The 57,671-nt window shown below is 59.5% G+C and carries 43 protein-coding genes and 3 pseudogenes (1 of these 46 running past the window's edge); 28 read left to right on the forward strand and 18 right to left on the reverse strand.

The annotated features are described in order from the left end of the window. Positions 1–175 precede the first annotated feature (175 nt). The 3 genes from actP to acs form a co-directional block, all read right to left on the reverse strand. Positions 176–1,837 (reverse strand): cation/acetate symporter ActP, encoded by a 1,662-nt coding sequence (gene actP / locus EIEH_RS00225; protein WP_015869645.1) that lies wholly within the window; start codon positions 1,835–1,837, stop codon positions 176–178. Next, positions 1,834–2,145, reverse strand: coding sequence for a DUF485 domain-containing protein (locus EIEH_RS00230; protein WP_015869646.1), 312 nt, complete (start codon positions 2,143–2,145; stop codon positions 1,834–1,836). Before EIEH_RS00230 ends, actP begins: the two co-directional genes overlap by 4 nt. 91 nt (positions 2,146–2,236) lie before the next feature. Then, on the reverse strand, positions 2,237–4,195 hold the full coding sequence (acs, locus tag EIEH_RS00235; protein WP_015869647.1) for an acetate--CoA ligase: 1,959 nt from the start codon (positions 4,193–4,195) through the stop codon (positions 2,237–2,239). Between the two features lie 750 nt (positions 4,196–4,945). Between acs and EIEH_RS19535 the strand changes: the two are divergent. Next, positions 4,946–5,337 (forward strand): annotated as a pseudogene (locus EIEH_RS19535) (cation:dicarboxylate symporter family transporter); the annotation flags it as partial. A gap of 58 nt (positions 5,338–5,395) precedes the next feature. Here the strand turns inward: EIEH_RS19535 and tolC are convergent. Further along, positions 5,396–6,823: an outer membrane channel protein TolC gene (tolC, locus tag EIEH_RS00245; RefSeq protein ID WP_035608255.1), complete on the reverse strand. Its 1,428-nt coding sequence runs from the start codon at positions 6,821–6,823 to the stop codon at positions 5,396–5,398. Between the two features lie 216 nt (positions 6,824–7,039). Between tolC and nudF the strand changes: the two genes are divergently transcribed. The 9 genes and pseudogenes from nudF to metH all read left to right on the forward strand — a co-directional run bounded on the left by nudF (position 7,040) and on the right by metH (position 20,197). Further along, positions 7,040–7,669 carry an ADP-ribose diphosphatase gene (nudF, locus tag EIEH_RS00250; protein WP_015869652.1) on the forward strand — a complete coding sequence of 210 codons (630 nt, stop codon included), beginning with the start codon at positions 7,040–7,042 and terminating at the stop codon, positions 7,667–7,669. A 163-nt stretch (positions 7,670–7,832) separates the two neighbouring features. Beyond that, positions 7,833–8,018: pseudogene (locus tag EIEH_RS20040) on the forward strand (DUF1249 domain-containing protein); the annotation flags it as partial. Positions 8,019–8,065: 47 nt separating this feature from the next. Then, positions 8,066–8,893, forward strand: a complete 828-nt coding sequence (gene cpdA / locus EIEH_RS00255) for a 3',5'-cyclic-AMP phosphodiesterase (protein ID WP_015869654.1) — start codon at positions 8,066–8,068, stop codon at positions 8,891–8,893. Positions 8,894–8,895: 2 nt separating this feature from the next. Further along, on the forward strand, positions 8,896–9,477 hold the full coding sequence (gene yqiA, locus EIEH_RS00260; protein WP_015869655.1) for an esterase YqiA: 582 nt from the start codon (positions 8,896–8,898) through the stop codon (positions 9,475–9,477). Positions 9,478–9,583: 106 nt separating this feature from the next. Further along, positions 9,584–11,479: a DNA topoisomerase IV subunit B gene (gene parE / locus EIEH_RS00265; RefSeq protein ID WP_015869656.1), complete on the forward strand. Its 1,896-nt coding sequence runs from the start codon at positions 9,584–9,586 to the stop codon at positions 11,477–11,479. Between the two features lie 185 nt (positions 11,480–11,664). Beyond that, positions 11,665–13,947 (forward strand): DNA topoisomerase IV subunit A, encoded by a 2,283-nt coding sequence (parC, locus tag EIEH_RS00270; protein WP_015869657.1) that lies wholly within the window; start codon positions 11,665–11,667, stop codon positions 13,945–13,947. 90 nt (positions 13,948–14,037) lie between these two features. Continuing rightward, on the forward strand, positions 14,038–14,781 hold the full coding sequence (locus EIEH_RS00275) for a 1-acylglycerol-3-phosphate O-acyltransferase (RefSeq protein WP_015869658.1): 744 nt from the start codon (positions 14,038–14,040) through the stop codon (positions 14,779–14,781). 48 nt (positions 14,782–14,829) lie between these two features. Then, positions 14,830–16,248, forward strand: a complete 1,419-nt coding sequence (gene ftsP, locus EIEH_RS00280) for a cell division protein FtsP (protein WP_015869659.1) — start codon at positions 14,830–14,832, stop codon at positions 16,246–16,248. A 244-nt stretch (positions 16,249–16,492) separates the two neighbouring features. After that, positions 16,493–20,197: a methionine synthase gene (gene metH / locus EIEH_RS00285; RefSeq protein WP_050977368.1), complete on the forward strand. Its 3,705-nt coding sequence runs from the start codon at positions 16,493–16,495 to the stop codon at positions 20,195–20,197. Positions 20,198–20,245: 48 nt separating this feature from the next. Here the strand turns inward: metH and lysC are convergent, their stop codons facing one another. After that, positions 20,246–21,595, reverse strand: coding sequence for a lysine-sensitive aspartokinase 3 (gene lysC / locus EIEH_RS00290; protein ID WP_015869661.1), 1,350 nt, complete (start codon positions 21,593–21,595; stop codon positions 20,246–20,248). Between the two features lie 822 nt (positions 21,596–22,417). On the opposite strand from lysC, the gene pgi reads away from it, so the two are divergent. Further along, the gene (gene pgi, locus EIEH_RS00295; protein ID WP_015869663.1) at positions 22,418–24,067 is read left to right on the forward strand and encodes a glucose-6-phosphate isomerase; all 1,650 of its coding nucleotides are present in this window, start codon (positions 22,418–22,420) and stop codon (positions 24,065–24,067) included. A gap of 69 nt (positions 24,068–24,136) precedes the next feature. On the opposite strand, the gene EIEH_RS00300 is transcribed toward pgi, so the two are convergent. Beyond that, a complete protein-coding gene (locus EIEH_RS00300) occupies positions 24,137–25,384 on the reverse strand; it encodes a dicarboxylate/amino acid:cation symporter (RefSeq protein ID WP_015869664.1) in 1,248 nt (415 codons plus the stop codon). A gap of 233 nt (positions 25,385–25,617) precedes the next feature. Between EIEH_RS00300 and psiE the strand changes: the two genes are divergently transcribed. Continuing rightward, the gene (gene psiE / locus EIEH_RS00305) at positions 25,618–26,025 is read left to right on the forward strand and encodes a phosphate-starvation-inducible protein PsiE (RefSeq protein ID WP_012847085.1); all 408 of its coding nucleotides are present in this window, start codon (positions 25,618–25,620) and stop codon (positions 26,023–26,025) included. 88 nt (positions 26,026–26,113) lie between these two features. Here the strand turns inward: psiE and malG are convergent, their stop codons facing one another. The 3 genes from malG to malE form a co-directional block, all read right to left on the reverse strand. Continuing rightward, positions 26,114–27,004, reverse strand: coding sequence for a maltose ABC transporter permease MalG (gene malG, locus EIEH_RS00310; RefSeq protein WP_015869666.1), 891 nt, complete (start codon positions 27,002–27,004; stop codon positions 26,114–26,116). 14 nt (positions 27,005–27,018) lie between these two features. Further along, positions 27,019–28,590 (reverse strand): maltose ABC transporter permease MalF, encoded by a 1,572-nt coding sequence (malF, locus tag EIEH_RS00315; RefSeq protein WP_015869667.1) that lies wholly within the window; start codon positions 28,588–28,590, stop codon positions 27,019–27,021. Positions 28,591–28,727: 137 nt separating this feature from the next. After that, positions 28,728–29,921 carry a maltose/maltodextrin ABC transporter substrate-binding protein MalE gene (gene malE, locus EIEH_RS00320; protein ID WP_015869668.1) on the reverse strand — a complete coding sequence of 398 codons (1,194 nt, stop codon included), beginning with the start codon at positions 29,919–29,921 and terminating at the stop codon, positions 28,728–28,730. Positions 29,922–30,406: 485 nt separating this feature from the next. Here malE and malK point away from each other — a divergent pair, with 485 nt between their 5' ends. The 6 genes from malK (at position 30,407) to EIEH_RS00350 (ending at position 37,482) form a co-directional block, all read left to right on the forward strand. Then, on the forward strand, positions 30,407–31,516 hold the full coding sequence (gene malK, locus EIEH_RS00325; RefSeq protein ID WP_015869671.1) for a maltose/maltodextrin ABC transporter ATP-binding protein MalK: 1,110 nt from the start codon (positions 30,407–30,409) through the stop codon (positions 31,514–31,516). A gap of 65 nt (positions 31,517–31,581) precedes the next feature. After that, positions 31,582–32,862 (forward strand): maltoporin, encoded by a 1,281-nt coding sequence (locus EIEH_RS00330; RefSeq protein ID WP_015869672.1) that lies wholly within the window; start codon positions 31,582–31,584, stop codon positions 32,860–32,862. A gap of 99 nt (positions 32,863–32,961) precedes the next feature. Continuing rightward, complete coding sequence (gene malM / locus EIEH_RS00335) at positions 32,962–33,858, forward strand: maltose operon protein MalM (RefSeq protein WP_015869673.1); 897 nt, start codon at positions 32,962–32,964, stop codon at positions 33,856–33,858. Between the two features lie 263 nt (positions 33,859–34,121). Continuing rightward, entirely contained in the window at positions 34,122–34,628 is a 507-nt protein-coding gene (gene ubiC, locus EIEH_RS00340; RefSeq protein ID WP_015869674.1) for a chorismate lyase, read from the forward strand. Then, on the forward strand, positions 34,618–35,517 hold the full coding sequence (gene ubiA / locus EIEH_RS00345) for a 4-hydroxybenzoate octaprenyltransferase (RefSeq protein WP_172468359.1): 900 nt from the start codon (positions 34,618–34,620) through the stop codon (positions 35,515–35,517). The genes ubiC and ubiA overlap by 11 nt, the downstream gene beginning before the upstream one ends. A 288-nt stretch (positions 35,518–35,805) precedes the next feature. Further along, on the forward strand, positions 35,806–37,482 hold the full coding sequence (locus EIEH_RS00350; protein ID WP_015869676.1) for an OFA family MFS transporter: 1,677 nt from the start codon (positions 35,806–35,808) through the stop codon (positions 37,480–37,482). A gap of 56 nt (positions 37,483–37,538) precedes the next feature. On the opposite strand, the gene plsB is transcribed toward EIEH_RS00350, so the two are convergent. Next, positions 37,539–39,995, reverse strand: coding sequence for a glycerol-3-phosphate 1-O-acyltransferase PlsB (gene plsB / locus EIEH_RS00355; RefSeq protein WP_015869677.1), 2,457 nt, complete (start codon positions 39,993–39,995; stop codon positions 37,539–37,541). Positions 39,996–40,119: 124 nt separating this feature from the next. Between plsB and EIEH_RS00360 the strand changes: the two genes are divergently transcribed. After that, on the forward strand, positions 40,120–40,482 hold the full coding sequence (locus EIEH_RS00360; RefSeq protein WP_015869678.1) for a diacylglycerol kinase: 363 nt from the start codon (positions 40,120–40,122) through the stop codon (positions 40,480–40,482). 90 nt (positions 40,483–40,572) lie between these two features. On the opposite strand, the gene EIEH_RS00365 is transcribed toward EIEH_RS00360, so the two are convergent. The 7 genes and pseudogenes from EIEH_RS00365 to citC form a co-directional block, all read right to left on the reverse strand. Next, entirely contained in the window at positions 40,573–42,030 is a 1,458-nt protein-coding gene (locus EIEH_RS00365) for an anion permease (protein WP_015869679.1), read from the reverse strand. Positions 42,031–42,059: 29 nt separating this feature from the next. Beyond that, positions 42,060–42,971, reverse strand: coding sequence for a triphosphoribosyl-dephospho-CoA synthase CitG (gene citG / locus EIEH_RS00370; protein WP_015869680.1), 912 nt, complete (start codon positions 42,969–42,971; stop codon positions 42,060–42,062). Continuing rightward, positions 42,949–43,497 carry a citrate lyase holo-[acyl-carrier protein] synthase gene (citX, locus tag EIEH_RS00375; RefSeq protein WP_015869681.1) on the reverse strand — a complete coding sequence of 183 codons (549 nt, stop codon included), beginning with the start codon at positions 43,495–43,497 and terminating at the stop codon, positions 42,949–42,951. Before citX ends, citG begins: the two co-directional genes overlap by 23 nt. Positions 43,498–43,503: 6 nt before the next feature. After that, positions 43,504–45,024 (reverse strand): annotated as a pseudogene (citF, locus tag EIEH_RS00380) (citrate lyase subunit alpha). Positions 45,025–45,034: 10 nt separating this feature from the next. Next, complete coding sequence (citE, locus tag EIEH_RS00385) at positions 45,035–45,931, reverse strand: citrate (pro-3S)-lyase subunit beta (RefSeq protein WP_015869684.1); 897 nt, start codon at positions 45,929–45,931, stop codon at positions 45,035–45,037. Continuing rightward, on the reverse strand, positions 45,928–46,227 hold the full coding sequence (gene citD / locus EIEH_RS00390) for a citrate lyase acyl carrier protein (RefSeq protein ID WP_015869685.1): 300 nt from the start codon (positions 46,225–46,227) through the stop codon (positions 45,928–45,930). Before citD ends, citE begins: the two co-directional genes overlap by 4 nt. After that, positions 46,224–47,300 carry a [citrate (pro-3S)-lyase] ligase gene (gene citC, locus EIEH_RS00395; protein WP_015869686.1) on the reverse strand — a complete coding sequence of 359 codons (1,077 nt, stop codon included), beginning with the start codon at positions 47,298–47,300 and terminating at the stop codon, positions 46,224–46,226. The genes citD and citC overlap by 4 nt, the downstream gene beginning before the upstream one ends. Positions 47,301–47,687: 387 nt before the next feature. Between citC and dpiB the strand changes: the two genes are divergently transcribed. The 4 genes from dpiB to dinF all read left to right on the forward strand — a co-directional run bounded on the left by dpiB (position 47,688) and on the right by dinF (position 52,224). Next, positions 47,688–49,331 carry a sensor histidine kinase DpiB gene (dpiB, locus tag EIEH_RS00400; RefSeq protein WP_015869687.1) on the forward strand — a complete coding sequence of 548 codons (1,644 nt, stop codon included), beginning with the start codon at positions 47,688–47,690 and terminating at the stop codon, positions 49,329–49,331. Further along, a complete protein-coding gene (gene dpiA / locus EIEH_RS00405; protein WP_015869688.1) occupies positions 49,324–50,010 on the forward strand; it encodes a two-component response regulator DpiA in 687 nt (228 codons plus the stop codon). Before dpiB ends, dpiA begins: the two co-directional genes overlap by 8 nt. 120 nt (positions 50,011–50,130) lie before the next feature. Then, positions 50,131–50,739 (forward strand): transcriptional repressor LexA, encoded by a 609-nt coding sequence (lexA, locus tag EIEH_RS00410; protein ID WP_015869689.1) that lies wholly within the window; start codon positions 50,131–50,133, stop codon positions 50,737–50,739. A gap of 153 nt (positions 50,740–50,892) precedes the next feature. Beyond that, entirely contained in the window at positions 50,893–52,224 is a 1,332-nt protein-coding gene (gene dinF, locus EIEH_RS00415) for an MATE family efflux transporter DinF (protein ID WP_015869690.1), read from the forward strand. Between the two features lie 18 nt (positions 52,225–52,242). Here dinF and zur read toward each other — a convergent pair whose 3' ends face one another. Continuing rightward, the gene (gene zur / locus EIEH_RS00420) at positions 52,243–52,716 is read right to left on the reverse strand and encodes a zinc uptake transcriptional repressor Zur (RefSeq protein ID WP_015869691.1); all 474 of its coding nucleotides are present in this window, start codon (positions 52,714–52,716) and stop codon (positions 52,243–52,245) included. Positions 52,717–53,154: 438 nt separating this feature from the next. Here zur and EIEH_RS00425 point away from each other — a divergent pair, with 438 nt between their 5' ends. The 5 genes from EIEH_RS00425 to alr all read left to right on the forward strand — a co-directional run. Next, on the forward strand, positions 53,155–53,805 hold the full coding sequence (locus EIEH_RS00425) for a hypothetical protein (RefSeq protein WP_015869692.1): 651 nt from the start codon (positions 53,155–53,157) through the stop codon (positions 53,803–53,805). Positions 53,806–53,987: 182 nt separating this feature from the next. Next, positions 53,988–55,037 (forward strand): tRNA dihydrouridine(20/20a) synthase DusA, encoded by a 1,050-nt coding sequence (dusA, locus tag EIEH_RS00430; protein ID WP_015869693.1) that lies wholly within the window; start codon positions 53,988–53,990, stop codon positions 55,035–55,037. Positions 55,038–55,200: 163 nt separating this feature from the next. Next, the gene (gene pspG / locus EIEH_RS00435; RefSeq protein WP_015869694.1) at positions 55,201–55,419 is read left to right on the forward strand and encodes an envelope stress response protein PspG; all 219 of its coding nucleotides are present in this window, start codon (positions 55,201–55,203) and stop codon (positions 55,417–55,419) included. Positions 55,420–55,559: 140 nt separating this feature from the next. Further along, positions 55,560–56,972, forward strand: a complete 1,413-nt coding sequence (dnaB, locus tag EIEH_RS00440; RefSeq protein ID WP_015869695.1) for a replicative DNA helicase — start codon at positions 55,560–55,562, stop codon at positions 56,970–56,972. Between the two features lie 140 nt (positions 56,973–57,112). Continuing rightward, on the forward strand, positions 57,113–57,671 hold the 5' portion of the coding sequence (alr, locus tag EIEH_RS00445) for an alanine racemase (RefSeq protein ID WP_015869697.1). The gene runs 533 nt beyond the window's last position; 559 of the gene's 1,092 nt are visible here — the first part of the coding sequence; its start codon is at positions 57,113–57,115; its stop codon lies beyond the right edge, outside the window.

Genomic DNA, 57,671 nt, shown 5'->3' on the forward strand with positions numbered 1-57,671 from the left:
CCTCATGCGCAAGCATGGGGTCTTTTTGCTATACGTAAAATATAAAAAGCCCAGCTAGCTGGGGAGGGGGAGCGTTAGAAATTCTGTGTCATTCCAGTAAGATACAAACAAAAAGGAATGACGCATGTCTCAGTTTAACGTGACACAGAATTCTGAACGCTCTCTTATTATTCGGTTAATGCGAGCTGCCCTGAGAGATGCTCAGCCCGGTTTGCGAACGGATAAACTGAGCTCGGAAGCGTTCCCGCTCCTGCTGCCCGGCCAGCGAACTGTCGGTGATCGAGAATAGCCATGTGCCGACAAAGGCGACGATCATCGAGAACAGCGCCGGATATTCATACGGGTAAATCGGCTTTTCATGGCCGAGGATCTGCACCCAGATCGTCGGGCCGAGGATCATCAGAACCACCGCCGTCAGCAGGCCCAGCCAGCCGCCAATCATCGCGCCGCGGGTGGTCAAACGCGACCAGTACATCGACAGGATGATGATAGGGAAGTTACAGCTGGCGGCGATAGAGAACGCCAACCCGACCATAAATGCGATGTTCTGCTTCTCGAATAAAATCCCCAGCGCGATAGCGACCAGGCCGAGTACCACGACGGTGATCTTGGAGACCTTCAGCTCGTCGCGCTCGGTCGCCTTGCCGTTTTTCATCACACTGGCGTACAGATCGTGGGAAACGGCCGAGGCACCGGCCAGCGTCAGGCCTGCAACGACCGCCAGAATGGTGGCGAAGGCCACCGCCGAGATAAAGCCGAGGAAGAAGTTGCCGCCAACGGCATTGGCCAGGTGCACCGCCGCCATGTTGGTGCCGCCCAGCAGCGCGCCGGTGGCGTCTTTGAACGCCGGATTGGCGCTGACCAGCAAGATGGCGCCGAAGCCGATGATAAAGGTCAGAATATAGAAGTAACCGATAAAACCGGTGGCGTAGAACACGCTCTTGCGCGCTTCTGTGGCGTCACTCACGGTGAAGAAGCGCATCAGGATGTGCGGCAGACCGGCGGTGCCGAACATCAGCGCCAGGCCGAGCGACAACGCGGAAATCGGATCGGAAACCAGACCGCCGGGGCTCATGATGGCGATGCCTTTCGGATGCACCTTCACCGCTTCGGCGAATAGGGTATTGAAGTCGAAGTTGACTGACTTCATCACCATCAGCGCCATAAAGCTGGCGCCGGCCAACAGCAGCACCGCCTTGATGATTTGTACCCAGGTGGTGGCCAACATGCCGCCGAACAGCACGTACAGCACCATCAGGATACCGACCAGGATCACCGCTACGTGGTAGTTGAGCCCGAACAGCAGCTGGATCAGCTTGCCGGCGCCGACCATCTGCGCGATCAGATACAGCGCCACCACCACCAAAGAGCCACAGGCCGACAGAGTGCGGATCGGTTTCTGCTGCAGACGGTAAGAGGCGACATCGGCAAAGGTATAGCGGCCAAGGTTGCGCAGGCGCTCCGCGATCAGGAACAGAATGATCGGCCAGCCGATGAGGAAGCCGATGGAATAGATCAGTCCGTCATAGCCCGAGGTGTAAACCAGGGCGGAGATGCCGAGGAACGAGGCGGCGGACATGAAGTCGCCGGCGATCGCCAAGCCGTTTTGTAGGCCGGTGATGCGCCCGCCCGCGGTGTAGTAGTCCCGGCGGGAACGGGTGCGTTTGGACGCCCAGTAGGTGATGTACAGGGTGGCGCCGACAAACAGGATAAACATCACGATCGCCTGGATGTTCAGCGGCTGACGATGCACTTCGCCGGCGATGGCGTCGGCATGGGCCAGACCGGGCAGCGACAGCAACGCGGCGGCGGAAAGGGCGGAGCATAAACGCTTCATTGTTTCACCTCACTCAGGATTTCTGCGGTGAGACGATCGAACTCGCCGTTGGCGCGGAATACATAGATCCCGGTCAAGATGAAAGAGATCACGATCAGCCCGACACCAACCGGGATCCCGCGGGTGATGGTCGATCCGGCGGCGATCGGCGTGCCGAGCCATTGCGGATCGAAGGCGATCAACAGAATAAAGCCGACGTACAGCGCCAGCGTAATCAGCGAAAGCAGCCAGACGAACCGGCCGCGTTTTCTCACCAGCTCTTTAAAGCGCGGGTTTTCTTCAATCTCTTGATAAATGGTGTCATTCATCAGAGTGTCTCCAGTAGGTATTGATAGAGTACGCCGCGCCAGGGCCGCTCAACGGCGTGTTATCCGAATAAGCGGCCTGAAGCGGCGTAAATTATGACGGCACTTTCATTGATTGTTTTTCTTCCAGCAGCTTGTCGACTACGGCCGGATCGGCCAGCGTTGAGGTATCTCCCAGATTGCTGATATCGCCGCTGGCAATTTTGCGTAGGATACGGCGCATGATCTTGCCGGAGCGTGTTTTGGGCAGAGCATCGGTCCAGTGCAATATATCCGGTGTGGCGATGGGACCAATCTCCTTACGTACCCAGTCACGGACCTCGGCATATAGCGCTGGCGATGGCTCTTCCCCTACGTTTAGAGTGATATAGGCGTAGATTGCCTGTCCTTTAATACTGTGGGGGATCCCGACGACGGCCGCTTCGGCAATCTTAGGGTGCGCAACCAATGCTGATTCGATCTCCGCAGTGCCCAAACGGTGCCCTGAGACGTTGAGTACATCGTCGACGCGACCGGTTATCCAGTAATAGCCGTCTTCATCACGCCGGGCGCCATCGCCGCTGAAATACATACCCTTGAAGGTGGAGAAATAGGTCTGTTCAAAACGTTCATGGGCGCCAAACAGTGTGCGCGCCTGCCCGGGCCAAGAGTCGAGGATTACCAGGTTGCCTTCACTGGCGCCCTCGAGGATTTCCCCGCTGTTATCGACCAGGGCTGGCTGTACGCCAAAAAATGGGCGGGTTGCCGATCCGGCTTTAAGCACGGTGGCGCCGGGCAGGGGAGTGATCATAAAGCCGCCGGTTTCGGTCTGCCACCAGGTATCCATGATCGGGCAGTGGCTGTTGCCGATGGTGTGGTAATACCACTCCCAGGCCTCGGGATTGATCGGTTCGCCGACCGATCCCATTATGCGCAGCGAGGTCCGATGGGTATCGGCGATGGCGCGTTTCCCCTCTGCCATCAGCGCACGGATTGCCGTTGGCGCGGTATACAGAATGTTGACCTGATGCTTGTCTACGATCTGACTGAGGCGATTAATGCCGGGATAGTTAGGGACGCCCTCGAACATCAGTGTAATGGCGCCGTTGGCCAAAGGGCCATACAGTAGGTAGCTGTGGCCGGTGACCCAGCCGACGTCCGCTGTACACCAGTAAATGTCACCGGGATGATAGTCAAAAACATACTTAAAAGTGGTCGCTGCGTAGACCAGATAGCCACCGGTAGTGTGCAGTACGCCCTTTGGTTTTCCGGTCGACCCTGAGGTATAAAGAATAAACAGCGGATCTTCGGAATTCATTTCCACTGGCGGGCAGTATTCGTCGGCGAGAGCCATCAGCTCATGCCACCAACGATCGCGATCGCTATCCCACTCTCCAGCGCCACCAGTACGGCGGAATACCACGACATGACGCACGCTGTTGACCTGAGGATGTTGCAGCGCTTCGTCGACGTTACGCTTGAGTGGAATGGTTCGCCCAGCGCGAATTCCCTCATCAGCCGTGATCACCAGTTTAGCTCCGGAGTCGATAATGCGTCCGGCAACCGCCTCTGGGGAGAAGCCGCCGAAGATCACAGAGTGTATGGCGCCAATTCGTGCGCAGGCCAGCATGGCCACTGCCGCTTCGACTACCATAGGCATATAGATTGCGACGACGTCGCCCTTTTCTACCTGCAGTGATTTCAGAACATTGGCGAAGCGGCACACTTCACTGTGCAACTGGCGATAGGTTACCCTGCGACTCTCCTGTGGATCGTCGCCTTCCCAGATGATGGCTGTCTGCTCACCGCGTTCAGCTAAATGGCGATCCAAGCAGTTGGCCGCCAGGTTGAGTGTACCATCGTCAAACCAACGGATATTGATATGGCCTGGATCGAAGGAGGTATTCTTGACCCGGCTATAGGGGGTTATCCAGCTGATGATCTGTCCCTGCTCTGCCCAGAATGCCTCGGGAGCCTCGACAGAGGCCTGATACATTTCACGGTACATTTCCGCATTGATAAAGGCATGCTGGGCAATATCTGCCGGAATAGGGTAGGTATGGATCTGGCTCATACTGCGTCTCCGCGCCGATGTTAACAATATGTCAATATAGAGTTAATTTTGGCTGCGGTTAGCGAATTGTGTGTTTTTTGCGCGCGCGATCACGTAATAACCGCAGAGCGACAGCGCAGCGTGGAGCATGCCTGATGAAGCGAGCGCACATTGAACGATAGTATGTTGCCCTAATTTGGCGCCCTAAATTGATGCGTGAGAGACATGGTGCCGAGGTTGAAGGATGCTGGCGGATTTTATCGGCTGTCGCAATATTGCTAAGTTTGCCTCTGGTTTTATTAACTGCCAATTTATTGATCACACAACAGAATATTATTGCTTAATTATATGTGTATAGTCATATATCCCGTTTTATTGCATAAATAATAATTATAAATCCAAGTGAGTGACGTACAGCGGACAGATTGTAGCGGATGATCGCCGAAGGGAAGTGACAAGAGATAAAAAAGGGCGTTGCGGCGCCCAATAAGAGTGAGGTTGCAGAGTGATGATGCGATTTAAATTGACCTGTGCGTGGCAGATTGTTATTGCACTGATTTTAGGGATTGCGGTTGGCGCAGCGCTGCATTATTACACCGAATCGCGCGGCTGGTCAGTAACGTGCTGGGGTCGGCCGGCGATATTTTTATTCGCCTGATTAAGATGATTGCTATCTCGGTGCTGATAGTCGAGATAGTCGAGATAGTCGAGATAGTCGAGATAGTCGAGATAGTCGAGATAGTCGGGATAGTCGGGATAGTCGGGATAGGGACTGTGTCGCTGCGCATTATGGAAAAGAGGGAGGCCTATGCGCGCCGAAGGCAATCACCAGATTTGTGGTATCGACGGGCTGTTCATTTAATCTGGATGGCTCGACGCGATGCTATATCAAATCATTGCGGCGATTTTTATCGCCAAGCTGTACGGTATCCAGTTATCGCTCATTCAGGAGTTCATCCTGGTTCTGACTCTGATGGTGACCTCGAAGGGCACCGCCGGCGTCCCCGGCATCTCGTTTGTGGTGATGTTGCGACGCTGGGCAGCGTCGGTATGGAGGGGCTGATCTTTATTGCCGGGGTCGATCGGATTCTGGATATGGCATGGAGCACACGGCGCTGAACGTGGTGGGAAACGTATTGATTGCAGGCGCGTGGCGTGGCTGAAAAACAAGGGCGGAAAATCCGCCCTTTCTTAATGTATTGTCGTCCGCACCGACGCTATTTAGCGTACGCCGCCACCGGGGATCGGCCCATTGGCTTTGGCGGCCTGGGCCGCATCATCAGGAGCAATGCTGTCGGCCGCTGTCGGGACCGTTTTGCTCAGATCGCCGTTGAGCATCAGCAGATCGTTTTGATTGAGGGTACCCAGCGCATACTTGATGTTCAGCTGGCTGATCAGGTAGTCATAGCGCGCGTTGGCCAGGTTCTGCTTGGCGTTGTACAGCGCCGTGGTGGCATTCAATACATCGACGATGGTACGGGTGCCCACCTGATAACCGGCCTGGGTGGCATCCAGGGAGCTTTGGGCTGAGACTACGGCCTGTTTATAGGCAGATACGCTGCTGATGGCGGCAGAGATGTTGTTGAAGGAGGAGCGGACATTCTGCACCACGCCGCGGTGGGCGCTGTCCAGGGCCTCGCTGGCGCCGACAAAGTTGTACTGCGCCTGTTTCACCTGCGAGTTGGTGGCACCGCCGGAGTATAGCGGCAGGTTAAAGCTCAGGCCCACAGTGTTCTGTCCCTGATAGCTGCTACCATTGCCTCCCCGCAGCGTTTCTTTCTGCGCGTTGGAGAGGGAGTTATAGTCGGTATTGCTGACGCCGGTGGAGGCTGTCAGATTCAGGGTCGGCATATAGCCGGTTTCTGCATACTTGATCTGCTGACGTGCCAAGTCCTGGCTCAGGCGGGCGCTTAACAGCTGCAGGTTGCGTTTCTCGGCCTCTTGCAGCAGCGCTTTCACATCGTCAGGGCGCTTGGTGCTGAAGCGATCGATATTCAGGGCGGAGAGCTGTGGATAGTACTGGCCGGTGATCTGGCGTAGGGCTTCCAGCGAGTTATCCAGATTGTTGCGTGCGCTGACCTCTTGGGCCAGCACCTGATCGTACTGCGCTCGGGCGTTCTGTACGTCGGTAATGGCCACCAAGCCGACCTTGAAGCGCTGGGTCGTCTGATCGAGCTGATTGTAAATCGCCTGTTTGTTGGCTTCGGTATAGGTCAGCTGATCGATGGCACGCAGCACGTTAAAGTAGGCGGTGGCAGTATTCAGCATCAGCGTCTGTTCAGAGGACTGATAGGATACATCCTGAATTCCGGCCTGCTTTTCGGTCAGCGAGAGCTGACGCCATTTGGACATATCAAAGATTGTCTGCGTCAGCGCCAGGGTAGCCCCGTAATTATTTGAGTTTAGGCCACTGCTGTCGCGAAAGCCGTTGGTATAGGTATAGTCAGCGCCAAGCCCCAGCTGTGGCAGCAGCGGGCTGCGGGACTCATTGATCTTTTCAAATGCAGCATCACGGTTAGCAGCAGCCTGACGGAGATCCGGGTTGCTTTCTTTGGCCTGCTGATATACCTGCATCAGGTTTTCTGCCTGACTTAATGCACTGAAGCCACTGAGGCTTAGGCCAATAAGAAGAGGGAGCAGTTTCTTCATTTGCATTCCTTGTTATGCAGAAAATATGGTTGGCGCAGCATAGACCTAAGGTCTTAGACTGCCAATTTTACCAGAGAGCTGCCTCTGTGACGGGTGGCCGAATGTGCCATTCTTGCTAAATCATCCAAGTTTAGGTGCGCTAACCGTCTCGTTAAAGTGTCCGGTTTACTTAGGTTTAGTTCCGGTGCTCTTTCAACCAATAAAGGATATTACGTTATGTGTGTCGACAAACCCAGCCCTGTCAACTTCGGTAAAGATGATGTGGAAATTATCGCACGGGAAACCTGCTACCGTGGTTTTTTTTCACTCGATCGCTACCGTTTCCGTCACCGCCTGTTTAACGGCGAAATGAGCGGCGAAGTAGTACGCGAGGTATTTGAGCGTGGTCACGCAGCAGTGCTGTTGCCCTATGATCCGCGGCGCGATGAAGTGGTATTGATTGAACAGCTGCGCATGCCTGCTTATACCAGCAGTCACACGCCCTGGTTGTTGGAAATGGTCGCAGGGATGATTGAGATGGGTGAAAGCGTAGAGCAGGTGGCCCGACGTGAAGCGCAGGAGGAGGCCGGGATTACCGTGGGACGTTGTCAGCCGGTGCTGAGCTATTTGGCAAGTCCGGGAGGTACCAGCGAGCGGTTGTCCATTGTGGTCGGTGAGGTCGATGCGACCACGGCATTCGGGGTGCATGGGCTGGCGGAGGAGCATGAGGATATTCGTGTCCACGTGGTCAGCCGTGCGCAGGCATATCGCTGGGTAGAACAGGGCGTTATAGACAATGCGGCATCGGTGATCGCCCTGCAGTGGCTGGCGCTGAATCATCGGCGTTTGCGGGCGCAGTGGGCCTGAGCGGACAGCGCCCATGCGGAGGTGTAAAAATTCAGACTCTCAGGGGATTGCCGGATCGGCGTGAGAGTCGATACCATTAACGTGGTTGTCTGCTGCGGCCGGGTGCCTCTTTGGGCCTGGCTGATAGCCTCTACCCTTGGACTCTCTCCGGTGGTGCAATGGCGTTATGGAATTGTGTGCAATACAGCAGATCTCCCAATTCAAAGCACGCTATGATAACCCGAACAAAAAGTTGCATCAGTGCGATGAAAAGCATCAAATTAACTGGATTTCGGCAAACGGATGCTCCGCAGGGTTGGCACAGATGCAGGGTGTTTTTTTAACTGTTCATTTCGATTTATCCGTGTAATCGCCGTTTTGCATGTTCTGACAGACTCAAGTCATAAAGGACGTTATTTGGAAAGCCTGTTTCATCTGGCCGTAGCGAGTGGGGCGCCGGTCAGATTATTGCAAATTACTGATACCCACCTATTTGCAGGGCAACAAGAGACCCTGCTGGGGGTCAATACCTACCGCAGCTATCAGGCTGTATTGGCGGCGATCCGCGCTGAGGCGCATCCGTTCGATCTTATCGTCGCGACGGGAGACCTCGCGCAGGATCACTCCGCAGCCGCCTATCGGCATTTTGCCGCGGGTGTTGCCGAGCTGCACAGGCCCTGCCTGTGGCTACCGGGGAATCATGATTTTCAGCCAGCGATGGTCGACGCGCTGGCGCAGGCCGGTGTACATGCAAACAAGCGGGCTCTGCTGGGGGAGTGCTGGCAGATCGTCTTGCTGGACAGCCAGGTCGTTGGCGTTCCACACGGTGAGCTGAGCGATTATCAGCTCGAGTGGCTGGAGCTGACGCTGGCTAGCGAACCGCAGCGCCACACGATGCTTCTGCTGCATCATCACCCACAGCCCTCAGGCTGTACCTGGCTGGATCAGCACAGTCTGCGCAATGCGCACGCGTTGGATGAGATCCTGCGGCGCTATCCCCAGGTCAATACGCTGGTGTGCGGTCATATTCATCAGGAACTGGATCTGGACTGGAACGGGCGCCGACTGCTGGCGACGCCGTCGACCTGCGTTCAGTTTAAACCGCTGTGCACCAATTTTACCATTGATACCATTTCTCCGGGCTGGCGCTATCTGACCCTGTATCCTGACGGGCGCGTGACCACGGCGGTGCATCGCCTGGCCAGCAGTGAGTTCAGGCCGGATTTGGACGCAGACGGCTATTGATAATGCCTACTCTTCTCTATCTTCACGGTTTTAACAGTTCTCCCCGCTCTGCCAAAGCGATGGCGCTGCAGTGCTGGCTGGCCGAGCACCACCCGCAAATAACCATGCTGATCCCGCAGCTGCCGCCATACCCCGCCGATGCGGCGCAGATGCTGGAGGAGCTGGTGATGGAGCGCGCGGGGCGCCCCTTGGGTCTGGTGGGCTCCTCTCTTGGGGGATATTATGCCACCTGGCTTTCCCAGTGTTTTACCCTGCCGGCGGTGGTGATTAACCCGGCGGTAAAGCCTTTCGAGCTGCTGCTGGACTTTTTGGGGCAGAATGAGAACCCCTACACCGGGCAGCAATATGTGCTAGAGTCACGCCACGTCTTTGATTTGAAGGTGATGCAGGTGGACCCTCTGGAGTCACCGGATCTGATCTGGTTGCTGCAGCAGACCGGCGACGAAGTACTGGATTACCGCCAGGCCGTGACCTACTACACCCCATGCCGCCAGACTATTGAAGAGGGCGGTAATCACGCTTTCGCCGGGATTGAGCGCTTTTTCCCGCAAATCATAGACTTTTTGGGGCTGAGCGCGGAGTAGCACGCCGCCGCCCTATACCGACGGGTGGGTAAAGCAGGGGACGCACTGACGGTATCCCCTGCTTTTCCCATCTAATTGATAAACATCGACTTTTACGAATCATAAGATGACGCAATCCAGCTATAATGCTGACGCCATTGAGGTGCTCAGCGGTCTTGAACCCGTGCGCCGCCGCCCGGGGATGTATACCGATACCACCCGTCCCAACCATTTGGGGCAGGAAGTGATCGATAACAGTGTTGATGAGGCGCTGGCCGGTCACGCGACGCGTATTGAGGTGATCCTGCACCCCGATCAGTCGCTGGAGGTGATCGATAACGGGCGTGGAATGCCGGTCGATATCCATCCTGAAGAGGGCGTCCCGGCCATTGAGCTGATCCTTTGCCGCCTGCACGCCGGGGGTAAATTTTCCAACAAGAACTACCAGTTTTCCGGCGGTCTGCACGGCGTGGGGATTTCGGTGGTCAACGCCCTGTCACGCCGGGTTGAGGTCAGCGTCCGCCGCGATGGCCAGATCTATCAGATGGCGTTTGAAAACGGTGAAAAGGTGGAGGATCTGCACGTCAGCGGAACGGTGGGACGGCGTAACACCGGCACCAGCGTACACTTCTGGCCCGATGCGCAGTTCTTTGACTCCGCCCGTTTCTCGGTTTCGCGTCTGACCCATTTACTGAAGGCGAAAGCGGTGTTGTGCCCCGGTGTGGAGATTCTGTTCCGCGATCTGGTCAACGGCAGCGAACAGCGCTGGTGCTATCAGGATGGCCTGACCGACTACCTGATGGAGTCGGTCAATGGGCTGGTGACGCTGCCGGAGCAGCCGTTTACCGGTACCTTCGCCTCCGATACCGAGGCGGTCGACTGGGCGCTGCTGTGGCTGCCCGAGGGCGGGGAGCTGCTGACGGAGAGCTACGTTAACCTGATACCGACTCCACAGGGCGGCACCCACGTGAACGGCCTGCGTCAGGGGCTGCTGGATGCGATGCGTGAATTCTGCGAGTTCCGTAACCTGCTGCCGCGCGGCGTCAAGCTGACTGCTGACGACATCTGGGAGCGCTGCGCCTATGTGCTGTCGGTTAAGATGCAGGATCCGCAGTTTGCCGGGCAGACCAAAGAGCGTCTCTCCTCACGTCAGTGCGCCGCCTTTGTCTCCGGGGTGGTCAAAGATGCCTTTAGTCTGTGGCTGAACCAAAACGTGCAGTCGGCCGAACTGCTGGCTGAGCTGGCGATCAACAGCGCCCAGCGCCGCATGCGTGCGGCAAAGAAGGTGGTGCGTAAGAAGCTGACCAGTGGACCGGCATTGCCGGGTAAGCTGGCGGACTGCAGCGCTCAGGATCTGAACCGCACCGAGCTGTTCCTGGTGGAAGGGGATTCGGCGGGCGGTTCGGCCAAGCAGGCGCGCGATCGTGAATACCAGGCGATCATGCCGCTGAAGGGGAAGATCCTGAATACTTGGGAGGTCTCCTCCGATGAGGTGCTGGCGTCGCAGGAGGTGCACGATATTTCGGTCGCTATCGGTATCGATCCGGACAGCGATGACCTCAGCCAGCTGCGCTATGGCAAAGTCTGTATCCTGGCCGATGCGGACTCGGACGGACTGCATATCGCCACCCTGCTGTGTGCGCTGTTCGTTCGCCACTTCCGCCCGCTGGTGCAGGCGGGCCACGTCTATGTCGCGATGCCGCCGCTGTACCGTATCGATCTCGGCAAAGAAGTGTTCTATGCCCTGAGCGAAGAGGAGAAGGCCGGGGTGCTGGAGCAGCTGAAACGCAAGAAAGGCAAGCCCAACGTGCAGCGCTTTAAAGGGCTGGGCGAGATGAACCCGCTGCAGCTGCGTGAAACCACGCTGGATCCCAATACCCGCCGTCTGGTACAGCTGGCCATTGAGGATGAGGATATGGAGCGTACCGTTGCCGTCATGGATATGCTGCTGGCCAAAAAACGCGCCGAAGATCGCCGCAACTGGCTGCAGGAAAACGGCAATCTGGCTGAGCTGGACGTGTGACGCATCCCGCCATACATCCGACAGGCTGCCCGCGGGTGGCCTGTTCTGTTTTCTCCTTAAACGGCGCCGCCCTGCGCGACGCGCTGTGACAGTCGGGCAAAAAATACGTTACTATCGCGGCCATTGCATGATTTTACTGCGATCGTCTGTCCTGCGGGACAATGGCCGCGTCCAGAGGATGACCAATGAGCGATCTGACTCATGACAACAGTGAGCGTGTAGCGCTCCATGCGTTTACTGAAGACGCCTATCTGCAATACTCCATGTACGTCATCATGGATCGCGCGTTGCCCTTTATCGGCGACGGGCTGAAGCCGGTTCAGCGCCGCATCGTGTATGCGATGTCTGAGCTGGGGCTTTCCGCCAGCGCAAAATTTAAAAAGTCGGCGCGCACCGTCGGTGATGTGCTGGGCAAGTATCACCCCCACGGCGACAGCGCCTGCTATGAGGCGATGGTGCTGATGGCGCAGCCCTTCTCCTATCGCTATCCACTGGTGGATGGACAGGGAAACTGGGGGGCGCCGGACGATCCGAAATCGTTCGCGGCGATGCGTTATACCGAATCACGTCTGTCGCGCTACGCGGAGATTTTACTCAGCGAGCTGGGACAGGGCACGGTGGACTATGTCGCCAACTTCGACGGCACGCTGCAGGAGCCTAAATTCCTGCCGGCGCGGCTGCCTAATATCCTGCTGAACGGCACGACCGGTATCGCGGTCGGCATGGCGACGGATATTCCGCCGCACAACGCGCGCGAGGTCGCGGCGGCGTTGGTGGCCCTGCTGGACAATCCGCAGAGCTCGCTGGACGATCTGCTGACGCACATTCAGGGGCCGGATTTCCCGACCGAGGCAGAGATCATCACGCCACGTGACGAGATCCACAAGATCTATCGCACCGGTCGAGGATCGGTACGCATGCGGGCGGTATGGCGCAAGGAAGAGGGCGAGATCGTGATCAGCGCCCTGCCGCACCAGACCTCCGGCGCCAAGGTACTGGAGCAGATAGCCAGCCAGATGCGGGCTAAGAAGCTACCGATGGTCGACGATTTGCGCGATGAGTCGGATCATGAGAATCCGACACGTCTGGTGATCGTACCGCGTTCTAACCGGGTCGATCTCGATCAGCTGATGAATCATCTGTTTGCCACCACCGATCTGGAAAAAAGCTACCGCATCAACATGAACATGATCGGTCTGGATCGGCGTCCGGCGGTGAAAGATCTGCGTGAGATCCTCAGCGAGTGGCTGAGCTACCGCCGTGAGACGGTGCGTCGCCGCCTGAACTACCGTCTGGAGAAGGTGCTGAAGCGCCTGCATATTCTGGATGGCCTGCTGTGCGCGTTTTTGAATATCGACGAGGTGATCCATATCATCCGCAGCGAGGATGAGCCCAAGCCGGTGCTGGTGGCGCGCTTTGGCCTCAGCGATACTCAGGCTGAGGCGATTCTGGAGCTCAAACTGCGTCATCTGGCCCGCCTGGAAGAGGTGAAGATCCGGGGCGAACAGGACGAGCTGGCGCAGGAGCGGGATCGCCTGCAGACGCTGCTGGCCTCCGAGCGTAAGCTGGGTACGCTGATCAAGAAAGAGATCATGGCGGATGCCGAAACGTACGGCGACGCACGGCGCTCACCGCTGCAAGAGCGTTCTGAAGCGCGGGCGATGAGCGAACACGACTTTGTCCCGAACGAACCGGTGACCATCGTCCTGTCTGAAGGGGGGTGGGTACGCAGCGCCAAGGGGCATGACATTGATCCGAGCGGACTGAACTATAAGGCGGGCGATGCTTTCCGCGCCGCTGCGCGCGGCAAGAGCAACCAGCCGGTGGTCTTTATCGACTCCAGCGGACGCAGCTATGCCCTCGATCCGCTGACCCTGCCGTCGGCGCGTGGGCAGGGTGAGCCTTTGACCGGTAAACTGACGCCGCCGCCGGGGGCAACCATCGAACACGTACTGATGGCTGCGGATGATCAGAAGCTGCTGATGGCCTCTGACGCAGGCTATGGTTTTGTCTGTACCTTTAGCGATCTGGTCGCGCGTAACCGCGCAGGCAAGGCCATGTTGACGCTGCCGGAAAATGCCAATGTGCTGACTCCGCTGGAGATTAACGGTGACGATGACATGCTGCTGGCCATAACCGAGGCTGGACGGATGCTGATGTTCCCGGTACACGATCTGCCGCAGCTCTCCAAGGGCAAGGGGAATAAGATCGTCTCCATCCCCGCAGCACAGGCCGCCGCCGGTGAGGATACGCTGAAATGGTTGCTGGTACTGGCGCCGCAGACATCGCTGACGCTGCATATCGGTAAGCGTAAACTGGTGATGAAACCACAGGATTTGCAGAAATTCCGTGCCGAACGCGGGCGCAAGGGAACCCTGCTACCGCGGGGACTGCAGCGCATTGAGCGGGTAGATGTGGATGCCCCGCTGTCGCTGCGTCTGGACGCTGATGCCGAGGGCGACGCGTAATCCCAAGGCCGCCCAGTGGCGGCCTGAGAGGGTCAGCGCTGCGGCTACCGTGCCGGGCGCCTGGCCCGGTATTCTGTTTATGAGGTTGTTATGCTATTCATTTTCCGGGTCATACTGATCACGTTGCTGTGCCTCGTCATCTGCATTGTCGGTTCGCTGTATTGCCTGTTCAGCCCGCGCAACCCGCGCCACGTCGCGCGTTTTGGCCACTGGTTCGGCCGCTTATCGCCGCTGTTTGGCCTGAAGGTTGAAACGCGCCTGCCGCCGGATGCCGCAACCTATGGCAACGCCATCTATATCGCCAACCACCAGAACAACTACGACATGGTAACCGCCTCGAATGCGGTGCAACCGAACACAGTGACCGTCGGTAAAAAGAGCCTGGCCTGGATCCCCTTCTTTGGGCAGCTGTACTGGCTGACCGGTAACCTGCTGATCGACCGTAAGAACCGTACCAAGGCGCACAATACCATTGCCGCGGTGGTGGAGCAGTTCCGTACCCGTCGCATCTCATTCTGGATGTTTCCTGAGGGGACCCGCAGCCGCGGGCGTGGTCTGATGCCGTTTAAGACCGGTGCATTCCACGCGGCGCTGGCCGCCGGGGTGCCTATCGTACCGATCTGCGTTTCCAGCACCCACGACAAGGTGAAGCTAAACCGCTGGAATAATGGCGTGGTGATCGTGGAAATGCTGCCGCCTATCGATACCAGCCGCTGGGGTAAAGATCAGGTGCGTGATCTGGCTGAACACTGTCGTACCCTGATGGCCGAAAAGATAGGGCAGCTGGATGCCGAAGTCGCGGCGCGCGAGGCGCAGGCTGGCAAACGCGCCTGACGTCAGCGTGGTCTGTCCGGACGCTATTTTTGATTTACGGGAGAAGTTATGTCACTCAGTCGACGTCGGTTTATTCAGGCCTCCGGGCTGGCGCTGTGCGCCGGTGGGCTGCCGCTACAGGCTCGGGCGAGTGGGACACAGGCCGTGCTGCCAGTGCCGCCGTTGTTGGAGTCACGCCGCGGTCAGCCGCTGTTTCTGTCGCTGGAGCGTACGCATTGGGCCTTCATGGGGGGGCGCAAAGTGGGGACCTGGGGCGTGAACGGTGTTTATCTGGGACCGACAGTCAGGGTGCACAGCGGTGACGATGTGAAGCTGATTTACAGTAACCGGTTGAGCGAATCCGTGGCGATGGAGGTCGCCGGCCTGCTGGTGCCCGGTCCTCTGGTCGGGGGACCGGCGCGCCAGATGTCGCCCGGGATCGACTGGTCTCCAGTTCTGCCTGTTCGCCAGGCGGCGGCGACGCTGTGGTATCACGCGGATACTCCGCGGCATATGGCGCCCCAGGTCTATAGTGGTCTGGCCGGCCTCTGGCTGGTTGAGGATCAGTACAGCAAGAATACACCGCTGCCGAATCACTATGGGGTGGATGATTTTCCGCTGATCCTGCAGGATAAGCGTCTGGATAACTTTGGTGTACCCGAATACGATCCCCCCGCCTCCGGCGGCTTCCTGGGCGATACCCTGCTGGTCAATGGCGTGCAGGACCCTTATGTTGAGGTATCGCGCGGATGGGTACGTTTGCGTCTGCTCAACGCCTCCAACGCGCGGCGCTACTTGCTGCAGCTCTCCGATAGGCGTCCCTTCTTCGTGATCGCCAGCGATCAGGGGCTGTTGCCTGCACCGCTGCAGGTCGATACTCTGCCGCTGGCACCGGGCGAGCGCCGTGAAGTACTGATCGACATGAGCAAGGGCGAAGAGGTCTCTATCACGGCTGGTGAGGCCGCCGGTATCATGGATCGTTTGCGTGGGCTGTTTGAACCGTCGTCGATGCTGGTGTCTACCCGGGTGTTGACCCTGCGTCCTACCGGGTTGCTGCCGCTGATGACCGATTCCCTGCCGGCGCGTCTGGCCGCCGATCCACTGCCGGAGGGCGACATCGTCAATAACCGTAGCATCATGCTGGGCAGCGCCTCCAGTCCGGGGATTAACGGGATGCTGTGGGAGCCAGGGCGTATCGATGTCCAGGCGCGTCAAGGCACCTGGGAGCGCTGGACGGTGCGTGCGGATACGCCGCAGTCTTTCTATATACAAGGGGCCCAGTTCCTGGTGAAAAGCGTCAACCATGCGCCGCCACTGGTAGAGGATCGCGGCTGGAAAGACAGCGTCTGGGTTGACGGCGAAGTCTCGCTGCTGGTCTATTTCCCGCAGCCCTCATACGAACACTTTCCGTTTCTGTTCTACAGTGGAACCCTGGAGCTGGCCGATCGCGGCAGCGTTGGCCAGATGGTGGTTCAGCCGGCCCAATAGCGGCCGATCTCCTCCCGCGGACGCCCTGTGCTGTCCGCGGGGTATCCCGCTCCAGCACGCGCTCTGCCGCCGACACGCCGGAGCCTACCCTACGCCGTTACCCGCCATTTCCCCCGCCTACCGCTACATGAAAAAGCCTCAACTGCCGCGCCGCTGCTATCCACTTCAGCTGTGCTAGGATGGAAAAAACGGCGGTTTTACGGGTAAAACCGTCAGCGGGCTTATCGGGCAGCATACTGCCGACATGACGGGACAAGGAGTGAGTGTGAATACGACGTGTGAACGGTTACGCCGCCGGTTGGATAAGCGGATTTTGGTATTGGATGGCGGCATGGGAACCATGATCCAGCGTTACGGGCTGAGCGAACAGGATTTCCGCGCCGAACGTTTTGTTGATTGGCCCTGCGATCTGAAGGGAAACAACGATCTGCTGGCGCTGACCCGTCCCGATATCATCAGCGCGATTCATTATGCCTACCTGGAGGCGGGCGCCGACATTCTGGAGACCAACACCTTCAACGCAACGCGCATCGCCATGGCGGATTACCGCATGGAGGCGCTGGCGCCGGAGATAAACTACCGGGCTGCCAGCCTAGCGCGGGCCTGTGCTGATGAGTGGACGGCGCGCACGCCGCACCAGCCGCGCTTTGTGGCGGGCGTGCTGGGGCCGACCAACCGTACGGCGTCGATCTCGCCGGAGGTCAACGATCCCGCCTGTCGCAATATTACCTTCGATCAGCTGGTGGCGGCCTATCGTGAGTCGGCGCGGGCGCTGATTGAGGGGGGCGTCGATCTGCTGATGATCGAAACCGTCTTTGATACCCTGAATGCCAAGGCGGCGGTCTATGCGCTGGAGTGCGAGTTTGCCGCGCTCGGCGTCACGCTGCCGGTGATGATCTCCGGCACCATTACCGATGCCTCCGGGCGCACCCTGTCGGGGCAGACGACCGAGGCATTTTATAACGCTCTGCGCCACGCCCGCCCGCTCTCTTTCGGTCTGAACTGCGCTCTGGGGCCGGAGGATCTGCGTCAATACGTGGCGGAGCTGTCCCGGGTTGCCGAGTGCCATGTCAGCGCCCATCCCAACGCCGGGCTGCCCAATGCCTTTGGGGAGTATGATCTGTCACCGCAGGCGATGGCGCAGCAAATTGCCGAGTGGGCCCGCGCGGGTTACCTGAATATCGTCGGCGGCTGCTGCGGCACCACGCCGGAGCACATTGCTGCCATCAGCCGGGCGGTACAGGGCATCGCACCGCGCGCCCTTCCCGCGCTGCCGGTGGCCTGCCGTCTGTCCGGCCTGGAGCCGCTGACGATCGATGAAACGAGTCTGTTCGTCAACGTGGGTGAACGCACCAACGTGACCGGCTCTGCTAAATTTAAGCGACTGATTAAAGAGAATAAATATGATGATGCGCTGGACGTGGCGCGTCAGCAGGTGGCGAGCGGCGCGCAGATCATCGATATCAATATGGATGAGGGGATGCTGGATGCTGAGGCGGCGATGGTCCGCTTCCTCAACCTGATCGCCGGTGAGCCGGATATCGCCCGGGTACCCCTGATGATCGACTCCTCCCGCTGGTCGGTGATCGAGGCGGGGCTGAAGTGCATCCAGGGGAAAGGCGTCGTCAACTCGCTCTCCCTCAAAGAGGGAGAGGCGAACTTTCTGCAGCACGCTCGTCAGGTGCGCCGCTTTGGCGCTGCGCTGGTGGTGATGGCCTTTGATGAGCAGGGGCAGGCGGATACCCTGGCGCGTAAGGTGGCCATCTGCCGTCGCGCCTATCAGCTGCTGACCGAGCGTATCGGTTTCCCGCCTGAAGACATCATCTTTGACCCCAATATTTTTGCCGTGGCCACCGGCATTGAAGAGCACAGTAACTATGCCGTCGATTTTATTGCAGCCTGTGCGGAGATTAAGGCGCAATTACCCCACGCCCTGATCTCCGGCGGGGTGTCGAATGTCTCTTTTTCTTTCCGCGGTAATGAGGCAGTGCGTGAGGCGATCCACGCGGTTTTTCTGTATCACGCGATTCGCCACGGTATGGACATGGGGATCGTTAACGCCGGGCAGCTGGCTATCTATGACGACCTGCCGGACGATCTGCGTACGGCGGCCGAGGCGGTGATCCTGAATCAGGGGTCTGATGCCACCGATCGCCTGCTGGCGCTGGCGGAGCGCTACCGCGATAGCCAGGGCAGCACGCAGGCGGAGGGGCAGCAGGCCGAGTGGCGCAGCTGGCCGGTGGCGCAGCGCCTGGAGTATGCCTTGGTCAAGGGCATCGGTGAGTTCATTGCGCAGGATACCGAGGCGGCGCGTCTGGAGGCCGACAGGCCGATTGCGGTGATCGAGGGGCCGCTGATGGCGGGGATGAACCGGGTCGGCGATCTGTTTGGCGACGGTAAGATGTTTCTGCCGCAGGTGGTGAAGTCGGCACGCGTGATGAAGCAGGCGGTGGCCTATCTGTCACCGTTTATCGAGGCCAGCAAGCAGCGCGGCAGCAGCGCCGGTAAGGTCCTGCTGGCGACGGTGAAGGGCGACGTGCACGACATCGGCAAGAATATCGTCGGCGTAGTGCTGCAGTGCAATAACTATGAAATTATCGATCTGGGGGTGATGGTGCCCGCCGAGCGAATCCTGCGGGTGGCGCGCGAGGAGCGGGTCGATATCATCGGGCTGTCGGGGCTGATCACCCCCTCGCTGGATGAAATGGTCAACGTGGCCAGCGAAATGGAGCGGCAGGGGTTCACGCTGCCGCTGCTGATCGGCGGGGCGACGACCTCCAAGGCGCATACGGCAGTGAAGATTGCCCCCGCCTACGGCGGGCCGACGGTCTATGTGCAGAATGCGTCGCGCACCGTCGGCGTGGTGGCAGCTCTCCTGTCGGAGGCGCAGCGGGGCCCGTTTATCGAGCGGACACGCCGGGAGTATGAGGCGGCACGCGCCCAGCATGGTCGCCAGACGCCGCGCACGCCGCCGGTGACGCTGGCGCAGGCCCGCGCCAATGGCGTCGTCACCGACTGGTCAGCCTGTCCGCCGCCGGTGCCGCAGCGCTTAGGGGTACAGACGATGCAGCCGGGGATTGCGCGTCTGCGCGACTATATCGACTGGACGCCGTTTTTCCTCACCTGGTCATTGGCCGGGAAATACCCGCGGATCCTGCAGGATAAGGTGGTCGGCGAGGAGGCGCGGCGCCTGCTCGCGGATGCCAATGGGTTACTGGATAGGCTGGAGGCGTCCGGCAGCCTGACGCCGCGCGGGGTGTTCGGCCTGTTCGCGGCGAACCGGCGGGGGGACGATGTGCTGATTTACCGCGACGAGAGCCGCCGCGAGGTGCTGGCCGTCAGCCATCATCTGCGCCAGCAGAGCGATAAAAGCGCGGGGCCCAACTACTGCCTGGCCGACTTTATCGCCGCGGCGGATGAGGGTATCGCTGACTATATCGGAGCCTTTGCCGTGACCGGCGGGCTGGAGGAGGAGGCGCTGGCGCAGGCCTTTGATGCGCAGCACGATGATTACCATAAAATCATGGTTAAGGCGTTAGCCGACCGTCTGGCGGAGGCCTTTGCCGAATACCTGCATCAGCAGGTACGCAAAGTGCACTGGGGCTATGCCGCCGACGAGGCGCTGGACAACGAGCAGCTGATCCGAGAAAACTATCGCGGCATTCGCCCGGCGCCGGGCTATCCGGCCTGTCCGGAGCACAGTGAAAAGGCCACGCTGTGGCGTCTTTTAGACGTTGAGCGCCATACCGGCATGCGGTTGACGGAGTCTTACGCGATGTGGCCGGGCGCCTCGGTGTCCGGCTGGTACTTCAGCCATCCCCACAGTAAGTACTTTACCGTTGCGCGCGTCCAGCGCGATCAGGTGGCGGACTATGCCGCGCGCAAAGGGATCCCGCTGGCTGAGGCCGAGCGTTGGCTGGCGCCCAATCTGGGCTATGAGGTGGAGTAAGCTCCCGCTTATCCGGCCCCGTGGGGGCCGGATGACCGCTCCGCAGCGCTATTCGAACAGTTGTGCGTGCAGGGTGCGCACCACCGCATCGGCGTCATTTCCCGGCACCAGGAAGCACAGGTTATGGCTGCTGGCGCCGTAGCAGATCATGCGGATATTGAACGGCTCCATCGCGCCGAAGATCCGGCGGCCAACGCCGCAGGCGCTGCTGAGCTGATTACCGATCAGCGCCACCAGCGCCAAATCCTCTTCAACCTCGACCCGGCACAGGGCGGAAAGCTCGGTCAGCAGGGCGCTGGTCAGCAGGCTGGCGCCACCGGTGCAAGAGCCGGTGGTATCCAGCGTCAGCGCGATACTGACTTCTGAGGTGGTGATCAGATCCACGGAGATGCTGTGGCGGGCCAGAATACCGAACACCTCGGCCAGAAAGCCGCGGGCGTGCAGCATATTCAGGCTGTGCAGCGTCAGCAGCGTCTGGCTGCGCCGCAGCGCCAGCGCGCGGAATAGCGGCGGCTGCGCGCTTTTATTGCATACCAGGGTGCCGCCGGCGTCGGGATCGCGGCTGGAGCCAACAAAGACCGGGATATCGCAGCGCACTGCCGGCAGCAGGGTGGCCGGGTGCAGCACCTTTGCGCCGAAGGTCGCCATTTCGGCCGCCTCGGAAAAGGCGATCTCATCGATGCGCCGGGCGGCGGGGACGATGCGCGGATCAGTGGTATAGATCCCCGGCACATCGGTCCAGATATCGACGCGCGCCGCGTCCAGCGCCTCGGCCAGCAGGGCGGCGGTGTAGTCGCTGCCGCCCCGTCCCAGGGTCGTGGTGCGCCCTTTGCTCTCGCTGCCGATAAACCCTTGGGTAATGATCAGCTGCTTGGCCAGGCGTGGCGCCAGAGACTGCTGCGCCCGCGCCTGCAACTGTTCCCGATCCGGCTCGGCTTTACCAAAGCGGTCATCGGTGCGCATGATCCTGCGGATATCAAACCACTCAACGCTGACGCCGCGAACACGCAGCAGCTCGCTGAACAACAGCGTCGACATCAGTTCGCCGTGGCTGACCAGCTCATCCGTCAGCGCCGCAGAGGTGGCCAGCGCCGCGGCTTCGGCCAGCATGGCGATATTTTCCAGCATGCGCTCAATTTCACTGCGTATCGCGGCACCGTCGGGGAGCGCCGCCAGGATCGCGTCATGAATGCGGCGAACCTCGCCTATCAGGCGCAGCCGTTCTGCGGCACCCTGACCCTCGGCCAGCGTAATGAGATGGTTGGTGACGCCCGCGGCGGCGGAAAGCACCACCACGCGTACGGCGGGATTGGAGAGAATGATGTCAGCGCAGCGCAGCATGGCGTCGGCATCGGCTACGCTGGTGCCGCCAAACTTTGCAATGATTGTCTGTTGCATGTGATGCCTCGTGTCAGGGGCCGGTGTCCGTGTTGTCCGGCAGCTCATTCCATTAGCCCGGTGCCGGGCATGCGCTAAACGATACGGGGCGACGTAGGTGCGCTCCGCAGGTACTCCACCTTACCGTTCCTTCCACCGTGGCTGGGGTACGAGGTGGCAGCCTAAAGGATTGCCCAGATGGCCGCTGCGCGGTTGCCCGGCGATCCCGGTCAGCGTTGCTGAATGGCGATGCCGGGGCCGCATACCGCCACGATAGGCGCAGACGGCCTGTACACGGGATGTACAGGGTGTTTTTAGAAATAACGGCTTATGCCGGGTGTGTCAATGGCATTGGGATGAGTGATTTTCAATTTGACCTGCGCAGTATTACCGTTACTGATTATTGTTTTTATCACATTGAAATATATGAAATAAAACTAATCTCTTGGTCATTAGTCCGCGCGAGTCTGCGGCGTATAGACATCGTATTTGCTAATCTTGCCGCCTGAAAAATCGCCGCTTCATCTTGGCGTCCGGCCGTTCACACCCGCGGACCCCTGCGGATGACGCCGTGATTTTCAGCGTGGGAAACAATGGTTGCTGAATGGAGTCAGTATCAGGCAGTATCGGGGATGAGAGTTTTAGTCGATCGCAATAAAAGGGATCGCAACACGGCGTGAAATGGATACAATTTAACGCACGTAGGAAAAGATGAACCGGTACCCTATGCCGTCATCCCTGTCGTTCCCGGGAGCGGCGATTATCCGGAATGTGCGGGGTGCGTTCAGTGTCTGAACCGCGCCCCGGAAACCACCGACCGTTACTCAAGCATAAGGCGTCGCTATGAAAAATATCAACCCGACCCGTACTGCTGCCTGGCAAGCGCTGCAGCAGCATTTCGGGCAGATGAAGTCCGTGCACATGCGCGATCTGTTCGCCGCGGATGCCGACCGTTTCTCTAAGTTCTCTGCTACCTTCGACGATCAGATGCTGGTCGATTACTCCAAGAACCGGATTAATGCAGAGACCCTGGAAAAGCTGCAGGCGCTGGCCCGTGAAACCGATCTGCAGGGCGCCATCGCCGCCATGTTCGCCGGTGAGAAAATCAACCGTACCGAGGATCGCGCCGTGCTGCACATCGCGCTGCGCAACCGCAGTAACACGCCGATCTGCGTCGACGGTAAAGACGTGATGCCGGAGGTTAACGCCGTACTGGCCAAGATGAAGCAGTTCTGTGTCCGGGTGATCGACGGTGAGTGGCGGGGCTACACCGGTAAGGCGATTACCGACGTGGTGAATATCGGTATCGGTGGCTCCGATCTCGGCCCTTACATGGTGACCGAGGCGCTGCGCCCTTACAAAAATCACCTGACCATGCACTTTGTCTCTAACGTCGACGGCACGCACATCGCCGAGACGCTGCAGCGCCTGAACCCGGAAACGACCCTGTTCCTGGTGGCCTCGAAGACCTTCACCACCCAGGAGACCATGACCAATGCCCACAGCGCCCGCGACTGGTTCCTGCAGGCGGCTGGCGATGAGCGTCATGTGGCCAGGCATTTTGCCGCGCTCTCCACCAACGTGCAGGCGGTGGCGGCGTTCGGTATTGATACCGCCAACATGTTTGAGTTCTGGGACTGGGTCGGCGGCCGCTACAGCCTGTGGTCAGCCATCGGACTCTCTATCGCCCTAAGCATCGGCTACGATAACTTCGAGCAGCTGCTGGCCGGTGCCCATGCCATGGATCGCCACTTTGCCAGTGCGCCGCTGCCGCAGAACCTGCCGGTACTGCTGGCGCTGATCGGCATCTGGTATAACAATTTCTTCGGCGCCGAAACCGAAGCCATTCTGCCCTACGATCAGTATATGCACCGCTTCCCGGCCTATTTCCAGCAGGGCAACATGGAGTCGAACGGGAAATATGTCGATCGCGACGGTCAGGTCGTGGATTACCAGACTGGCCCCATCATCTGGGGCGAGCCGGGTACCAACGGCCAGCACGCGTTCTATCAGCTGATCCACCAGGGCACCAAGCTGATTCCCTGCGACTTTATCGCGCCGGCCATCAGCCATAACCCGCTGGGTGATCATCACGGCAAGCTGCTGTCCAACTTCTTTGCCCAGACTGAGGCGCTGGCGTTCGGTAAATCCCGTGAGGCAGTAGAAGAGGAGTTTGCCAAGGCGGGCAAGAGCGCGGCAGAGGTACAGCATATCGTGCCGTTTAAGGTGTTTGAGGGGAACCGCCCGACCAACTCTATCCTGCTGCGTGAAATCACGCCGTACAGCCTGGGGATGCTGATTGCGCTGTATGAGCATAAGATCTTCACCCAGGGCGTCATTCTGAACATCTTCTCCTTCGATCAGTGGGGGGTTGAGCTGGGTAAACAGCTGGCCAACCGTATCCTGCCGGAGCTGGAGGATGCGCAGCCGGTACGCAGCCACGATAGCTCGACCAATGCCCTGATCAACCGTTTCAAGGCTTGGCGGGCATAGCGCCGCGCACGCCGCACAGCTAAAGAAAAACCCGGACGTGTCCGGGTTTTTCTACGTCTGGCGCGGGTGTTACTCCGCCGTTTCCCATCGGCGCTGTAGCCACGCCTTACCCTCAACAAAGCGGGTGACCAGCATGGCGCAGACCGTATTGCCGGTGGAGTTCAGTAGGGTGGCCGGAATATCGATGATGGTACTGATGATCATGATGGTACCGACCAGCTCCGGTGAAAAGCCGAACACAGCGCAGATCATCAGTTCGCCGGTCATGCCGCCGCTGGGAATGGCTCCCATGACGGCGCCGACCAGAAACGCCACGCTGATGATGGCAGCGATGCTCATCGGATCGCTCATGTCGCGGCCGAACAGCGTGAACAGAAAGACGATCTTGATGATGCCGCCGATAACTGAGCCATCCTTATGGGTGTTGGCACCCAGCGGGATTACCGTCTCGGCGATATCCGCCGGTACGCCCATCTTCTTGCTGGCCACCAGGTTGACCGGAATGCAGGCGGCGCTGGAGGCGGTGGCGATGGCGGTGATGGCCGGGGTAAAGACATTGCCCCAGAAGATGCGGACGGCGGGACGCCCTCCGGCGATAAAGGCGTACAGTGTATTGGCGCCGAAGAAGTAGATCACCGTCAGCACCACGTACAGCAGGAAGGCGTTCAGATAGCCGTGGATGATTTGCGGCCCCAGCGTACCGACCGTGGCGGCAAAGTAACAGCCCAGTCCCAGCGGCGCCGCGTACATAATGATCTTGACCATTCTCAGGATCACCGCGGTGCCGGCGCGGAGGAACTGGGCGACGGGGCGGCCCTGCTCACCGCTGAAGGCCGTAGCCAGACCGAACAGGATGGAGAATACGATCAGCGGCAGCAGATTGGACTTGGTAAACAGCTGCAGAAAATCGGGCACGGTGAAGGTGGAAACGATCACCTCGCCCACTCCCTTGCCCTGTCCCTGCGGCGTCGGAGGCAGGTGGGCTATCAGCGACCGGGTGTCCACGTTGTGGAACGGGTTAAACAGGTGAGTGGCGACAAAGCCGATCAGCGCGGCGAACAGGGCGGTGGCGATAAAGACCGAGAAGACCGTTCCCATTATTTTGCCCAGGCGCGACATCTGCCGCATATCGGCGATAGAGGAGGCGATGCTGAGGAACACCAGTGGAACGATCACCACGAACATCAGGTTCAGGAACAGTTCGCCGATGGGTTGAACCAGGGTAGCCCGTTCGCCAAACAGGACGCCGGCCAGCCCGCCGAGGATAATGCCCAGCAGCAGGCAGAGGGTAAACGTATAGTGTCGGAGTATATGCATTGTGTGGGTATCTCAGTCGTACTCTTTCTTGCCACCGCGCAGTGGCGGAGGGTGTGTTGATCCTGGCAGATGATGTTAATTATCTGCCCTTGTCGCCGCAGGCGCCAAATTTGTGTGACGCTTACCGTGCCGCACGCGGTATTGGCGGTTTTTTGGCTCAGGGGGATAGACGGCAAAACGGCAATATTGTTAACTAGATCACATTATAAAGCCATTACGTAAGGAGTTACTCTATGCCGGGAACCGAGCGCGCAAACCGTGTCGCCACGGTATTGCAGTGGATACTGAATATCGGCCTGATGGCACTGGCGGCGATTCTGGTGATCTTTCTGGCGAAGGAGACGTTCACGCTGGCCGGGGTGCTGTTTGATGCCAACCAGAACGCGTCAACCTACATGCTGGTGGAAGGTATCGTGATCTATTTTCTGTATTTCGAATTTATTGCATTGATTGTTAAATATTTTCAGTCAGGCTATCACTTTCCGCTGCGCTATTTCATTTACATCGGCATCACGGCGATCATCCGGTTGATCATCGTTGATCACGAGAGTCCCAACGATACGCTGATCTATTCGTTCGCCATTCTGGTGCTGGTGATCGCGCTGTACCTGGCTAACACCGATCGTCTGAAGCGCGAATAGACGCCGTAGGATCGGGGCATAAAAAGGGCGGCCCGCAGGCCGCCAGCTACGCACACAGGTTACTGCTTTTTTTAGGGTAACGCATAAACTAGCCTTTCACGCCGCCAGCGGTCAGACCGCCCACCAGCCAACGCTGTGCCAGCAGGAAGACGGCGGTTATCGGCAGCGCCGAAAGCACTGCCGCTGCGGCGAAATCCCCCCACAGGTAGTTCTGCGGATTGAGATACTGCTGCATGCCGACCGCCAGCGTATAGGTGTTAACGTCGCGCAGCAGCAGCGAGGCGACCGGTACCTCGGTGATGGCGGCGATAAAGGAGAGGATGAACACCACCGCCAGTATTGGTACGGAAAGCGGCAGCAGTACCAGGCGGAACGCCTGCCACGGAGAGGCGCCATCCAGCGCTGCCGCCTCCTCCAGCGAGCCGTCGATGGTTTCAAAGTAGCCCTTGATGGTCCAGACGTGCAGGGCGATACCACCCATATAGGCAAAGATGACGCCCCCCAGGGTATTCAGACCGAGGAACGGTATATACTGACCGATCCGATCGAACAGGGCATACAGCGCGACCAGCGACAGTACCGCCGGGAACATCTGGAAAATCAGCATCCCTTTCAGCAGCGAGGATTTGCCGCGGAACCGCATGCGGGCGAAGGCATAGGCACAGGTGGTGGAGAGCGTCAGGATGCCCAGCGCGGTGGTGACGGCGACCTTGAGCGAGTTCCACAGCCACAGCAGCACGGGGAACGGCGGTGGGGTCACGCGGCCGTCCGGCGCCGTCACGCTGATGCCCAGTGCCAGCTTCCAGTGTTCCCAGGAGATCTGGTCCGGGATCAGACTGCCGGTGGCAAAGTTACCGGTGCGCAGCGAAATGGCGATCACCATCAGTAGGGGGAACATGATCAGCGCGATAAACAGAATCATCAGCAAATGGGTGAGCCACAGGCGATAGCGCAGGGATTGGGGTTGAACCATGGCCATAGTCAGGCGTCTCCTTAGTCAAAATTCATTTTGCTGGCTTTCAGATTGAGGATCGCCAGCGCCCCGACCAGCAGGAAGATCAGGGTTGCGATGGCGGCAGCCAGGCCAAAGTCTTGTCCGCCGCCGCCTTCGAAGGCGATACGGTAGGTATAGCTGACCAGCAGATCGGTATAGCCAGCCGGCGTCGAGGTTCCCAGCATATCCGGCCCCCCGTTGGTTAACAGCTGAATCAGTACAAAGTTATTAAAGTTGAAGGCGAAGCTGGCGATCATCAGCGGCGTCAGCGGCTTGATCAGCATCGGCAGCGTAATCCGGAAGAAGTTTTGCAGCGGCCCGGCGCCGTCCATGGCCGATGCCTCATACAGATCCTCGGGGATCGCCTTCAGTAGCCCCATGCACAGGATCATCATATAGGGGTAGCCGAGCCAGGTGTTGACGATCAGGATCATGCACTTGGCGGTGAGCGGATCGCTGAACCAGGCCGGTCGGATGCCAAACAGCTGGCTGAGCATCATGTTGATTTCGCCGAAGCTCTGGTTGAACAGCCCCTTGAAGATCAGGATGGAGATAAACGCCGGTACCGCATAGGGCAAGATCAGCAGTACCCGATAAGCGGCGCGTCCGCGCAGCGCCTCCCACTGTACCACGCAGGCCAGCACCATCCCGACGGCCACGGTAAAGATGACGGTCAGCACCGAGAAGAGCAGGGTCCAGATAAAAATGCTGATAAAGGGCTGGCGGATCCCCTCATCGTTGAGTACCCGCAGAAAGTTTTTCCAGCCGGTGGTCACGGTAAACCCCGGGCTCAGGCGCTCGCTGCGCCAGTTGCCGTCGGCGTTGACCGCCTGATAAAAACCGCTTTGCATATTGGGGCGGTAGGCGATGCCACTTTGGTTGTCCGTCAGGGTACGGCCATCGTCGCCCAGCGTGTAGAGTGGGCGGCTGGCGGCGAACTGACGCAGCGAGCTCATGCGCAGCGCGGTGCCGTCAGGCAGCAGGGCGACCAGGCTGTTCAGCGTCTGACGGTGTTGGGTTACGGTACGCAGCGTGGCGGCGCTGCCCTGCGACGCGCTGTCTGCCACTGCCATCGAAATCTGTAGATCGGGCTGGCTCAGGTTAAAAGGGCCGGAAAGGTAGCGTTGACCGCTCTGGGCATCAGTGAGCTGCAGGCGCCACTGTCCACCGTCCGGATACAGGCTGAACGTGTAGGTCTGGCCGCTGGTGAACAGGCGCTGCAGCAGGACCGACTGGGCGCGCTCCTGGCTGAGCTGGTTGGTACTGCTGTAGTTGGTAAAGGCGATGGCGATGGTGCAGATCAGCGGGAACAGGACGAACAGCCCCATGCCGGCCAGCCCCGGATAGACATAGCGCCAGGCGTAGGCGCGCCGGTTGGCGAAGATATATAGCCCGCCCCCCAGCAGGATAAGGGTTAGCATGGCGAACAGGTATTCACCTTGGGCATACATGACGATAGTCAGATAGCCGGTCAGCAATGTGAGCAGGCTGACCGCCAGCCATTTTAGCCCGGTACGCGGGTAGAGTTGGCGCGGCTCGCTGGCCGGATATTCAGTTTGGGATAGTGACATGGACACGCCCTCGTTTTACTTGCCACACCGGTGACGGCGCGCCGCTCGGGCGCGGTTGGCATCAGGTTAGCGCGGTGGTGAACCCACCGCGCCCGTCTGTGGGGGAACAGGCGGGCAGGCGGCGGGTCAGCCGGAGATTATTTTTTGAGGATCCGCTCCTTGGCGCTTTCCAGTGCCTGAGTCACGCTCTGACGGCCGTTGATCGCGTTGATGATCGCGGCGCGCTCGGCGTACCAGAAGGCGCTCATCTGCGGGATGTTCGGCATGATTTCACCGTTCTGTGAGTTCTGCATGGTGGCGGCGATGCGCGGATCTTTCTCCAGGATCTCCTGATATGACTTCAGCGCCACAGCGCCCAGCGGCTTGTCCCGGTTGACCATTGCCAGGCCGCTGTCTGTCAGCAGGTAGTTCTCAATGAACTCGGTCGCTAGCTCTTTATTCGGGCTGGCCGCGTTGATGCCGGCGCTCAGTACGCCGACGAAAGGCTTAGAGGGCTGTCCCTTGAAAGTTGGCAACAGGGTGATACCGTAGTTAATGCCGCTCTTATCGATATTGGACCAGGCCCAGGGGCCGTTGATGGTCATGGCGGTCTGTCCTTTGTTAAAGGCCGCCTCGGCGATGGAATAGTCGGTATCGGCGTTGATATGCTTATTTTTCACCATATCGACCAGGAACTGCAGGCCGGCGCGCGATCCGGCGTTGTCGACGCCGACATTATTGGTCTCGTAGCGGCCGTTGACATACTTGAAGGCGTAGCCACCGTCGGCGGCGATCAGCGGCCAGGTAAAGTAGGGCTCTTGCAGGTTCCACATAATGGCGCTCTTGCCCTGGGCGCGCAGCTTGCTGTCCAGCGCCGGGATCTCTTCCCAGCTCCTGGGCGGGGTGGGCAGCAGATCTTTGTTATAAATCAGCGACAGAGCCTCGACGGCGATGGGGTAGGCGATCAGCTTGCCGTTGTAGCGCACGGCGTCCCAGGTAAAGGGGTAGAGCTTCTCCTGAAACGCTTTGGACGGATGGACTTCGGCCAGCAGGCCGGACTGGGCATAGCCGCCAAAGCGGTCATGGGCCCAGAAGATGATATCTGGGCCGTCACCGGTGGCCGCAACCTGGGGGAATTTTTCCTCCAGCTTGTCCGGGTGCTCTACGGTCACCTTGATGCCGGTCTCCTGTTCGAACTTCTTGCCCACGTCCGCCAGACCGTTATACCCCTTGTCACCGTTGATCCAGATGACCAGCTTACCCTCTTCGATCTTGGCCAGCGCCGGTGCAGCGATGACCAGTGCGGCCAGTGCGCTGAGAGCGATGGTTTTTATAGTGGATGTCTTTGTCATTGTGCAGTCCTTGTAGTCCTGTCGGGGGGAGTTCACGAACGCGGGTCGGGGGTCGGTGGCCGCGTATCGTACGCTGCGTTCATGGGGCTATCGCCGTGTTCCGGTCATTCGCCGGGGGCAGAAGCGCCGATGTTGTGCCATAGTCCGCGAGACCCGCCCGATTCTCATCCTCCCCCGCTCTACGCCCTGTGGGGCTTTCTTGTGATCTGCTTAACACAACTTGGCAATATGTGGTGAATGGCACGAAATCTCTGAGGCGATTTTGCAGCCACGATCACGATTCTTTCGCCGCAGAGGCGCTCTCCGGCCCGATCCGCTGTGCGCTATCCTCCCGCCTTCTCCGCCAGCAAAAAAGCGCTGATGGATGATCCCCGGGTGCGGGTTTTTCGCGCACCATCATCTCCATTCATTGAGACGCAGCGCCCTTTCCCCACCATCTGTGGCGTGTGCTGCGGCCATCCCTTGGCAACGGACAGGAGCGGTGCATGGCGAACGTATCACTGCGTAATGTGTATAAGGCGTACGGTGAGGCCGTGATCTCCCGGGATATTAACCTGGACATCGAGGATGGCGAGTTTGTGGTGTTCGTTGGCCCCTCTGGCTGTGGTAAATCGACGCTGCTGCGCATGATCGCCGGCCTGGAGGATATTACCTCCGGCGAGCTGCAGATTGCCGGGGTGCGGATGAATGAGGTGCCGCCGGCGAAGCGCGGCATCGGCATGGTGTTTCAGTCCTATGCCCTGTATCCGCACCTGTCGGTCGCAGACAACATGTCGTTTGGCCTCAAGCTGGCCGGTGTCAGCAAGGCGGAGATCCAGCAGCGGGTGAATCAGGTGGCGGAGACCCTGCAGCTGGCGCACCTGCTGGACAGGCGCCCCAAGGCACTCTCCGGCGGTCAGCGTCAGCGGGTGGCCATTGGCCGTACCCTGGTGGCAGAGCCGGATGTCTTTCTGCTGGATGAGCCGCTCTCTAACCTGGATGCCGCGCTGCGGGTACAGATGCGCATCGAGATCTCCCGTCTGCATAAGCGCCTGCAGCGCACCATGATTTACGTCACCCACGATCAGGTGGAGGCGATGACTCTGGCAGACAAGATTGTGGTGCTGGACGCCGGACGCGTTGCCCAGGTCGGTAAGCCGCTGGCGCTGTACCACTATCCCGCCGATCGGTTTGTCGCCGGCTTTATCGGCTCCCCCAAAATGAACTTCCTGCCGGTAAAAGTGAGCGAAGCACAGCCGCAGCGCGTACAGGTTGAACTCCCCAACGGCCAGCATATCTGGCTGCCGGTGGCGGGAGAGGGGCTACGCCCCGGTAGCAACCTGTCGCTGGGGATCCGCCCCGAGCATCTGGTGCCCAGTGCCGCAGCCGATGTGACGTTGTCGGGCGAGGTTCAGGTTGTCGAGCAGTTGGGCAACGAAACCCAGATCCATATCCAGATCCCGGCCCTGCGTCAAAACCTGGTGTACCGCCAGAACGACGTGGTGTTGGTCGATGAAGGCGCTACGCTGGCTATCGGCCTGCCTGCGGAGCGTTGCCACCTGTTTCGGGAGGACGGCAGCGCCTGTCAGCGGTTGTATCAGGAGCCGGGAGTGTAGCTCCCTACCCTGTGACAACGCATTGAAAAGCAATAATAACGCCGTTAGGCATCCCTAACAGGAGATTGATGATGAATATGCGCAAACTTCCGCTGGCGCTGGCCGTAGCCAGCGTCGTACTGTCGGCTCAGGCCATGGCGGTCGACTTTCACGGCTATGCCCGCTCCGGCATCGGCTGGAGCTCACAGGGAGGCGATCAGAAGTGTTTTCAGGCTGATGGGGCCGGTTCCAAATACCGTCTTGGCAACGAGTGTGATACCTACGCCGAACTGAAGCTGGGCCAGGAGCTGTGGAAGAGCGGTGATCAGAGCTTCTACCTGGACACCAACGTGGCTTACGGTATCGATCAGGCCAACGATTGGGAGTCAACCTCTCCGGCGTTTCGTGAGATCAATGTGCAGGGCAAGAACGTGATAACCTGGTTGCCCGGTTCGACCCTGTGGGCCGGTAAGCGTTACTACCAGCGTCATGATGTTCATATGATCGACTTCTACTACTGGGATATCTCCGGTCCGGGCGCCGGTCTGGAAAATATCGACCTCGGCTTCGGCAAGCTCTCCCTGGCAGTGACCCGCAATACCGAATCCGGCGGCTCCTACTCCTATTTTGTGAATCAGAGCAACGAGAAATCTATCCGCAATACGGCCAACGATGTGTATGACATCCGCCTATCCGGACTGCAGACCAACCCGGGCGGCTCACTGGAGCTGGGCTTTGACTATGGCCGTGCCAATCTGGACGACGGTTATCATCTGGCGCCGGGGGCGACCAAAGATGGTTACATGTTTACCGCCGAGCATACCCAGTCTCTGTGGGGCGGCTTTAATAAGTTTGTGGTGCAGTATGCGGCCGATGCCATGAGCAATACCAACAATGCGGGGCACTCCAGCGGTTCCAGCGTTAATAACGATGGTCACCTGATCCGCGTGCTCAACCACGGTGCGATGGACTTCAACGATCAATGGGGATTGATGTATGTCGCCATGTATCAGGATACCGATCACGATGTTCAGAATGGCTCAACCTGGTATACCGCCGGCGTACGCCCGATGTATAAGTGGACGCCGACGATGAGCACTCTGTTTGAGGCGGGCTATGATAATGTGAAATCGCAGAAAACCGGCGCCCGCAACGAGCTGTACAAGCTGACGCTGGCGCAGCAGTGGCAAGCGGGTGACAGCGTGTGGTCGCGTCCCGCCATCCGCATCTTTGCCACCTATGCGAACGGTAAGAACAACTGGAACACCGATCAAGACGGTATCCAGGTCAATACCCAGCCGGGCGATATCCGCGCTGAGGGGGTTCCGGGGTGGTCGTTTGGCGCCCAGATGGAAGCTTGGTGGTAAGGGGCTGAGGCGGTGCCTGCACCGCCCGGATTGCACGCCGGTGTCCCTTGCCTGACGCCGGCTGTGCCGTACGAAAGAAGGATAATAAGGATAATAATGATGAAAATCGCCTTAAACCGTCTCTCCCGCGGCGTATTGCTGGCCTGTGCGCTCTGTTGCACGCCACAGGCGTTCGCCGATACCTTGCTCCCGACGGATGTGGCCGCGGCGCCGGAGTTGAGCCATGCGGCTCTGCAGGCACTACACTGGCAGCCGCTGACGCCGCCGGTGGACACCACCTTCACCCTGGGTGCTGAAAGTCAGACGCTGGCACAGGGGGATATCCAGGGGGCCGTCGCTGCTCTGACCCTGCCGGCGAACCGGGGTTCGCTAGAGATAACCTTAAGCAGCCGGCTGCACAATAAGCGGCTGTATGTCCCCAATGTGTTGGTGCTCGATCAGCATCTGCGCCCGGCGGCCTACTACCCCGGCAGCTACTTTACCTACCGCCAGCCCGGCGTGATGAGCGGCGATCGGTTGGAGGGGACGCTGAAGCTGACGCCGGTGCTGGGTCAGCAGCAGATTTATCTGCTGATTTATACCACCCGTCAGGATCTGGCCACGACGACCCGTATGGTTAACCCCGCCAAGGCCTATGCCGCCGGCGTGGGTAATGCGGTGCCGGACATCCCCGACCCGCAGGCGATGCATGCGCCACAGGGGGTGCTGAACATTCAGGCACGGGTTGAGCGGCAAAGTGGCAATGTGATGATAGGCGGGCTGTTACCGACAGGGGATACACCAGTCGACGTGGCGGTTGGCAGCCCGGCGAGTACCGTCGCTGCGCCTGCGGCGCCGATGCTGGATGATACCGCCGCCTATTTCGATCGCAGCATCCGCAGCGCAGTACGCCAGGGCGATATCGATAAAGCGCTGCGCCTGATGAATGAGGCGCAGCGACTGGGGTCGACGACGGCCCGGGAAACCTTTATCCGCAGCGTAAAAGGCAAGGGTTAAACGGCGGGGCGCAAAGACGCCCCACCGTACTGCGTTACGGATGTGGCTTGATGACTGGTGCGCAACGGCGCACCTTTTTTGTTTATTGCCGCCCTTGCAGGCGTTTGCATGCTTGTTGTGGTTTCCACTTTTTTTTGTTAGTCAAATGCTCATGGATTGCTGCAAGAGTGCCCCAGGCAGTGAATCTGCGGTACACTGAAACGTAATAAGGCGCGCTGCAGATAGCGCAGCGACGCAGGGGTTGAGACTATGGGGTGTATGGTATGGCAGAATATTCTGCTGCGCTGGCGAATATCGACTGGCGGCCGTTGGCTGACGCGACGCCGCCGGCGGACTATTGCAGCTGGCTGGCGGAGCAGGGGTCGATGACCCGCCGCCTGGAGCAGCAATGCGACAGGCTACAGGTGACGGTGCTGCGTGAAGGGGCGGTGGACCCGACGCAGCTGAGCGATGATGAGTGCAGGCAGCTGTCGCCCAGCGTGCAGTACTGGCTGCGGGAGGTGATCCTGCTCGGCGATGGTATTCCCTGGCTGTTTGGCCGGACCCTGACGCCTTCCAGCACGCTGGAGGGCGAAGGTGAGGCGCTGCGTCGACTGGGGAGTACTCCGTTGGGGCGCTATCTGTTCAGTGGGGTGGCGTTGGAGCGCGAGTCGTTGCGGGTGGGCTGTCTGGGCCTGCTCTGGGCCCGCCGCAGCCGACTGCGTGTTGCCGGTCAGCCGCTGCTGCTGACAGAGCTGTTCCTGGCCGATGCCCCTATCTATGGTAGATAACGCACCTAAACGGAGAGAGCAAGGCGTGGAGGGATGTGTGGCCCAAAGCAAGTGGCTGGCATATTGCCGCCTGATGCGGATCGACAAACCCATCGGTTCGCTGCTGTTGCTGTGGCCGACCTACTGGGCGCTGTGGCTGGCAGGCGGCACGGCGCCGGGGGGAAAGCTGCTGCTGGTTTTTACCTGTGGGGTGTTTTTTATGCGTGCCGCAGGCTGTGTGATTAATGATTTTGCCGATCGCCACTTTGACGGTCATGTTAAGCGTACCTGTCAGCGCCCATTGCCCTGCGGCGCGCTGTCCGAGCGCGAAGCCAAAGCGCTGTTTGTGCTGCTGGTGGGGCTCTCTTTCGCACTGGTGCTGACGCTGAATGCGATGACGATCTGGCTGTCGGTGGCGGCGCTGACGCTGGCCTGGCTCTACCCCTTTATCAAGCGGTTCTCCCATCTGCCGCAGGTGATCCTGGGCATGGCCTTCGGCTGGTCGATACCGATGGCCTATGCGGCCGTCGGCGAGAGTTTGCCGCTCAGCTGCTGGCTGCTGTTTGCGGCCAATATCTGTTGGACGGTCGCCTATGATACCCAGTACGCCATGGTGGATCGCGATGACGATCTGCGGATCGGCATCAAGTCGACGGCGATCCTGTTTGGCCGTTACGATCGTCTGGTGATCGGCCTGCTGCAGCTCGCTACGCTGCTGCTGCTGCTGTGGGTCGGCGATCTGAATCAGCTGCAGGGCGCCTATTACTGGGGCGTACTGCTGGCCGCGGTACTGTTCGTTTACCAGCAGCAGCTGATTACCCGGCGGGCGCGCACCTCCTGTTTTAGGGCGTTTATGAACAATAATTACGTCGGGTTGATCCTGTTTCTGGGGATCCTGCTGGCGCTGTAAACGATGCGGTGGGCGTAATGTCCGCCGTTTTTCTCATAATCGCTCCGTAATTATCATTTTCTCCTCCCTTTAGACCCACATTGATAGTCTCATCCCCGGCGTGTGGCGCTAAAGCTGAACGTTAAAATGAAACTGTAAGTTAACATTTCACCTTTCTTTGTTACCTGTCACAAAGCCAGGATGAATTTCGCCGGTGAGCAAATTTTGAACAGTTATGGTACGTCTTCTGCTATGTCAGGATGCGCCGCTTGCCATGGCGGCAACGCATTCAGGATCAGGAGAAGTATAATGAGTGTCGATAATTCTGTGCCGACGCCGCGGGGCGACGAGCGGAGGGCGGCTGACGTCCGCCCCGGTTTTTTCAGTAAGGCGCGCATCATAGCCCGTCCGGGGTTTAACCGTTGGTTGGTTCCACCGGCGGCGCTGGCGATCCATCTGTGCATTGGCATGGCCTATGGTTTTTCCGTCTTTTGGCTGCCGCTGTCGCAGGCGTTGGGGGGCGGCGCGGCGCAGGCCTGTCCGGCGCAGATGTCCGCCTGGCAAGAGCTCTTTACCACCCGGTGCGACTGGCGCATCTCCATGTTGGGCTGGACCTATACCCTCTTTTTTATCTTTCTGGGCTGTTCGGCGGCGCTGTGGGGAAGCTGGCTGGAGAAGGCGGGGCCACGTAAGGTTGGGGTCGTCGCGGCCTGCTGCTGGTGTGGCGGACTGATGTTTTCCGCGCTGGGGGTCTACCTGCATCAGTTGTGGATGCTATGGCTGGGATCCGGGGTTATCGGCGGTATCGGCCTGGGGCTCGGCTATATATCACCGGTATCGACACTGATCCGCTGGTTTCCCGATCGGCGCGGCATGGCGACGGGGCTGGCGATAATGGGCTTTGGCGGTGGTGCGATGGTGGGGGCGCCGCTGGCGAATAGCCTGATGCATTTCTACACCGCGGCCGGGGGCGTTGGCGTATGGCAGACCTTTCTGACGTTGGCGCTGATCTACTGGGTGTTCATGCTCGCCGGCGCGTTGGCCTATCGCATTCCGCCCATCGGCTGGCGTCCCCAGGGGATGGCTGCGGCGACGGAGACGCCCGCGGCGCAGGGCTTCACCCACGTGGAGGTGCACGTCAGCGTGGCTTGCCGCACGCCGCAGTTTTGGCTGTTGTGGGCGGTGCTGTGCCTCAATGTCTCCGCCGGTATCGGTATTATCGGCATGGCCTCCCCACTGCTGCAGGAGGTCTTTGCCGGGCGATTGCTGGGGGGGACACAGAGCTTTGCCGAGCTCTCCTCCGCTCAGCTGGCGCAGATCGCCGCCATCGCCGCCGGGTTCACCGGCCTGTTGAGCCTGTTCAATATCGGTGGGCGTTTTTTCTGGGCCTCGCTCTCCGATCGCATCGGGCGTAACAGGACATTCTTTCTCTTTTTTGCCCTCGGTATGGTGCTGTATGGCTTGCTGCCGACGCTGGGTGCGCTGGGCAGCGTAACGTTATTCGCGCTGGCGTTTTGCCTGATCGTTTCAATGTACGGCGGCGGTTTTGCGACGGTGCCGGCCTATCTGGCGGATCTTTTTGGCACCCAGATGGTGGGGGCGATCCATGGCCGCCTGCTGACCGCCTGGTCGGCCGCAGGGATCCTTGGGCCGGTGCTGGTCAATTATCTGCGGGAGTATCAGCTCAGCCGTGGCATCGCCCGCGCTCAGGCCTATTCCGAGACGCTGTATATTCTGGCGGGTCTACTGCTGGTCGGCCTGGTGTGTAATCTGCTGATCCGTCCGGTCGATCGACGCCATACGATGAGCGAGGCTCAGCTGGCGCAGGCGCGCTCCCTGTATAAGGTGGACCCGAATGCTCAGCTGAGCTGGTCGGCGGACGCCGGCAGTCGACTGTGGGTCGCCCTCTCCTGGCTGGCTGTGGGGTTGCCGCTGCTGTGGGGATGCTGGATTACGTTGCTGCAGGCCGGGCAGCTGTTTGGATAGGCGAAGATAAAAACGCCCGGTGCAGACCGGGCGTTTCGGGGGGATCTCCGTGCGTGTTACGCGGTGCCTCCGTCCGCACCGCCGGTATCTTCCAGCGCAGCGATGCTGACGCTTTCGATGGTCAGACGGATCTCCGGGGTCAGCAGATCGGCCAGCAGGTTATAGATCTCCAGCGTCTGCTCGCGTACCGCATCGCCGACGTCGTTGATATAGCCCTCTGCGCGCAGCGTCGCCACCAGGGTGGCGAAGACCGCCTTGTCGAAGAACTCCGGCGCATTGATGCCGTGCAGCAGTGACAGACGCTGGGCCAGGATGCGGCTCTCTTTCTCCAGGGCGCCGCGGCTGATGCTGGGGTTGGCGCTCAGCAGCGAGAAGGTGATGGCATAGCGCTGCAGGGTTTCACGTACCCCGGCAGCCAGTAGCTGCAGGGAGCGGATACGCGGCGGGTTAATGATCAGGGTGTCATCCTGTAGACTGATCAGCTGCTGACGACACAGTTCATCAATGATCGGGCTGAGCACCTGCGGCAGCGTCTCCGGCACATAGTGCATGAACAGTTCCTGCTTCAGCATCGGGTAGATCACCGCCGCCTGGCGCAGCAGCTCATCGCGTGAGATCTGGCGGTGGTGGATCACCATACTGGCAACCAGCGCCGGCAGTACCAGCATATGCTGAATGTTATTGCGGTAGTAGGTCATCAGCACCGCCTGCTCACGCGGCAGGATGATCAGATCGCCGATGTTATCCTTCTCAACCTCAAACTTATTCATCTGCAGGGCGTGGTCCAGCAACTCCTGCGGCGTGCGCTGCGGCAGGGTTGCATCCGGCGCATAGGGTACGTTTTGCAGCAGCTGAAGATAGCACTCCAGCTGCTCCAGCAGCTGCTCGCGGGTCAGCGCACGCTGGCGTGAGGCCAGTAGCGCCGTGGCACACAGGTTCATGGCGTTAGCTGCAGCGGCCTTATTGATGTTGACCATCACTTCGCCGGCGATGCTGTTAACACTGGCGGGGAGCCAGTGCGGGCGCTGAGCCTCGATAGGATCGATAGCCTCACGCCACTCCGGCACGTGCTGGTTGAGCCAGACGTTAAGGGAGATAGGCTCGCCAAAGTTGACGTAGCCCTGGCCCAGGTTGCGCAGCTTACGCAGCCCACGCACCATCTGCGGTAGGCTCTCTTTTTCTTTGGTCGCCCCGCGCAGCTCTTTGGCGTAGGTGGCGACCTCCATCACGTGCTCGTAGCCGATATAGACCGGTACCAGGGTGATAGGACGCTTACCGCCGCGCAGCATAGCCTGCAGCGTCATGGCCAGGGTGCCGGTTTTTGGCTCCAGCAGACGGCCGGTACGTGAGCGCCCACCCTCCATAAAGTATTCGACGGAGTAGCCGCGGCTGAACAGCTCGCCGAGGTATTCGCGGAACACCGTGGAGTAGAGCTTATTGCCCTTAAACGTCCGGCGGATGAAGAAAGCGCCCAGCCGGCGGAATATGGGGCCTGCCGGCCAAAAGTTCAGGTTGATGCCGGCGGCGATATGCGGCGGCACCAGCCCCTGGTGGTAGAGCACATAGGAGAGCAGCAGGTAGTCCATGTGGCTGCGGTGGCAGGGAACATAGACTATCTCGTGACCATCCTGGGCCAACTGGCGCACGCGCTCGGCGTTATGGACGTTAATCCCTTGGTACAGGCGGTTCCAGGTCCAACTGAGTACGCGGTCGGAGAGACGCACCGCCTCATAGGTAAAGTCAGCCGCAATCTCCTCCATCAGCGCGACCGCATTCTGCTGGGCCTTCTCGCGGGAGATCTTCTTGCTGCGGGCTTCGTCTTCAACGGCCTTCTCAATGGCCTTGGATCCGAGCAGCTTATTGAACAGTGCCTGTCTGTCCGGCAGGCGCGGGCCGACGGCGGCCAGGCGCAGGCGGGAGAAGTGCATACGCGCCACGCGCGCCAGCTTCTGGGCGATGGTTTTGTCGGTGCCGTGTTCATCGGCCATATAGCGCAGCGAGACGGTATTGGAGAAGCGCACAAAGCTGTCGCGTCCCAGCCACAGCACGGCGAAGAATTTCTGAATCCCGTTGAGCAAGCGCAGCTGCGGGGCACCCTTATGGTCCTCGCGGCCCGGCGCACGACCAAACATCACGGAGACCGGTATCATCTGAATATCCAGCGACGGGTTGCCGCGGTGTAGATCCAGATAGTCGAGGAACAGTTTGACCGACGCCTGCTTGGGCGCGTAGTAGCGGAAGACCCGCGGGCCATCGTCTATAAAAACATAGCGCGGCAGGATGACACCATCGATTTCATTGTCATCCAGCGGGTCGGGCAGATCCAGCGCCAGACAGCGATCGCGTAGGGTCAGTAGATCCACCTTAGAGTTATAGGGCAGAACATAGAAGACCGGCCGGGTGGTGTCCAAACGCAGTTCGGCCACCGGATCGGTGGGGATAACTTTACTTTTTACAAGTAATTTAAGAATTAAATTCAACAGCTTATAATATATTTTACGCCATCCAGACATAAAAGTACCAGCCTCTTGTTAGCAATGCGCGGCAAGAATACCAGAAAGTGGTCCTGAGATCTGTGGTGCCGGGATCCGGGAAGCGGTTAAAATGCCCGCCAATGCTTATCATTATGGATTATTTATGAATAGTACTACAGGTTTGACCCGAATCATCAAAGCGGCCGGTTACTCGATCAAAGGATTGCAGGCGGCATGGCGCCATGAGGCGGCGTTCCGTCAGGAGAGTCTGCTGCTGGTTGTCGCGGTGATGCTGGCCTGCTGGCTTGACGTCACGGCGGTTGAGCGCATTTTGCTGATCGGCAGCGTGACGCTGGTGGTGATCCTGGAAATACTCAACAGCGCCATTGAGGCGGTGGTGGACCGGATTGGCAGCGAGCGCCATGAGCTGTCCGGTCGCGCCAAAGATATGGGTTCGGCAGCAGTATTTGTGGCGTTGTGGCTGGCGCTGTTTGTCTGGGTCAGCATTCTGTGGACGCATCTGTAATCACGCTGAGGCTGTGATGATAAAAATAAACCCCCTGCATCGACAGGGGGTTGGGACGGTAGCGATCGTCAGCGGAGAGGGCGTATCGGCTTAGTACCACAGCGCCATGATAGGCCAACCGATCGCCAGTAGGGCGGTGATGTAGATAACCCCGAAGATGGCCCCCAGGCGCCAGTAGTCTTTGGACTTCACGTAGCCGCAGCCATAGATGATGATCCCCGGGCCGGTGGCATACGGTGTCAGACAGCCCATCAGGCCGATAGAGAGCACCAGCAGCAGGCACAGCTGATCCATCGGAACGCCCGGGATGCTCTGGCCGACAGCCAGGATCACCGGCAGCATGGTGGCGGTGTGGGCGGTCAGGCTGGCGAACAGATAGTGAGCGAAGTAGAACACCAGCACCAGGGCGATGACCGTCGCGGTCGGTGAGAAGTCGGCCAGATGGGCACCCATGGTCTTGGCGAACCATTCGATAAAGCCGGAGCGGGTCAGTCCGTTGGCCATCACCACCAGGGTGGACAGGTTGACCAGGGTGTTCCAGGCGCCGCTGTACTTGGTGACATCCTTCCACGGCACCACGTGCAGCGCCAGCATCAGGGCGACTGCCAGCAGGGCGACGGCGGTGGCGTTGATGAAATCATCGCCAAAGACCCACAGCGCCAGGCTCAGCAGCACCAGGCAGATCAGGGTGATTTCACGGCGGGTCAGGGCGCCCATCTCTTTCAGCGCGCTACCGGCCCAGGTGGCGACCTGCTCGCTGTGGGTCACGGTCGGCTTGTACAGCACGTAGGAGAGCCACGGGGCGACGACCAGCAGCAGCAGACCCACCGGCAGGAAGCCGAGGAACCACTGCATCCAGGAGATCTGGATACCGGCAATTTTACTGACAAACTCCAGGCCCAGTACGTTCGGTGCGGCGCCGGTGACGAACATGGAGGAGCTGATGCTGGTACTGATCACCATCATCCACATCAGATAGCTACCGATGCGGCGTGAAGAGGGATCGTTGGGATGGGAGTCGAACAGCGGCGGCAGGTTTTTGATCACCGGAAAGACGGTGCCGCCGGTACGCGCGGTGTTAGACGGCGTAAAGGGTGCCAGCAGGATATCAATGATGACGATGGCATAGCCGAGAGTGAGCGTTCGCTTACCCATAAACTTGACCAGCAGCAGGGCGATCCGCCGACCCAGCCCGCTGACCTCATAGCCCAGGGCAAAGATAAAGGCGCCGAATACCAGCCACACGGTGGTGCTGGAGAAACCGGCCAGCCCCCACTTCAGCGCCTGCTTACTGGCGTTGAAGGCGGGATCGGCCAGTTCGCTGGGGTTAAACAGCAGGAACTGGTTGCCAATCACCACGATGGTCACGGCGATAAAGCTGATGGCGGTTGCCGGGATAGGCTCAAGGATCATCCCGACGATCATGGCGACAAACACGGCAAAATAGTGCCAGGCCTGTGGCGGCATGCCATCGGGGACTGGGAGCATAAACATAATCCCCATCACCACGAGGGGCGCGAGCAGTTTCCCTATCTTCTCTTTGGACATAACTGATGACTCCGGTAAGGATGATATTTTTAATGTTCAGCGTGCAAAATCGGGTAACAGAGGTGAGCCAGAAACCAGGTAAGGATCAGCAGATCCGCGCTGCCGCCCGGGCTCAGGTGACGGTTGATACACTCGGCGTCAAAGCGGCGCAGCGCCTGCAGATCGGCCGGGGTGCGGATGCCGCCGGTTGCCAGTAGCGCAGCGGCGCTTAGCTGCATCCAGCGCAGCCCGCTCTCGCCGCCGCGCGCCGCGACATTGGTATCCTGGTTATGCGCCATCAGCTGCACCAGGGTGTCGAGCAGTGCCAGCTCCGGATCGCGTCCGGCGGCCAGCGCCTGCTGGTAATGGGGAAGCGCCAGATTCAGCACCAGAGGGTAGCCGGCCTCCGCCTCGCCGCGGGCGCCGGTAATGCCCAGCGTCATAAACAGGCGCTGCCCGGCCGTGGATGCCTGCGCCGGGCGCAGGGGAGCCAGCTCGCGCGCGACCAGCCCGCGGCAAAACTGAGCCGCATAGCCGCACAGCCGCGCGGGGGTAACAGGCTGGCCGCGCTGGTGGCTGCGCCCGGCGGCGGCGCACAGCAGGCCGAGAGAAAAGATACTGCCCTTATGGGTATTAACGCCGGCAGTTGCGCGGAACATGTCCGCCTCGCAGGCGATACCGAGTGCGCGCAGGCCGGGCAAGACGCTGCTGCCGTCCAGCGCGGCGCTGTCGGCGCCGTATTCGACAAAGCGGGCCAGCCAGGGGGCGATGGCATCGGCGCTGCGCACAAAGTCGCTGTGTGCCATGTCGCGGTGGGCGCCGCTGTTGTGGCGATCGACCAGACCTGGCTTAGGTGTCAGATTGACCTCAGCCAGCATGGCACGCCAGCCCAGGATGGCATAGTGCCCACAAACCTGCTCCAGGGTACCGGGATACGGATTACGCGTTATCGGATTCGGCATCATGGAGCAGTGCCTCCATATGGGCGAGAAGTTGGGCCACGTCGTGGCGGCGCTCACGGGCGCACAGCACGGCGGGGCGTTGGCAAATCAGGCAGCGGCGGGCCGGCAGCTGGTGATCGCCGCGCGACAGGATCTGTCCGTCGCTTGCCACGACATCCATGTCCCAGAGCCGCCCCAGGGGATGGCTCTGCTCCAGTGCGATGGTTGCCCGTTTGACCCGTTCGGCCGACGCATCGATGGCCATCAGCCCTTCCGGGCCGGTGGCGAAATCCAGTGAACGCTGCTCCCTGATGCTCCACTCCTGACGCTGTGCCAGCTGATTCAGCGCCGCGATGCCCGCATTGAAGATGCGGCGCGTCAGCGGGCTATCCTTGACCGGGCCGGGGGAGACCACGGTAAAAGAGATCAACGTACAGGTATGGCGGGCCAGCCATGCCGTCTGCCGGGACTGCCTGCATTCACGGCTGAGGAGCAGTTCCGGCAGGGTGACGGTATGGCTGGCCGCCAAATGGGGGAGCAGGGGCATCATCGCCTATTCCTTGACCTGACGAACCACGTCAATGACGGAGCCGTCGCGGTAGCGCACCACGGCCACGACTTTGTCGGTAAAGGCGATCGGCTTCGGCTCACCGGTCAGGGAGAGCGCGCGATCGCGCAGCCATCCGATGCTGACCAGCGGCAGACCGGCGTCGCGCAGACGCTGGGCCAGCTCCGGGCGCGCCGGGTTGACGGCGATACCGTGGTCGGTGACCAGGATGTCGACGCTGGAGCCCGGTGTGACGCAGGTCAGCACATTATCGACAATGGTCGGGATACGTCCGCGTACCAGCGGCGCCACGATGATGGAGAGCGCGGAGCCGATGGCGGTGTCGCAGTGGCCGCCGGAGGCACCGCGCAGAACGCCGTCGGAGCCGGTCAGGACGTTAACGTTGAAGTGAGTGTCCACTTCCAGCGCACTCAGCACCACCACGTCCAAGCGATCGACGGCGGCACCTTTGGAGCTCCAGTTTGCGTACTGGTTGGCGCTGATTTCGATGTGGTTCGGGTTGCGTACCAGGGAGCCGGCGGCAGCGCGGTCGAAGCTCTGTACGTCGAGCAGCTTACGGATGTATCCCTTCTCGTGCAGATCGACGATGGTGGAGGTGATGCCACCCAGGGCAAAGTCGGCGCGAATATTGGCGCGACGCATCTTGTCTTCCAGGAAACGGGTCACCGCCAGCGAGGCGCCGCCGGTGCCGGTCTGCAGCGAGAAGCCTTCGTTAAAGTAACCGGAGTGAGCGATCACTTCCGCCGCGCTGCGGGCAATCAGCAGTTCACGCGGATTGGAGGTCATGCGGGTGGCGTCGGCTCCAATCTTGCTGGCATCGCCGACATGCTCGACCTAGACGATCAGGTCGACCTGGTCTTGGGTCAGACTGGCCGGGTTGTGCGGATAAGAGAGGATTTCTTCGGTCAGCAGGACGACGTTATTGGCGGCTTCAGCGTCGGCGCGAGCGTAGCCCAGCGAGCCGCAGCAGGCGTTGCCGGTATAGCCGTTGGCGTTACCGAAGGCGTCACAGGCGGGTACCCCGAGGAAGGCCACGTCGATGTTCAATTCACCGCTATTGATCAGGTGAACGCGGCCACCATGGGAGTGGATCTGCACCGGCTCGTCGAGCAGACCGTGGGAGATGGCATCGGCCAGCGGGCCACGCAGCCCGGAGGTGTAGATCTTGCGTACCACGCCGTTGCGAATGTGGCCCACCAGCGGCGCATGGCAGTCGCTTAGGGAGCTGGAGGCCAGCGTCAGATCTTTGAAGCCCATGGCGGCGATGGCATCCATCACCTGGTTCAGGGTCAGATCGCCACCCCGGAAGGCGTGGTGGAAGGAGATGGTCATGCCGTCGCGCAGGCCGCTGCGGCGGATGGCCTCCTCCAGGGAGGCGCACAGCTTGCGATCGCGAGCGCGATCGTCATGGTACTGTGCCTTGCTGACGTCATTGAAAGCCGGCAGCGCGCTGTCCCGTTGGCTAAAGGCGGCTACGCGGGCGTTTCGTTGGGTATCTTGTGTCATCTTTATCGCCTTATTCTTCACGGATGCCGGACAGGGCCGCGCGGGAAAGCACCAGACGCGCGCGCTCGATAACCGGGCTGTCAACCATCTTGCCGTTCAGGGAAACCACGCCGCGTCCTTCGCGGGCTGAGGCTTCGGCGGCATCGACCACCAGACGGGCGTGATCGACCTCTTTCTGGGTCGGAGCGTACAGGTTGTGCAGCAGCTCGATCTGACGCGGGTTGATCAGTGACTTGCCGTCAAAGCCCAGCTGTTTGATATGGGAGGCTTCACGCAGGAAGCCCTCATCGTTGTTGGCGTCGGAGTAGACGGTGTCAAAGGCCTGGATGCCGGCCGAACGGGCTGCCTGCAGGATGCTGCAGCGGGCGAACAGCAGTTCGATCCCTTCCGGAGAACGCTCGGTACGTAGGTTGCGCACATAGTCTTCGGCGCCGAGCGCGATGCCGATCAGGCGTGGTGAGGCGTGGGCGATGGCCACCGCCTGGGTGATCCCCTGGGCGGATTCGATGGCGGCCAACAGGCCGGTGCTGCCGACGTCACGCCCGCAGGCGCGTTCGATGCGGGCGATTTCATTTTCGATGGCGATGACGTCGTCGGCGGAGTCGGTCTTCGGCAGGCGCACTACGTCAACGCCGGCGCGAACGACGGCCTCCAGGTCAGCGACGCCGTAGGCGGAGTCCAGGGCATTCACGCGCACGATGGTTTCGATATCGTGATACAGGGGATGCTGCAGCGCGTGGTATACCAGACGGCGGGCGGCGTCTTTTTCACGCAGCACCACGGAGTCTTCCAGGTCAAACATCAGCGCATCGGCCTTATAGATAAAGGCGTTGCTCAGCATGGCGGCGTTGGCGCCGGGAACAAACAACATGCTGCGACGGGTGCGGGTTTTCTGTTGCGGTGTCATGCGCGATCCTCCCAGGGCAGACTGACCAGGTCGGCGGCGCGCGCCAGCAGGGTTTCCAGACGTGCGCGCAGGACACAGTCAAGCGCACCTTTATCGTCAACGATCAGCTGTATGCCGCGCACCTGATAACGGTTGAGGACGTCCAGCACGGTGGCGCGGATGGCGTCGCCAAACTGTTTTTCGACGCTGCTGCTGATTTGCAGATCGAGAGCCTGGTCGTCTTCAATGGGCGCGATGCGTACCATCACGTCGCTCGACTCAAGGGTGCCAGCGACGGCTGCGTGGTTTATTTTCATTTGTCACCTGTAACTAAGACGGATTCCTGGGACCGGCGCTCCACACCCGCCGGTATCGAGGCGATCAGACGGGCCAGATAGGCCCGCGTCGCGTTGGGTACCAGTGGGGTGATTGCCGGAATATCTTTGCGTACCAGCAGCTTGCGTACCCAAGAGGCTGAAATGGGGGTGTTGTGATAGGTCAGCCTGGCCACTTCAACCAGGTGGATCGGCGGATAGGGCAGCGCCGGGGTTTCCAGCCAGTAACGCATATCCTGATTGTATTTGGCGGTGACCGGGCAGAAGGGCTCTGTCCCGACGAAGCGGTGGGTAATGCCCAGAGCCGGCGCCAGATACTGCCGGAATATCTTGATATCGATTTCGGTGTAACAGTTATCGGCTACCCCCTGCTCTTTAATGAAATAGCAGGGGAAGGTGGCGCGGGAGATGATGTATTCGGAGCCCGGGTGCAGCGTCAGATTGGCAATATCACTCACGCCGGAGCGAACCAGCGCCAGCCGATCTTCATAAGGAAAGCGTGAGGTATCTTCACGGACTAAAAACAGGTGCAGCCAGTCGCATTGACTGGCCGCCTGCCGGACGAGGTAGCGGTGTCCGTTGGTGAACGGGTTAGCATTCATCACGATGGCACCGATTTTTTTCCCTGGGTGGCGCAGCGTCACTAATGTTTCGGCATAGCGTTGAAGGCGGACTTTACTGTTCTCCATCAGCACCATAATCCCGGGAACCCGGGTAATGGTGGAGAAACCGCACTGATGGAACATCCCTTCGTTTTCTTCTTTTGTATAAATGAAAAGGTTATTCCGCCCTAACTCATAGGCTAGATTGACCAATTCGGTGGCCAGCGTCAGGGCTAATCCTTCGCCGCGGGCGGCGGCACTGATGGCGACACACTTTATGATATCGCCGGCGATACCGCCGCAGGCGATGATTTTGTTATCCCGCTGTGCGCAAATAAATATTTCTACTGAGGTGTCAATGTTGAGGCCATTTTCACGCAGAAAATGAGTGATGTCGGCAATCCTTTTTTGCTCAGAGCGCTTAATCTGGGTGAATACAGTATTGCTGAACATAAGGATTCCTGCTCTGCGTCGCGATGGCTACGTTAAATAAATGTATCTTTTATCAAGTCAATAACTTTTCGTTTTCAATCAAAGGTAATAAAACTTTTCTTCCTGTTTTTATTCCCCTTGGCTGTTGTTAAATTAATCCTAAATAGGAATTGGGTGGGAATTTTTGACCTGATTCACAAACGGAAAGCAGTTTTAAATCACCTTAATAGTTTTTATCTTCGTAATTTAAAATAAAGATTTTTATAGACTGGTTTTTATTTGCTTAATTGATTTAATAGCGATAATCTGCAAAAGTAGAAAATCATTATGGCCAGGCTATCAGGAAACAAAACGATTACATTTGAGGTATTCAAAGGTAATCGAAACGTATTAAAAGGTGAGGTAACGATGGTAAGAATGCCGAATAACAGTGCGGTGAATTTCTTTCGCCGCATGGCGTTCCCCCTGCGTATTTTTTTACTGTTACTGCTGGTTTCCTGCTGCCTGTTTGCCGCGCTGGGGAAGTACCTGTCAGCCAGCTTTGAAGACTACATGATGAGACAGGTGCACGACATGGCGATGAACCAGGCCAAGATCATCGCATCGATGGACAGCGTTGTGGAGGGGGTGAAGGCGCGCGATACCCACCGCTTGGCGCTGATCGCCGATCGTCTGGGTACCGGGACTGACTTTGACTATGTAGTCATCGGCGATCGGAACTCCGTCCGCCTGTATCATCCCAATCCGGCCAAAATCGGCCACAAAATGCAGTTTACCAAGCCAGGCGCCATGGAGAAGGGTGAGAGCTATTTTATCTCAGGCAAGGGCTCTCTGGGCCAGGCACTGCGCGCGAAAACGCCCATTTTCGATCATCAGGGGCAGGTGATCGGGGTCGTTTCCCTGGGCTATCTGGTCAGTAAGATTGATAGCTGGCGCCTGGACTTCCTGCTGCCCATGGCCGGGGTCTTCGTGTGTGTGCTGCTGCTGCTGCTGCTGCTCTCCTGGCTATTTGCCGCGCATATCCGACGACAGATGATGGGGATGGAGCCGCGTCAGATAGCCCGGGTGGTGCGTCAGATGGAGGCCCTGTTCGGCGCCGTATTTGAGGGGCTGATTGCGGTCGATCCTGACGGACAGATCACGGCAATAAATCGCAATGCCCGCAAAATGCTGGGGCTAAGCGCACCGGGCCGCCAGTGGCTGGGACAGCCGATAAGCCAGGTGGTCTCGCCGTCAGACTTTTTCACCGATCGTATCAATGAAGATCGGCGTGATGCCATTCTCACCTTTAACGGGCTGAACGTGATAGCCAACCGGGCGACCATCCGCTCCGGCGATGGCGATACGCTGCTCGGCGCGATTATCAGTTTCCGCAGCAAGGATGATATCAATACGCTTAATGCCCAGCTGACCCAGATCCGCCAGTATGTCGACAGTCTGCGCACTGTGCGCCATGAGCACCTTAACTGGATGTCGACGCTGAGCGGGCTGCTGCAGATGAAAGAGTACGATCGGGCGCTGGAGATGGTACGCGGCGCGTCGCAGGCGCAGCAGCAGCTGATCGACCGCCTGCGCGATGCATTCAGTGACAAGGTGGTCGCCGGGCTGCTGTTTGGCAAAGTGCACCGGGCGCGCGAGCTGGGGCTGACGCTGACCATCGTCGACGGCAGCCAGCTGCATGCGCTACCGGCGGGGCTGGACAACACGGAGTTTGCGGCGGTATTGGGCAATCTGTTGGATAATGCCTTCGATGCCAGCCTGAAGAACCCACAGGGGGGCGGCGGCGTTGAGGTCTATCTGTCGGATGAGGGCCGCGAGGTCATCATTGAAGTGGCCGATCAGGGCTGCGGTGTCCCGGATACGCTGAAAGACAACATTTTTGAGCAGGGCGTGAGCACCAAGGCGGAAGATCCTGGGGAGCACGGTATCGGCCTGTACCTTATTGCCCGTTATGTCGGGCGTTGCGGAGGCACCATTACGCTGGAGGATAACCAGCCCTATGGCACTCTATTTTCTGTTTTTATCCCGAAGGTGAAGCGTGAACATGAATAAAATCAATATATTAATCGTCGAGGATGAAACGCCGCTGGCTGAGATGCACGCGGAGTTTATCCGCAATCATCCCTGCTGCGGCCAGCTGTGGCTGGCCGGTAATCTGGCTCAGGCCCGGGCGATGATTAAACATTTTCACCCGGATTTGGTGCTGTTGGATAACTATTTGCCGGATGGCGTCGGGGTGCATCTGCTGCATGAGCTGACCCAGCAGCGCTATCCGGGTGGCGTGGTGCTGACCACCGCTGCCAGCGATATGGATACCGTCTCAGAGGCGGTACGCAGCGGTGCCTTCGATTACCTGATCAAACCCATTGCCTACGAGCGTCTGGGGCAGACGCTGGATCGCTATCAGCAGCGCAACAGCATGCTCAGCGGGCATCAGAATGCCAGCCAGCGTCAGATAGACAGCATGTATAACGCCTATGCACGCGGGGACAGCAAAGAGGATCTGCCGGTCGGCATCGATGCCTTGACGCTGGAGAAGGTGCAGGGGCTGTTTGTGGACGATACGGTACGTCATACCGCCGAAAGCGTGGCGCAGAGTCTGATGCTGAGCCGTACGACGGCGCGGCGCTACCTGGAGTTCTGCGCGGCGCGTCAGCAGATCGTAGCCGAAATTGTCTATGGCAAGGTGGGACGTCCACAGCGTATTTACCGGGCGCAGGGGAAAATCTGAGCACCGTCTGGCGGTGGCGGAAAGCACGCCGTGGCCGGTGTTTCGTGTATTTCACGGTTTTAAATTATCCGCCACCTGTATATACTCACAGCAAAACTGTATAAACGAACAGGGGGCGGAATGAAAGCACTTACGGCCAGGCAGCAGCAGGTCTACGATCTGATTCGCGATCATATCGAACAAACCGGCATGCCGCCGACGCGTGCCGAGATTGCCCAGCGCCTCGGTTTCCGCTCACCCAACGCCGCAGAGGAGCACCTGAAGGCGCTGCAGCGCAAAGGGGTGATCGAGATTGTCTCCGGCGCGTCGCGCGGCATCCGCCTGCTGATGGAAGATGAGACGGGGCTGCCGCTGGTTGGTCAGGTGGCTGCCGGTGAGCCGCTGCTGGCGCAGCAGCATATCGAAGGATTTTACCAGATCGACCCGTCGCTGTTTAAGCCTGGCGCCGATTTCCTGCTGCGGGTCAACGGCATGTCGATGCGTGATATCGGTATTCTGGACGGCGACCTGCTGGCGGTGCACAAGACCCAGGATGTCCGCAACGGTCAGGTGGTCGTCGCGCGCATTGAGGATGAGGTGACCGTTAAGCGCCTTAAAAAACAAGGGAATATGGTACAGCTTCTGCCAGAAAACTGCGATTTTCAGCCTATCGTCGTCGATCTGCGCGAGCAAAGCTTTACCATTGAGGGGCTGGCCGTCGGCGTGATCCGCAACGGCGACTGGATCTAGGCTGTGTCCCGCCCCGGCGCGTAGTGCCTCTGCGCTTCCGGCCAGCGCATTACCCCGGTCTCCCACCCCGCGATCCCCTGGCTCGCGGGGTCTTTTTTTGCCGTTTCAGTGCGCTACGCCGGTGTGACCCGGCCAAACGATGAGAGGAATGTGATGCGAGGCGTTTTCCGGGAAGACAAGGCGCTGTGGCGCCTGGCGCTGCCGATGATTCTGTCGAATGTCTCCGTTCCCCTGCTGGGTGTGGTCGATACGGCGGTGATTGGTCATTTGGACTCGCCGGTTTATCTGGGTGGCGTGGCGGTGGGCAGTATGGCCACCACTTTTTTGTTTATGCTGCTGCTGTTTTTACGCATGAGCACCACCGGGCTGTGTGCCCAGGCGTTCGGCGCTGCCGATCGCCCGGCGCTGGCGCGGGCGTTGCTGCAGCCGCTGATCATGGCCCTGCTGGCCGGGGTGGGCATTATCCTGCTACGCCAGCCGCTCAGCGCGCTGATGCTGCAGATCGTCGGCGCCGGGGCCGCAATACAGGCACAGGCGCAGCTGTTTATGCATATTCGCTGGCTGAGTGCGCCGGCGACCCTGGCCAACCTGGTGATTCTGGGCTGGCTGCTGGGGGTGCAGTACGCCCGGGCGCCGGTGCTGCTGCTGATTGTCGGCAATGTGGTGAATATCGCGCTGGATCTGTGGCTGGTGGTGGGGTTGGGCTGGAAGGTGGCCGGTGCCGCCTGGGCTACGGTGATCGCTGACTATGTCACGCTGCTGATGGGGGCAGCGCTGCTGCTGCATGTGATGCGTCTGCGTGGGCTGCGCCGGGCGCATTTCCGGCACGCCTGGCGCGGTAACCTGCGCCGCCTGATGGCGCTGAACCGCGATATCATGCTGCGCTCCCTGTTGCTGCAGCTGTGCTTCGCCTCGCTGACGGTGATCGGCGCGCGGCTGGGGGCCGACATTGTGGCCGTCAATGCGGTGCTGATGAATCTGCTGACCTTTACCGCCTATGCGCTGGATGGCTTTGCCTATGCTGTCGAGGCTTACTCCGGCCAGGCCTTTGGCGCCCGCGATGCCCCGGTGCTGCGCCGGGTATGGCGCGCTGCCTGCCGTCAGGCAGGGGCGGTAGCGCTACTGTTTGCGCTGGCCTACAGCCTGTTTGGGCGCGATATTGTCAATTTGTTGACCTCGTTGCCTCAGGTACAGACCCTGGCGCTCGACTACCTGCCCTGGCAGGTCGTGCTGCCGCTGCTGGGAGTGTGGTGCTACCTGCTGGACGGCATGTTTATCGGTGCGACGCGCGGGGCTGATATGCGTAACAGCATGGCGGTCGCGGCCCTGGGATATGGCATGACGCTGCTGAGCATACCGTGGCTGGGTAATCATGGGCTGTGGCTGGCGCTGGCGGTATTTTTGATGCTGCGCGGTCTCTCCCTGTGGCTGATCTGGCGCCGCCGCTGGCGCACCCAGCGCTGGTTCCCCACCGGGGCAGCGTAGTCCGCCGCCGTGATGGCACTAGCGGGCCGGCGTTTCGCCGTCGGGCTCCTGGGCACAGGCGTGGCACAGGCCATGGGCTTCGATTACGCAGTGCTGCAGGGTAAACCCGTCCTGCTGCGCCAGCGTCTCCAACTGCTGTTGCAGGAGGTCGGCCGAACGTTCATGAACCTGGCTGCAGCGGTGGCAGATAAACAGCGCAGAGGTGTGACACGGCTTATCGAGATGGTGGCACATCACATAGCTGTTGGTCGATTCGACCTTATGGATAAAACCCTGCTCCAGCAGGAAATCAAGCGCCCGATAGATGGTCGGGGGCTTCGCCCGCGGCTCGGATACCCGCAGCAAGTCAAGCAGATCGTAGGCGCTGATGGCGCCCTGCTGAGCGGCCATCAGGCGCAGCACCTCCATCCTCTGGGGTGTCAGGCGGACATTGCGCTGCTGGCAGAGCTGTTCTGCCTGGGCCAGCAGTCGCTGCAAAGTGGGGGTGGTCATGGTCGCGGTTCTCTGCCAATAGTGTGGCGCCATTTTACCACAGTTAACACGGTGCCCCGAAGCGCATCGCAGCCACTTCGGTGTCGATCCGTGGTTTAAACCTTGTTATTTTATCATCCTAAATATATATCGATGGCAGACGCTGACATTTGGAGCGGGTAATTTAGCCCTGCGCCGCTCACCCTGTGCGATGGTTCGGGCATCGACTCGGGCTCATCCACTCTATAATTTCGCTAATAATATGTTTCTGGCCAAGGAGATAAAAATAATTAATATTTTAAAGTTAATAGTAATTCACGGACCCGTAAAAATAAGAATATAAATAATAAAAATATATTTCGATATCTAATGAAAATAACTTTTATATCAACCCTACCGTAGGGTATTGCGTAAATCTGCGCGTGCGCGATATAGAACTCAGGGAAAGGTAACCTAGACATGGATCTTATTTTAGCGATCGAACACTGGCCGCTGCGCCAGGCGATAGTGGAGCTTTACCGACGGCAGTTCACCATTATTTCACTGCCGGACGCGGTACCATTTTCGCCCCGTATCCTCAGCGCGCTGCATCGGGCCGGTAGTCTGCTGGTGACGGACCGACAGCGCCATAACCTGCTGCAGACTGTGGAGAGGGTGCGCCGCCATAGTCTGATTCCGGTGATCATCATTAACCGGCAGGATAACTACCTGACCCAGCTGATTGCCCGTTTTTTTAACGGTGCCCACGCCCTGAGCTACGATTCGTTTTACCGCCATATTCAGCGGCGTACCTTTCATCCGCTGGATCTCTATTTTTTGCCCTATTCGCGCGGCGCACAGGACGCCTGCTGGAGCACTGGTGAGACGGTGTATGCCCGGCTAAATGCCTTTGGCCTGATGACGCTCTACCAGCGCGGGGTTACCCTGCGCGAAGCTGCGGTGCTGCTCAGTCTCTCTTACCATAACAGTACGGCGATGACCGCCCGCCTATTGGGGATCCATGAGCAGGCGGTGGTGTACTGCAAGCGAACACTGGGGAGTAAGCTGGGGCTGGACCATCACCGGCCCGACTTTATCAGCCACATTTTCCTCTCTCCGGACGCGCGGTAGGGGCCGCCTGCGATGGCGTTGGGCATAGCGCTGGGCGTGGGAAAGCACGTTGCGCTGCGTGTCGGCCCGATGTGCGCTTTTTGTGCTCAGGGCAGGTATGCTAGAATCGCCGCCCCGCGCGCTACCCGGCGCGACAGTGGGTAAATGGGGCACATTATCATATGGGACACGGCGAACACGTAATGACTCAGGCAGCACATCAAGCAGTACATATCGAACAAGCGACGGGCGCCCGCGGGCGGGATCAGGCGGGCGCATTCTCCTCACAACGGTTCTCTATCGCCCCGATGCTGGATTGGACCGATCGCCATTGTCGCTATTTTCACCGTTTGTTGAGCCGTCAAACCCTGCTATATACCGAAATGGTGACCACTGGTGCGATTATCCACGGTAAGGGTGACTATCTGGCCTACTGCGAAGAGGAGCACCCGCTGGCGCTGCAGCTGGGCGGCAGCAATCCGGCCGATCTGGCCCGCTGCGCCCGGCTTGCCGAAACGCGTGGCTATGATGAGATCAACCTGAACGTGGGCTGTCCGTCGGATCGGGTGCAAAACGGCCGCTTTGGCGCCTGTCTGATGGGCGAGGCGCAGCTGGTGGCCGACTGTGTGAAGGCGATGCGCGATGTCGTTTCGATTCCGGTGACCGTGAAGACCCGTATCGGTATCGATGAGCAGGATAGCTACCCGTTTCTGTGCGATTTTATCGGTACCGTTGCCGGGCAGGGGGAGTGTGACACCTTTATTGTCCATGCGCGCAAGGCGTGGCTGTCGGGGCTGAGTCCCAGGGAGAACCGCGAGGTGCCGCCGCTGGACTATCCGCGGGTCTACCGCCTCAAGCAGGATTTCCCTCATCTGACCATCGCCCTTAACGGCGGCGTAAAGCGTCTGGATGAGGCGCGGGCCCATCTGCAGCATGTGGATGGGGTGATGGTGGGACGCGAGGCCTACCACAATCCGGGGATACTGGCACAGGTGGACAGCCAGCTGTTCGATGCCGACGCTGCGGTGCCGGACAGCGTGGCGGTGGTACGGGCGCTCTACCCCTATATCGGGCGAGAGCTGGCGCAGGGGACCTATCTGGGCCATATCACGCGCCATATTCTGGGGCTGTTTCAGGGGATCCCCGGTGCGCGTCAGTGGCGCCGTCACCTGAGCGAGAACGCCCATCGCCCGGGTGCCGGTATCGATGTTGTGGAGCAGGCGCTGCGCTTCGTTGATCGCCGCGCTGAGTAATTTGACCAACAGTTGGTGATTTTCATCACATCCTATGCCTCCCAGCCAGCGCGATGTCGCTGGCATTTTTATTGAATCAATGAGTTAACGCTGTTTTAAACATTGGCATGGATTTTGGATATTCATGGATAGCCCGTCGCAGTGACGGAATGGAGAGAAGTCGATGCTGGAAGTGATGTTTGTCCTGGCTTTTTTTATGATGCTGCTGCTGACCGGCATATCTCTGCTGGGAGTGATTGCCGCGCTGGCCGTCGCGGCGCTGCTGTTGGTATTTGGCGGACTGTTTGTGCTGGTCATTAAGCTGCTGCCATGGCTGGCATTGGCGATCGTGGTGGTCTGGCTGTACCGCGCGCTGCAAAAAAAACAGCCGCGTCGCTATTAGGCGCGACGTTCTGCGCAGAGTCGGCTCCATGCCTTGCCTTCTGCTTGCCGTGAACGGCTACGACTTATCCATGCGCCGGGCGTCGGCATTGGTTATACTGTCGCGCGTCACTGGCTCACAACAGGTAAAGCATTTCCACTATGGCAGGAAACAATCCCAGCAGTAAATCCCGCGAAGCACCCCGCGATCGCCAGATGGAGGGGCTCAAGCTGCCCCCGCACTCTCTGGAGGCTGAACAGTCCGTTCTCGGCGGCCTGATGCTGGATAACGAACGCTGGGATCATGTGGCCGAGCGTGTGGTCTCCAATGACTTTTACAGTCGCCCCCATCGTTTGATCTTTGGCGAGATGCAGCGTCTGCTGGAGCTGGGGCGCCCCATCGATCTGATTACCCTGTCAGAGTCGCTGGAGCAGCTGGGACACCTGGAGAGCGTCGGCGGCTTTGCCTATCTGGCTGAGCTGTCCAAGAATACCCCCAGCGCCGCCAACATCAATGCCTACGCCGATATCGTACGCGAGCGCGCGGTGGTGCGGGAGATGATCACCGTCGCCAATGAGATCGCCGACGCCGGCTACGATCCGCAGGGGCGCAGCAGCGAGGATTTGCTGGATCTGGCCGAGTCACGGGTGTTTCAGATAGCGGAAAACCGCGCCAGTAAGGATGAGGGGCCGAAGAGCATCGACCGGATCCTGGAAGATACGGTGTCGCGCATTGAGCAGCTGTACCAGCGGCCCCACGACGGGGTGACGGGGGTATCGACCGGCTATCAGGATCTGGATAAAAAGACCGCCGGGCTACAGAAGTCCGATTTGATCATCGTGGCGGCGCGCCCGTCGATGGGTAAGACCACCTTTGCGATGAACCTGTGTGAAAATGCGGCGATGACCCAGGACAAACCGGTGTTGATCTTCAGCCTGGAGATGCCTGGCGAGCAGATTATGATGCGTATGCTGGCGTCGCTTTCCCGGGTCGATCAGACCCGTATCCGTACCGGACAGTTGGACGACGAGGACTGGGCACGGATTTCCAGCACCATGGGGCTGCTGCTGGAGAAGCGCAATATGTATATTGACGACTCCTCGGGCCTGACCCCGACGGAGGTGCGTTCGCGTGCGCGGCGTATCTTCCGCGAACATGATGGTCTAAGCCTGATCATGATCGACTACCTGCAGCTGATGCGGGTGCCCTCGCTGTCGGATAACCGTACGCTGGAGATCGCCGAAATTTCCCGTTCGCTCAAGGCGTTGGCCAAAGAGCTGCAGGTGCCGGTGGTGGCTCTGTCGCAGCTGAACCGTTCATTGGAGCAGCGCGCCGATAAGCGCCCGGTCAACTCCGACCTGCGTGAGTCTGGCTCTATCGAACAGGACGCCGACCTGATCATGTTCATCTATCGCGACGAGGTCTATCACGAAAACAGCGATCTGAAGGGCGTTGCCGAGATCATCCTTGGCAAGCAGCGTAACGGCCCCATCGGGACGGTGCGCCTGACCTTTAACGGCCAGTGGTCGCGCTTTGATAACTACGCGGGCCCAGCCTATAGCGATGAAGACTAAGCCCCCGATGCACGCGGCACTACAGGACGTATGCGCCCGTGGCGGATCGCGTCTCTGCCTGTGGGACAATTTCATGAGCCGGGCGCCGGGCGCCCGACCCGATATCCAACCAAGCTCATTAATGGAACCAAGGAAGCAACATGAAAGCGGCAACCGCCATCATTGATCGCCGCGCTCTGCGACATAACTTTCAGCAGATCCGTAAGTTTGCGCCGCACAGTCGCCTTATTGCCGTGGTGAAGGCCAACGCCTACGGACACGGACTGCTGGAGACCGCAAAAATCCTCAACCAGGCTGACTGCTACGGCGTGGCGCGCATCGGCGAAGCGCTGATGCTGCGTTCCGGCGGGATCGTTAAACCGATCCTGCTGCTGGAGGGCTTTTTCTCCGCCAGCGATCTGCCGGTGCTGGTGGCCAATAATATCGAAACGGCGGTACACAGCGAAGAACAGCTGCAGGCGTTGGAGAATGCCGGTCTGGAGCGCCCGATCAGGGTATGGATGAAGCTGGATACCGGTATGCATCGTCTGGGGGTGCGTCCGGAGCAGGCCGAGGCGTTTTATCGTCGTCTGTGTGCCTGTCCTAACGTGGCCCAGCCGGTAAACTTTATGAGCCACTTCAGCTGCGCCGATGAGCCGGATAGCGGGCGTACTGAGGTGCAGCTGGCCTGTTTCGACGATTTTGTGCGGGGGAAAACGG

Origin of the sequence: Edwardsiella ictaluri ATCC 33202, from assembly GCF_000264785.1 — a bacterium.
In the GTDB taxonomy this organism is placed as follows: domain Bacteria; phylum Pseudomonadota; class Gammaproteobacteria; order Enterobacterales; family Enterobacteriaceae; genus Edwardsiella; species Edwardsiella ictaluri.

What these genes read in the sequence shown, in the direction of transcription:
- malM (WP_015869673.1), top strand. Translation starts at nt 32,962, where the DNA reads ATGAAAATCGCCTTAAACCGTCTCTCCCGCGGCGTATTGCTGGCCTGT.
- plsB (WP_015869677.1), bottom strand. Translation starts at nt 39,995, where the DNA reads ATGTCTGGATGGCGTAAAATATATTATAAGCTGTTGAATTTAATTCTT.
- actP (WP_015869645.1), bottom strand. Translation starts at nt 1,837, where the DNA reads ATGAAGCGTTTATGCTCCGCCCTTTCCGCCGCCGCGTTGCTGTCGCTG.
- dusA (WP_015869693.1), top strand. Translation starts at nt 53,988, where the DNA reads ATGACTCAGGCAGCACATCAAGCAGTACATATCGAACAAGCGACGGGC.
- ubiA (WP_172468359.1), top strand. Translation starts at nt 34,618, where the DNA reads ATGGTAGATAACGCACCTAAACGGAGAGAGCAAGGCGTGGAGGGATGT.
- dinF (WP_015869690.1), top strand. Translation starts at nt 50,893, where the DNA reads ATGCGAGGCGTTTTCCGGGAAGACAAGGCGCTGTGGCGCCTGGCGCTG.
- ftsP (WP_015869659.1), top strand. Translation starts at nt 14,830, where the DNA reads ATGTCACTCAGTCGACGTCGGTTTATTCAGGCCTCCGGGCTGGCGCTG.
- EIEH_RS00300 (WP_015869664.1), bottom strand. Translation starts at nt 25,384, where the DNA reads ATGCATATACTCCGACACTATACGTTTACCCTCTGCCTGCTGCTGGGC.
- psiE (WP_012847085.1), top strand. Translation starts at nt 25,618, where the DNA reads ATGCCGGGAACCGAGCGCGCAAACCGTGTCGCCACGGTATTGCAGTGG.
- lexA (WP_015869689.1), top strand. Translation starts at nt 50,131, where the DNA reads ATGAAAGCACTTACGGCCAGGCAGCAGCAGGTCTACGATCTGATTCGC.
- EIEH_RS00360 (WP_015869678.1), top strand. Translation starts at nt 40,120, where the DNA reads ATGAATAGTACTACAGGTTTGACCCGAATCATCAAAGCGGCCGGTTAC.
- malG (WP_015869666.1), bottom strand. Translation starts at nt 27,004, where the DNA reads ATGGCCATGGTTCAACCCCAATCCCTGCGCTATCGCCTGTGGCTCACC.
- metH (WP_050977368.1), top strand. Translation starts at nt 16,493, where the DNA reads ATGACGGGACAAGGAGTGAGTGTGAATACGACGTGTGAACGGTTACGC.
- EIEH_RS00230 (WP_015869646.1), bottom strand. Translation starts at nt 2,145, where the DNA reads ATGAATGACACCATTTATCAAGAGATTGAAGAAAACCCGCGCTTTAAA.
- EIEH_RS00350 (WP_015869676.1), top strand. Translation starts at nt 35,806, where the DNA reads ATGAGTGTCGATAATTCTGTGCCGACGCCGCGGGGCGACGAGCGGAGG.
- citG (WP_015869680.1), bottom strand. Translation starts at nt 42,971, where the DNA reads ATGCCGAATCCGATAACGCGTAATCCGTATCCCGGTACCCTGGAGCAG.
- parE (WP_015869656.1), top strand. Translation starts at nt 9,584, where the DNA reads ATGACGCAATCCAGCTATAATGCTGACGCCATTGAGGTGCTCAGCGGT.
- pgi (WP_015869663.1), top strand. Translation starts at nt 22,418, where the DNA reads ATGAAAAATATCAACCCGACCCGTACTGCTGCCTGGCAAGCGCTGCAG.
- EIEH_RS00425 (WP_015869692.1), top strand. Translation starts at nt 53,155, where the DNA reads ATGGATCTTATTTTAGCGATCGAACACTGGCCGCTGCGCCAGGCGATA.
- EIEH_RS00275 (WP_015869658.1), top strand. Translation starts at nt 14,038, where the DNA reads ATGCTATTCATTTTCCGGGTCATACTGATCACGTTGCTGTGCCTCGTC.
- malF (WP_015869667.1), bottom strand. Translation starts at nt 28,590, where the DNA reads ATGTCACTATCCCAAACTGAATATCCGGCCAGCGAGCCGCGCCAACTC.
- citD (WP_015869685.1), bottom strand. Translation starts at nt 46,227, where the DNA reads ATGAAAATAAACCACGCAGCCGTCGCTGGCACCCTTGAGTCGAGCGAC.
- parC (WP_015869657.1), top strand. Translation starts at nt 11,665, where the DNA reads ATGAGCGATCTGACTCATGACAACAGTGAGCGTGTAGCGCTCCATGCG.
- citC (WP_015869686.1), bottom strand. Translation starts at nt 47,300, where the DNA reads ATGTTCAGCAATACTGTATTCACCCAGATTAAGCGCTCTGAGCAAAAA.
- zur (WP_015869691.1), bottom strand. Translation starts at nt 52,716, where the DNA reads ATGACCACCCCCACTTTGCAGCGACTGCTGGCCCAGGCAGAACAGCTC.
- nudF (WP_015869652.1), top strand. Translation starts at nt 7,040, where the DNA reads ATGTGTGTCGACAAACCCAGCCCTGTCAACTTCGGTAAAGATGATGTG.
- lysC (WP_015869661.1), bottom strand. Translation starts at nt 21,595, where the DNA reads ATGCAACAGACAATCATTGCAAAGTTTGGCGGCACCAGCGTAGCCGAT.
- ubiC (WP_015869674.1), top strand. Translation starts at nt 34,122, where the DNA reads ATGGCAGAATATTCTGCTGCGCTGGCGAATATCGACTGGCGGCCGTTG.
- citE (WP_015869684.1), bottom strand. Translation starts at nt 45,931, where the DNA reads ATGACACCGCAACAGAAAACCCGCACCCGTCGCAGCATGTTGTTTGTT.
- dpiA (WP_015869688.1), top strand. Translation starts at nt 49,324, where the DNA reads ATGAATAAAATCAATATATTAATCGTCGAGGATGAAACGCCGCTGGCT.
- dpiB (WP_015869687.1), top strand. Translation starts at nt 47,688, where the DNA reads ATGGTAAGAATGCCGAATAACAGTGCGGTGAATTTCTTTCGCCGCATG.
- EIEH_RS00365 (WP_015869679.1), bottom strand. Translation starts at nt 42,030, where the DNA reads ATGTCCAAAGAGAAGATAGGGAAACTGCTCGCGCCCCTCGTGGTGATG.
- yqiA (WP_015869655.1), top strand. Translation starts at nt 8,896, where the DNA reads ATGCCTACTCTTCTCTATCTTCACGGTTTTAACAGTTCTCCCCGCTCT.
- acs (WP_015869647.1), bottom strand. Translation starts at nt 4,195, where the DNA reads ATGAGCCAGATCCATACCTACCCTATTCCGGCAGATATTGCCCAGCAT.
- tolC (WP_035608255.1), bottom strand. Translation starts at nt 6,823, where the DNA reads ATGAAGAAACTGCTCCCTCTTCTTATTGGCCTAAGCCTCAGTGGCTTC.
- dnaB (WP_015869695.1), top strand. Translation starts at nt 55,560, where the DNA reads ATGGCAGGAAACAATCCCAGCAGTAAATCCCGCGAAGCACCCCGCGAT.
- pspG (WP_015869694.1), top strand. Translation starts at nt 55,201, where the DNA reads ATGCTGGAAGTGATGTTTGTCCTGGCTTTTTTTATGATGCTGCTGCTG.
- malK (WP_015869671.1), top strand. Translation starts at nt 30,407, where the DNA reads ATGGCGAACGTATCACTGCGTAATGTGTATAAGGCGTACGGTGAGGCC.
- malE (WP_015869668.1), bottom strand. Translation starts at nt 29,921, where the DNA reads ATGACAAAGACATCCACTATAAAAACCATCGCTCTCAGCGCACTGGCC.
- citX (WP_015869681.1), bottom strand. Translation starts at nt 43,497, where the DNA reads ATGCCCCTGCTCCCCCATTTGGCGGCCAGCCATACCGTCACCCTGCCG.